This is a genomic window from Bacillus sp. GMa5/1 (assembly GCF_050172015.1).
Classification (GTDB): Bacteria; Bacillota; Bacilli; order Bacillales; family Bacillaceae_G; genus Bacillus_A; species Bacillus_A cereus.
The window spans coordinates 1-43,662 of record NZ_JBNLYC010000028.1 but is presented as its reverse complement, the minus strand read 5'-3'; the positions used below and the strand labels follow the sequence as shown (position 1 = coordinate 43,662).

Here is a 43,662-nt window from a genome sequence, read left to right as displayed (position 1 = left end):
AAAATCTAAATGGACTTTTTCACTCATATAATCCTATCTATAGTTAAACGAATAAGATTAAATAAATTTAATTTTTCTTATTTTATCTAATAAACTGTTTAGGCATTTCTTTAACGTGCTTATCGTCATCACGCCAATCATAGGTTTCTTTCTGTGAAACATCTAAAGTTTGATCTCCAATTCTAACAATATTCTTATTTACCCATTCAATATATGGATCTGTATCTGGATAGTTCCAATATATATTTTTCTCTGAATCTGTATCAAGGTTAACTAATTCACCCCTAACAGCATCCGCACTTAATGATCCTGCATTATGAAAATAAGTCTTGATGAGATATTTTCCATCTGGAGATTTCACTGTTCGAATGAATTCCCCTTTTGGAACACCTTGCAAACTAAAAAGTTTCCAATATCCAAATCCAATTATAATTACTAACATAGTAAGTATAGTTAGTAATACTTTTCTTTTTGTTTTTTTAATTTCACCTTTTGTATTTATAATACTCATTCAACTCCATTCCACAGAACGCATACCATATTATACCATTAAATAAATGGTATAATATATCAAAAATAAAAATCCTCCCGTAATAGCATTATAAAAAGGGCATGTGATGGTCTCCCTATTTATAAAGTGAAACTTTAATCACCCTCACCAATCTGGCTGCCCGTTAATGCGGGATAATCATGAAAATTCCCCTTTAAGAAAAAAATAAAAAATCAGACAGTATACTTGAATTGCTCTTCGCATGAGAATATACTAATAAAGCAGGCTATGACGTTCCTTCCTTCTAACTTCTTTGGCCAAATAGGGATGTTACTTTCCTGCTAAACACATAGGCTATGACAATTCTTCCTTCTTTGTAGAAATTTCAAATTGTTTTAGAGTTGTCAATTCCCTATGAAAAATAATTAGACTATAAAACCTCTTTCTTCTTTGGGATTGCATAAACTTTAGTTTATCAACCATTGATGTAGAGGTTTTCTTTTCTTAATTAACAAATTACCACTTAACAACTAAATGTTATATCCCTAATTTTCCACTAAAAAATAGCTATGTACCCTCTGTGCATTTTTCTACAATTAGTGTGTTTATACATATAAAAATAAAAATCTACCACTGAAAGGAGGACAGTCAGACTATTCCCCTCTTTTATAAGGCGTGAATAGCTGGCGTTCTCATGAAAAATTCTATTTACATAAGAAGAAGTTTGAAAGTAATTATAAAAAGAGAAGAAAATAAACTACCGAACATTTATTTAGCCACTGTTTTAAAAAACTTGGAAAATTTAGGATTTACTTTTTCCGAGCCTTTAATAGAAGAGTTGCAAACACTTTCGGTTGATGCATTCACATCGTTTTACAAAGAGTTGGTAAAACATTTAAAAGAAATGGTTGGAGCACATATTCAGTTTACTCCTATGTATCCAAACTTTCCGCAACAAATGATGGATTTAAGTGACGCTGATTTATACATTAATGCCATTATTCATTATGTGACGTTGCGCCTACCTGTATCAAAAGTAGAAGAACGACTCCCTCTTTTAGATAGAGTTGATTTGAAAGTTATTGACTTAGGAAGTGAAGAAGATTTCAATCAAATGATTTCTCAATTGATTAGTGCAAACAGCTCTATTTCCTCAACTGATAAGACGGATGTAGAATGGGCTATTACACACACTGAAGATGTTTCCTGTTTTCTACCTAATGTAATTCCTCATAAGGAAAATATGTCTTTTATAATTGGGGTTTTATTAATAAACAGAAAAATATCAGCCGATGCTGCTGCAAAGTATTTTAAAACAGCAACTGATGTTCTTCGCCTTGCAGTTGCTTTATCTGAAGGCGATGTGAGTTTAGCATCCTCCGTCCGATTCAAGAAGTTTAACCGAGCAGAAAGACGCTTCCTTTTAGGATTGTTAGAGCAATGCGGAAACATTACCGAAGATATGCTTCGATACAAAAAACGTTGGATTCGTTTAGGTGAAATTCTTCATCCAGCAGAATATCATACTCGTTTCCCAAAAACCCACCGAGCATTTGAGATTCTTCGCAACAACATTAAAGTTGAAACATTTAATGGAAAAATAGAAGCAGCTTTGTTGAATCGTGATATCATGACAGCAAAAAATCTTTTAAAAACTCGCCCGGGGGAATTTTCCAGACGCTTGGATCATTTAATCCGTTTATGTAGTGATAAGTCAACAGATGTTTTCAATATTCTCGAAGATTTTCTAAGTATAATAGGAAACGTTTCTACTCCTGTATTACTTCAACTCACAGCTCATTTTAAGCATCGAAATGATAAAAATGAATTTCGTACCTTTTTTCCAAAGGGAAATGTAGCAAAAGCTATAGGTATCGAAAATACACTTCCATTTATCTCAGAGGATATTTGTTTAATGATTGTAAAAATGTGTGAAGATACTTTAAAAAATCGCTTCGCAGAACTTCCAAGTCTCGGAAAAGTATTTTTGGATGAACAGTTAAAAAATCACTTAGTTCCCTTCTCTCAACGTTCAGCCAGCAAAGCGCTTCGCACATTATCTCGAGGAAGTAAAGTAGATTTGCCAGAAGGAGATACGATTCGTTTTTTCCTATGGTGGAAAGAAGGCTATGTGAATGGACAACATACAGGACGCGTTGACATTGATTTATCTGCTGCAATGTACGACGAAGATTGGCAATACAAAGAACATGTATCCTTCACGAACTTACGTTCAAAAAATTTCAAAGCCTACCATAGCGGAGATATTACTTCTGCACCAAAGGGGGCATCTGAATTCATTGATTTCGATATTCCGTCTGTGCTGAAATATGGTGCACGCTATGTAGTCATGACTTTGCTTTCTTACACAGACCAACCGTATAAAGATTTACCAGAATGCTTTACTGGTTGGATGGTTCGTCAATATCCTGGTTCAGGTGAAATATTTGAACCTTCTACTGTTCAAGATAAAGTGGATATTACTGCCGACACCCAAATCTCTATTCCAGTTATTTTAGACTTAAAGGAACGAAAATTGATTTGGACAGATTTGTCTCTTACGAGAGATCTAACTTATGATAATACCATCGAGGCTAATCAAAAAGGTATGATACTAGTTGGGAAGGCTTTAACTAATTTAGTTAAACCGAATTTATATGACTTGTTCCGATTACATATTGAAGCTAGAGGTGAACTCGTTCAAGACATCGAAGAAGCAGAAAGCATTTTTTCTTTGGATAAAGGGATTACTCCTTTCGATATTGAAAAAATAATATCTGATTTTATAGCTGACTCAAAAGGCTAACTACATTACAAACATTGATAATGCGTGGAAAATATCGATGTATAATGTCTATGTGAAACAGGACCTGATAGATGCATATCAGGTCCTGTTTTTTATTTAGTAGATACTAAATAGTCCGGTTAATCACTATTCATCTAAATACACTATACTAATAAAGTGAAATTTATTCGAAAGAAGTTCATTAGTTAATATGTATCTAATTAAGAAACAGTCATATACCAGCCCAAACATCTTTTCCATATCGCCCTTCATCTTGCACACGATCCAACCAATTTCTTGCTTCTTGTTCACTGACTTCATGAATTTCTTGATATGCTTGACAAAGGGTATCTTCTACATCCGGAGCCATTTTACTTCCATCACCACATATATAAAGATGAGCTCCATTATCTAATAACGAAATTAAATTGATTCTATCTTGTTTTATTAAATGCTGTACATATGTTTTTGGATGTCCCTCTAGACGAGAAAAAGCTGTGTGTAAAGAGATTAATCCTTCTCTTTCATCATTTTCTAGTTCTGTACGATAAAGATAATCTTTTTCAGGATGACGACAACCAAAATATAGATGTGCTTCTCCTAAGTTAATACCTTTTTGCTTTTGAACACGACGCGCTTGCAAGAATCCACGGAATGGTGCAATTCCAGTACCTGGCCCAACCATAATAATTGGTGTTTCTGGATCTTTAGGTAATTCAAAGTTTGATTGTGGCGTTCGAATGAAACAGATAATCTCATCTTTATTATGACGCTGAGCTAAGTAATTAGAAGCGACTCCTTCATATGTCCCTTTCCCACTCCATGCAGGCGCATTAACAACACCGACCGTAATGCTCAGACGATTCTGTGCAACGAGTGGAGAGCTTGAAATAGAATAGTAACGCGGTTTGAGCGCAGGAAGAAGTTCTAAAAAGCGTTCAAATCGGATTTCACAAGCCTCATACTTTTCAAGAAGGTCCAACATTGAAATCCGTTTCTTTAGTATTTGTTCATGGTAAACTCCTTCTTCTAATAATGCTTCCAATTCTTTTTTATGAGGAGGACATGCTGTGAATGTCACCATTTCTCGTATTTGTGCTCGAGTGGCTGCTTCTTGAACTTCAACACTATAACTAAGAAGGTCCAATAAACTAACAGGACTGTCTAAAGGTATGTGATTTATACTTCGTCCACTTGCACTCAGTATAACTTGATCCTTCCCATTTAATCCAAAACGTTTTAAAATTCGGTTGATATTTTTCTCGCTATTAACTGGCAACACTCCAAGGTGGTCTCCTTCTTTATATGTAGCGCCTTCTGGCAAGGATACCTCGATATGTCGTGTACTTCTATCACTGTTGGATGATTGGAGTTCACGATTTTCTAGTACAGACGCATAAACTGCTTCATATGTTCGTGCAAGAGGAGATCCTCCAAGACGACTGACAAATTGCAGACTCAAAGTACTGCGCTCTTTTTCCATATTTTTGTTGAGCTCCAATCCAAATGCCTTCATCGCATCAGACCACATGCTTTGTTTCCATTGCTCGAGCTGTTCCTCGAAATCACCACTTGCATCTGCTTCTCCGCGTTTAGAAAATCTTGTTGCTCCTTTTTGCGCCATCTGCTCATCAATGTATCTTGGAATCCGTTGATAGGTACTAGCCCAATTATGATCTCCACAACCAAAAACTGCGTATTGAACCCCTTTTAGCTCATCTGTTTTTAGTTCCTCCAACCATTGCACAAACTGCCCTGCATTACTTGGCGGTTTTCCATTATAAGAAGAAGTCACAATAAGTACCGCTCCTTCTTTTGGCAAACTTCCAATTCGATCGTTAAGAGCTACCACTTCCGTTCGAACTCCTTCTAAACTAGCTGTATCTGCTAATTCTCTTGCAATACCTTCTGCTACCCCTGTATCCGAGCCATACAGAACAAGAAGTGAAAGATTATCGGCCCCAATAATAGAAGGTGTCTTCTGAACGTGCTGCTTAATTTCATCGTTTTTCAGCTTGTCCTCTGTAGGTGCAAGAGCAGTAGGATGGCTAATAGTTTGTTTTCGGGGTAGAATCCTAATCTTAAAATCACCGGGCTTTAGCGTTAATGTTTGTTTTACATCCAGCTGATAGTTTTGATAATCGATTAATTCAAAATGTTGAAGAAGCATTCCCATTACAAGAGTGGCTTCATGAAGTGCAAATTGCATACCGATACATGCTCTCTGGCCATTTCCAAATGGCTTATAAGCATGATGAGGAACCTTATCCAGCTCTTCAAATCGTTCAGGTTGGAATTCTTCCACATTGTCTCCCCATGCATCTTTATCCCTATGTAGCTGTGGAATAAGAACAGAAATACGATCTTCTCCTTTCTTAATTGGGTATTTCCCGCCAATCACTGTATCTTCTTTTGCATAGAGACTGAATGCTGGAGCGGTAGGCCATAGACGCAGTGATTCATTTAAAATCATCCGTATATACTTCAGTTTCATAACTTGTTGGTATGTTGGAGTAGGATCTGTCAAAACACGGTCTACTTCTTCATAGGCTTTTTTCAATTTATCCGGATTCTTTAATAAAAAGTAAATTGCAAAAGATAACAATCCACTTGTTGTCTCATGCCCAGCTATTAAAAAAGTGATAATTTGGAAACGAATGTTTTCATCATCTAATTTTTCACCAGTTTCCGGATCTGACACATTTAACATACGGGAAAGTAAATCATTTTCTTCCTGATCTCCACTACTTTTACGTTCAGCAATAATATTATCTACTAAAGAAAACATAGATTGGATATCATGCTGAAATTGACGTTTCGTTCTCCACATAAGTTTGTCTTCTATATCCAACCGCTGCAATTGGTGCATCGCCTCATCTAGAGCACGGGTCATGCTAGTAATAAAAGGATGAGGTGTCTCACGATAAAAGCTATTGAATCGGTAATTAAAACCACATAGACCAATTGTATCTAACGTAAGACGAGTCATATCCTCCGGAACATCTACGTTTTCATTCGGATTAAGCCGTGCCCATTTTTGAACGAGTTGTACAGCAATATCGACCATCATGGCATGGTAATCTTTCATTGCCCGTTGGCTGAATGTAGGCATCAAAATATTATGAGCTTTTTTCCAGTTAGGCTCGTGAGTCTCGCTAGTAAATAATCCGTCCCCAGCAAAGGCGCGAACTTTTGCTAAAGCACCCTCTATACTTTTATCGAACCGTGTTTCGTCACAGACTTCTGCTACCAGTTCATGTCCGGAAACGACAATTATGGTATCACTTAAAGTTTGAATTTGAAAAATGGGACCATACTCTTCCGCTATCTTGATAAAGGATAGGGTCGGTTTATCTTTATCGATTAATGGGAGATTACCCAGCGGTCCATATGTTTTCGGCTGAGGAATGGCAGATACTTTTTTTTCCATTTAAAACACCCTTTCAAAAAAGCATGAAATAACATATCCCATTTAATAAAGAGGAAATAGCAACTAATCGCCTGGGATAAAGATATGTAATTGATTACCTTATTTTATCTTTTCCCTAACTATTCATGATTATGATATTACGTATAAGCTTGGCAATTAGATTTATAACTTGTAGAAAAATACTAAATTAAAATGAAGCGAATAAATATAGTTGGAGCCTTTTAATGTTGGTGTTAAAAGATAATCTAAACTTGTAATGTTTATGAGAAATTGCAAATGGATCTCATCTCTTGTATTTGTTTATAAAAATGATTATTTTGATTCATTTTCTTCTAAAACACCCCAAAACAAAGAAGTTGACGCTCTTAAGATTGTAGTATTCGAAAAATCAGTAGTTTAGTTAAAGCAATACGATAAGCAAATATACCGTGTTACTAATGAAAGAGGACCTGATATGAACATCAGGTCCTCTTTCACTACATAATTATGTCACTGCTTCTTTCAGTTCTTTTCCCATTTTAAATACTGGCGCCTTAGCAGTAAAAAACTTGTAGGAATCATTATCAAGCGTTTTATTTTTCTCTACCGATTTAGCTTCTCGACAGCTTCCGCACTTGTATCTACACGTTTAACGAAAAAAACTAATAGTAGTGCAACAACATTCATGCCAAGCGCTACATAAAATGAATATTGAATTCCAGATAATAAAGCCTTCTGAGTTACTATTGCCTTCGTAGTTTCTGTAAAGGTTGTTGGATCTATATGAGACATTAAACTTTCAGCTTTTGTTTTTGTTACAGAGTTCATAATCGTAACAAGAATAGCAGTACCAATCGAACCGGACACTTGTTGAGCTGTATTATTAACAGCTGTACCGTGCGGATTTAAGCGAGTTGGCAATTGATTAAGACCATTTGTCATAAGTGGCATCATAACCATCGCCATCCCAAACATCCGCAGTGTGTAGATAAGAATAATATGTGTGTGACTAGAGTCAATTTGCAGACTTGCCAACATATAAGTTGAAACAGCTGTAATGGAAAGCCCCACTATACCAAGAATCCGAGGACCATATTTATCAAATAGTTTACCTGTAATTGGTGACATAATCCCCATTATAACCGCACCTGGAAGCATCATCAGCCCAGAGCTCAGCGGCGAAATACCACGGACGTTTTGTACATAAGCTGGTGTTAAAATCATACCCGAAAACATGGCCACCGCGTTAACAATTGCAATTACAGACGCAAGTGCAAACATTGGGTACTTGTAAACACGTAAATCCAATAACGGCTCATCCATTTTTAATTGACGAATAATGAAAGCAATTAGGGCAATAGCGCCTATGATTAAGGTTGTTAAGACAACTTTATTTGTCCAACCATCGGAGCTTGCAGAACTGAATCCATATAACAAACCGCCAAAACCGACAGAAGATAATAGTAATGAGAGATAATCAAGTTTTGCATTTTTGTTTTGTTTCATGACATTCTCAGATTTCCAAATCCCTAACAGTAAGCTAATGATTGCTAACGGTAAAATCATTTCAAAAAGCAAACGCCAGTCATAATACTCTACAATATAACCTGATAGTGTCGGCCCAATTGCTGGAGCTGTAATCATAACTAGTCCAAAAATCCCCATTGCTGTTCCCCTTTTTTCTCTTGGAAAGCTTACTAGCATAATATTCATTAACAAAGGTCCCATAACTGAAGAGCCTGCCGCTTGAACCATCCGACCAGTAAGTAATAAACCAAAGTTAGGTGCTACAGCCGCTAAGGCAGTACCAAGAATAAAAATCACCATAGATGTAATAAATAGGCTCCTATTGGAGAAACGCGTTATTAAAAATGCTGAGGCCGGAATTAATATACCACTTACAAGCATATACCCTGTAGAAAGCCACTGGATCGTTGAATAATCTTGAATGTTTAAATCTTTCATTATTGATGGCAAGGCTACATTTAAAAGGGAGTTATTTAGAAATGAAACAAATGCCCCAATAAAAAGGATTACAAGCATTACATATGGTGGTTTTCTTTTATGTAATGTTTCACTCATATATTTAATTGCCCCTTCATTATAAATTTCATTGATTCGTTTAAATCGTTTACATATTTGCACAAGAAAATATTACCCTTGCAGTATTTTGCCAAACTCTTCGAATGGATATTCTCTTTTTAGCAATTCCACTTGCTCAACATACCATTTTAAAATCTTTTTGTTGATTAAACCTTTATAAAAATGTTTGTTAACGGAATTTAAATTAGGCTGAAATACAAAAAAGAAGCAACTGAAAATCCCCTTCTAAAATAAAGTGAAGCTTTAAATCAATGAGAATTTTACAGGCAGCGAGAAAAATCAAAAAGACTACGCACCCATTCCTTTAAATACAGGCTTGTAGATCTAGTTATGTAACCATCCATAAAAAGGAATATTACATAGGCTAAGTCTAACATTACATTTTTAAAGTGAGGAGAATAAGCGTATGGACCAATATTGGTATTTGAATTCAAAGGGAAATGGGCAACAATATACTAACCAAATTTCATTATATTCACAGCCCGAAATAACTACATCTGAGGTAATGAATGATTTGAAGCTTCCTGAGAATTGGAGTTACCGAGTCTATCCAGTTAGTTGGGATTCATCAGCCAATTATACGGGGTTCAATCCCCAACCTCCTCCCTTCTCTTGGGGGCAGCAGCCAATTAATTATGCAGAGATACTACCACAAGGTCACCCTGCTAATTGGACTCCATTACCAGGTCATGCAGGTTTTAATTTTCAAAAACCTCCCTTCCCCTGGGCGCAACCATTCAATCATACAGGGATGTTCGCACAAGGTCATCTCGCAGCTTTACTATCGCCGCCAGCTAAGGCTTTTAAATTCAATACCAATAACGGGGGTATTTTCGGAAACTCTCCAGGATGGGGTGGTCCGTGGGCCCCAATGGGATGGGGAAATAACGGAGGTAACAGTCAGCTAGGAATGCTTGGAAACTTACTTACAGCAGGAAAAGGCACCATGAGTGGAATAGGAATGATCAGTAGTCTAATCGGGATGGGGAAGTTCTTCTTTTAGTTAATTAGAACAGGAGAATGTGGCTGTAGCTTTAATCAGCCACATTTAAGGACAGTAATCTCCCACCTAACTTCCTAGCATAGCATTCGCGGAAATTTTAGGTGGATATGTATTGTTACAAGTTACTGTTTTACTTTGAGTGCTCCTTTACTTTCTTATCAAGTGCCTTACTATAAGCATCTTTGTTTTCCTGTGATAACTCATAAATTGCTTTTTTCCAATGCTCTCCGTCTACACCTGATAAAAATTCAGTACCTTTCATTGTAGCTTCTTGAATCTTCTGTTTATCTTCTTTACCAGCATCCTTAATTAACTTCGTTGCTTTTCTTGCCTCTGTTACCCCTTCTTGTATGGATTTGTGAATGTCTTTGTATGTATCAGGTACTTTTATGTGTTCCATATTGTCTAAAATTTTATCTATCTCGTTTGATGTTTTTAAAACAGCTTTTGCTTTTTCTTTGTCCTTTAAGGATTCTCCTAAGTTTAGTAACAGTTCATCCTTCTTAAATTGGAACTCTACCACTTGCTCACATATGTAGTACGGATACTGTTGTTCAGAAATTACTGTTTTCGTTATTGCTTTACTAGTTTGCTCAGTCTTATGAGTAGAATCTTTATCTCCTACCTCGCATCCGACTAACAGCATAAATGGAACTGCTAACGTTACTAGTTTCTTTGCTCTCATTATGTATTCTCCTTGTAGAAAGTATTGTAAGTAATTAACATATCAAACTATAACATACATTACATTATGGTTCACTTCCATTACATTATGGTTCACTTCCATTACATTATGGTTCACTTCCATTACATTATGGTTCACTTCCATTACGCTTTTAAAATATAAAATACGAATACACCCCATAAGCCACAAATAAGATTAATAGAATAGAAATGCCGAGTACCGTATATATAATCCATTTTAAATTTGAGTTCATATAATCCTCCCACCTCTCGACAATTCCAGTATATAACAAAAAAGCATTGGATACCCAATGCTTTTTACACTTACGCAAATAAAGAAGTATTCGCATATAAAGCTGGTGAACCACCTGAATGTACGAATAAAATATTGTCTTCCTTATTAAATTTATCTTTTCTAATTAAGTCGATTAATCCCGCTACTGCCTTACCTGTATACACTGGATCAAGTAAAATACCTTCTGTTTTCGCAAGTAACTGAACTGCCTCTACCATTTCCGGCGTTGGTAACGCATAGCCTGGTCCTACATATTCATCAAAGCACGTAACAGCGTCGCACGAGATAAAGTTTGGAATACCAACATGTGCTGAAGTTTCATCTACAAGTTTTGCTACTTTCTCTTCTTGCTCAGCTTTTCCTCTACTTACGTTAATCCCGATTACAGGAATATGGCTTTGTGTTCCAGAAAAACCAGTAACTAAACCAGCATGCATACCGCCGCTACCACTTACACAAACAACTGAACTGAAATCAATTCCTTGCTCAAATGATTGCGCCATAATTTCTTGCGCACAAGCAACGTATCCCATAGCACCCGTAGGGTTTGATCCACCAACTGGAATTACATATGGTGTATTACCTTTTTCACTTACTTCTTGTGCTACTTTATGCATTTCTTCCATAAGATCTGCTCCGTTCGGTACAACAATGACATTTTCAGCACCTAATAAGTGATATAAGAAATAGTTTCCGTTAAAGTCTCTCTTCTCTTCTGGCTCAAGCCCTTCCTCTAATACAAGGATACATTTCATTTTTTCTTTTACCGCAGCTGCCAGTGTCAGGCGGCAATGATTTGACTGAATACCACCAGCTGTAATTAACGTATCTGCACCATTTTCCTGTGCATCTGCAACTAAAAATTCTAATTTTCTCGTCTTATTGCCACCAGCTGTTAAACCAAGTAAATCATCTCGTTTAAAATAAATAGTCGGGCCACCAAGTGCTTCAGAAAAGTTGTTTAACTTTTCAATTGGTGTATATGATTCTGTATATTTTTTTCTCGGGAATTTAGCTAAATTCATTGTAACACTCCTTTTGTACTTCTTTCACAATATATGTAACGTTACTATTATTACACGTAAAAATGGTGAAGTCATCTTTCTCGGTTAAAAATGTATTAGAATTTCATTTTGATAAGTAAAACCGTATTAATGATTTTAACTTAATTACGGTACATGAAATTTATATCAACGATTTTTTAAATATATCGTTCATTCCTTTCAATATATCAACGATTTTTCAAATATATCTATCGTAACTTGCAATATATCAACGATTTTCTTAATATATCGATCTATCGACAAAAAACGACAGACAGGCAACCCCTTTCTCATCAACAAAAAAAGAGCCTACACATTCAAATGCAGACTCCCTCCAATCACTTATTTACCGAAAAACGAAGTAACTGTGTTAATCCCGGCTCTAAATTCATTTCACCTTTATGGCGTACGTATACGACTTTATCCCCATCAAATTTCGGAGGGTTTGCTTTACTATACGTATGCCACTCATTCGTTCCTTCTATAGAATACTCCATATATTCAGTTGCACCGACAATTATATTTTCACTATCATCTGCCGTTACATTTGGTGCCATCTGCGCAATTTTTGAATCACTAATTAATAACTTCTTTATATCCTTATCACGTTTGTAATCGTAAGCTGTCACAATTACATCGTTACCATATGCTTTCACTTGTAACCCTTGTTTAAATGAATAGCCATCTGGAGCAGTTTTCTCTCCTCCATTTGGTCCTGCTGACATCCAGCCCGTTTCAATCCCGCCCGTATTTACAACAGTAAATCCTTTTTTATCTCCGCCTGCAATTTTCTTTTTACCAGCCCAGTCCGGTAAGTTTAAATCCCAATGCGTATGACTCGTAAAGAAAACGACCTGCGGATAGTCTTTTAATATATCGTACAATTTATCCACGTTTAAATAATCTTGTAAATATGGTGATTGTCTTGATCCAGATACTGTATCAGGTAAAACGTGATGAGAGAAAATAAAGATTGGTTTATTTTTATCTTTTTGACTATACTCTTCTAAATTTTGTTTTAACCAACCTAATTGCTCATCACTCATATATACTTCATCCCACATTTTTGAATCGTGGTATTTCATATATTTTTCAGTTCCTAAAAATAAAAGTGGATAGCCATCTAATTCTTTTTTATGATATACCTTTTCTTGTCCACTAAATTTCAGATAGCGGTTAAATAAAGTTTCCTCAGTTACACCATTTGGCCATGTACTTTGAGAGAGTTTCCCATCTGCTGTCCATTTACCAGCATAAAACTCATGATTCCCAACAGTAGACCATACATTTTCTAGATGCTTATTTTTATTTAACACACGCTTTACATCATCATATTGTGACTGTTGTCCAGTCGGCGTTATATCCCCATTCATAATAAGCGCTCTAGAAAGTGGCGTTACTTTATTCATATCTTTTAATACGTGATCAAAATCTCCTAAATCACCTTGAATGTCACTAATAACATTAAAAGTTGTAGCTGATTTTCGAACTTGCTCTTTCCCTTCCGCATGTGCTGAAAATGTCGGTAATAATGCCGCCATAACTGCTAACGAAGCAACTGTCTTTTTCATACAAATTCTCCCCCTAATAATAGAATGTACAAACTGACATATTCTGCTTTCTCTTAGGTGCTTGTCCAATTCACATTATAAGGGGAGATTGTAAAGATTAATGGAATAAAAAATTAAGTGTTTTTTAAGAGATTTTGTCTTTTCTACACACTCCACAATTAGCAATTCGCGCCAATCTAGCTTTCTAGTCTTTAACATTACATAAATGTAAATGAATATGATGAATCTCTTAGTTTAATATGTTGTCTTTTTAATCTCTGTTATATAACCGCCACAAAATATGCTATCTTTTCAAGTTCTCTTTCTTTAATAAACGTTACTCCTCTTTTAATTAGCCTTAAAATTGTAAAGTGGCTTAATAATATGTTTAATATCAATTGTTTCTTTTGTATTCTCAATAATTTCATCCATTGGCTTATATACCATTGGTGCTTCATCTAAAGTACTTTCTGCAACAGATGTAGTCCAAACCTCTGTCATTGTATTTTGAAAATCCTCTAAGTTAAGTACTTCTTTCGCCTTCTTGCGACTCATAATACGCCCTGCTCCATGAGGGCCAGAAAAGTTCCAATCTGGATTTCCTTTACCAAATGCAATGATTGAACCATCTCTCATATTGATTGGAATGATTACTCGTTCATCTTTCTGAGCTGAAATAGCACCTTTTCTTAGAATCATATTGTCCATATCGATGTAGTTATGGATTGTAGTGAATTGATTTGTTACTTTCCAATCCATTGTAGTGACGATTTCATCAATCATTGCTTTACGATTTAACTCCGCATATTTTTGTGCAATTTTCATATCATTCATGTAATCTTTAAATCCTTGTCCTTCTAAATAAGCTAATTCTTTACAAATCACCGGTTTCTTAATTTCACGTAAAGCTTCATGTATTTCTTGTTGTCTGCCTTCTTTCGTTAAACGCTCAATAATTTCTTCTTTAATAGATTTAACGTTTATAAGTTGCTCGTAAGCAAAGTTTTGATAATACTCTGCTACTTGTTTCCCTAAATTACGCGAACCACTATGAATAACAATGTATACATTTCCTTCATCATCCTCATTCAGTTCGACAAAATGATTGCCCCCGCCAAGTGTACCAATACTTTTTTGAGCACGTTGCAATGTAAACGGGGCTCTTACACTATCAAAATCAATCATTTTTGAAAATCTATGTTCCTTATCTCGAATACGAAAACCACTTGGGACAAATTTACGTATCGTTTCGTCTAAGTAATCGAAGTTGATTTCCTCTTTTTTCTTATTAATTATAACAACCTCCATGCCACAACCAATATCGTACTTACCTCCCAGTTTCCTGAAAGTGTGGACTATACCTTCTCTACAGTCATCGAGATATGCAGTCTCTACTGTAGGCTCACCGTATTAATTATTCCTCTTCAACTCAAAATGGATGAGGAATAATTCTGTACCTTAGTCTGCTAACATGGTGCAAGTCTCTGAACCATTCGATTATGTCACCATAACCACTGGCTGCTGATTGCCCTCGTCTTTTATCGTTAGGGTTTCCAGTCAATTGAGTGAGTAGTTTAAAGTCTGAGCCGATTAGTTAACCCCGACTAAATTAGGAACAATCTTATCTTGAACTGTCATTGTTGTCCCAATCGTACAACCTGCGCCCGCATGTGTATCTGGCATAATACGGATCTTGCTATCCTTTACGAATTCTTGGTTACAAAGATCAATAATTTGACCTGCTGCCATTTTTTCTACATTCGTAGTATATACTTTCGCTTCATTGTATTTTCCTCGTAATTTCAACATCTTCTATTTCCCCTTTCCTTTAGTTTCTACAAAACATTAATTTATATATATTTATAATTATATTTTCCACCACTACAGCTCATTTCCTTTTTTATAAAAAAAGACACAGAGATTCCTCCCCATGCCTACTAATTTCCTACCTTTTCACCGCATGCACATAATGCACTGTCTCAAAAGCTTTCAAATAATCGTTTCGTCCTTCAAAATATAATTTATTTATGTCTTCTGGCGATAAATGTTCATAAATGAGTAAGCCCGCCTTCTCTAACAGTGCTTCCATTTCGGCATAAGAAAAACATGATTTCATCGGTTCTCCGCCTACCGCAGCCATTTTTACCATATTTTCAACTCGATTGGACAGTCCCTTTTCCGTAAACAAGTTTTCATCGGGATAATCGAAAACGATAGAACTTCCTGCCGGAACCACCTCAAATAAACATTCTATTAAACTAGAAAGTTCCTCTTTCGTTAAATAGTACGTTACACCTAATAGACTAAAGAACGTCTTTTTATTTTCAAATCCTTCATTGCGTAACTGTTCATAGGAAAATCCTTTCATAAAATCCATTGAAACAAAATGAAGGTTATTTGGAACTTCAATTTCTACTTCTTTTATTCTTTCCTTCTTAAACGCCTGCGTAGAAGGATGATCCACTTCAAATATTTCTATTTTATTCTCTAACTCTCGGTTTCTAAAACTGAACGTATCTAAGCCTGCACCGAGTATGACGTATTGTTTCGCTCCTAATGTAATTTCATGTAGTAATACTCTTTCACAATATGCGGCACGTGCTAAAGGTGTTGGTGATAACTGAACTTGTGTAATCCATTTTAATATTTCTTTTGGATTGTCTTGAAACTGCTCTGCAATGTCTGTATTGAAAAAGTGAATCCCTTGAACCATGTTCGTTTCAATATTGTTACGTTCTTTTTGTGAAATGAAATCTTTAGCTACATAATCATTAAAGATTTTAGGACTATCAAATTCACTATGATACGCCCTTCCGAATGCTGATACTAACGACGTTACACTTGCTTCACCTTGTTTCACGCACATACACTCTCCTTCATTTTCACAACAAAAATAGGGTTCCCCTGGCCAGGAGAACCCTATTATACACCTTATTTTCGTATTGGTAAATTATAGCATAAATAAGTTTTTTTGTCAAGTTTTCAGCCTACTAACGCTCCAATAATTTGTGTAATCTCTAGCAGGAAGATTTCGATCTACACCGAATATTCCAGTTCATAACAATACAAATGGAGGGCGTCATGAAAAGATTAGTCATCATTACAGTTGGAAAAACACACAGTGGAAAAACTACATTTGCAAGAGCATTAGAAAAAGAGTTACCCCACTCTTTCGTTATGGATCAAGATAATCAAGCTGAATTTATTAACACGCATTACGAAAAATTACAGCCGGCTAAAGGCCCTAATACATTTAAGCACGGTCTTTCAAAATTCATTGTTGATTATGCGAAAGAACATTCAAATTTACACCTTATTATTAGTAACTCCAATCGCAGTAAAAATGGAAGGTTATATTTACTAAACGAATTATTTCCACAGAATGAATATGTACGCATACTCGTTCATTTTGACATTCCAGATGATGTACTTTACGAAAGAGTGGCTCGAAGCACGCGAAGTACGAATATTTTTAGAGGTGGATATTCTAGTTTCAAAGAAGTATTTGATCGACAACAAACTGAATCACTTCACGATGATGTGGTAGATCCTATAGAAAATGAGGCTGATTATTTGTTTGTTATTCGCAATAATAAAGATGTAAGCTTTACTATAGAAGAAATTGTTCATCTAGCTAAAGATTTATCCCCTACTCCAAAATAAGAGATTATAAAAATTACATAATCATAGATTATTATGCAAATACTTCCTCTAGACGGCGCAGATGGTATATAATGATGGAAGAATCTACTTCTATATGCTCATTTTTACACAAAACAGTTCATGCATATGAAAGAAAAGAGGTACAAAAATATGAAAACAAAACAAACAATTGCTGCGTCTACACTAGCTTTAGCAATGATTGCTGGCGCGAACCCTGCTCATGCGGAAGTAAATGATGCTACTCCTCAGCAAAGTACGGGAGATCGATTAGCTGAAATTAAGCAACATAAACAAGAGTTAGATGCGAAATTACAGCAACACAAAGAAAACGTGGATCAAACATTGAATGAACTTAACAAGGTTAAGGAAAATGTTGATACGAAGGTGAATGAACTACATGAACGTAAACAAGTTGCTGATGAAAAAATTAACGAAGTTAAACAGCATAAACAAGAACTAGATGCAAAACTGCAGCAAGACAAACAAATCGCCGAAGATAAAATCGCTGAAATTAAAGAGCATAAAAAACAAGTAGAAGATAAAGTTGCTGAAGTAAAAGAACATAAGCAAAATATCGATAACAAAGTGAATGAGATTAAAGAACATAAACAAACTGTCGATGAAAAAGTGAATGAAATGAAGCAACATAAAGAGAACATTGATCAAAAGGTTAATGAACTTAAGGAAGTTAAAAAACAAGTAGATGAAAAATTAGCTGAGTTAAAGAAAGCGAAACAAACTGCTGAGGACAAACTCGCTGAACTAAAAGAAAACAAGCCGAATACCGGTAACACGTTAGAGGAACTTAAGAAAATTAAAGGCAATTTAGACAGTCTTTCCGCTAACTTAGAATTAGCTAAACAAGATGTAAAAAACAAACTAGCTGTTTTACAAGAAGCTAGACAAGATTTAATTAATAAAATTAACGAAATTAAACAATCGAAACAAACTGTTTCAGATGATTTATCAAAGAAAAAACAAGACTTAGATATTAAAATCAACGACTTTAAGCATACTGAGAAAAAAATTGACGACAAATTAGCTGAGTTACATACAACGAAGCAAAATGTTGATAACAAGATTAATGAAGTATCACAGTCTAAACAAATGCAAGCAGATAATGGTACTAAAAACAATAACGCTAAAGAACTTCCTAACGCTGGTAGCGAGCAATCAAACAATATGGCTCTAGGAATGCTATCTGTATTAGGCGGTGTTTTATTACTTACTCGTAATAAAATTAAAACGTTATTCTCTAAATAAGTCCATAAAAAAAGGAAAACCGCACATACATGTACGGTTTTCCTTTTTTTATATTAACTGTCCATCTCGAAGCGTCAATATACGATCACATACATCAAGCATTCTTTCATCATGTGTAATCATAATTGCTGCTTTTTGGCTCTCTTTCACTTCGCGTTTCATCATTTCAACAACTTCACGTGCGCGTTTTGAGTCTAAGCTTGCCGTTGGCTCATCCGCTAATATTAAATCTGGGTTGTTCATGAACGCACGAGCGATTGCTACCCTTTGTTTTTCCCCGCCAGATAGTTGATTTGGATAATGATTCTTTCTTTCTCCTAATCCAAATGCCGCTAATAAATGATCTGCACGCTTTTCGGATTCTTGTTTACTTTCTTTTTTTAGCTTTGCAATGTAAAGTAACTGTTCTTTCACATTTAAATATGGAACAAGGTTTGCAAACTGGAAAATGAAGCCGATTTTTTTCAAACGAATGTCTGTCATTTCCTTTTCTGATAACTGTGTAATATTTTGCTCACGAATGTAAATATCCCCTTTTGACGGTGATAATAATGCACCCGCGATTGATAATAACGTACTTTTCCCTGATCCAGAAGGACCGACGATTCCGATAAATTCTCCGGCTTTCACATCAAGCGATATCGGATGAAGGGCTGTTACTTCCGTATTCCCTTCTCCGTACACTTTACTTACTTTGTCTAATTTTAATAATGAAGTCATTACATCCCGCCTCCAATTGCTTCTAATGCATCAACTTTTAATACTTGGTATAACGAAATAAGTGTTCCTAAAATACTAATTACGATAAAGATTGCTGCATATTGCGCAATCATCGGTGTTGTTAATAAGAACGGCATACCTGCTGGTAAAATTTGTTCTAACCCTTGTACAAGAACGATACTGATTACCATCGCAACGACTGATAAGAATAACGCCTGCACGACTAAGCTATTTGCTAAATACGAGTTCTTTGTACCGATTGCTTTTAATACACCTAATTGCTGTGTTTTTTGCAGTGTAATAACGTAGAAGAATACACCGATTAGTAATGCAGCGATAACAAGTAAGAACGCAATGATCATCGTTAATGTTCCTTGTTCTTCTTTAAATCCTGGAATACTTTGTAGCACTTCTTTTTTGTCAATTACGTGTGCATTTTTAATCTCTTTATCTGTGTTAAGTGCAATTGCACTATAATCTTTTTGGTTTGGTTGTGAAATAGCACCCCATACGTCTTCATTTACATAAACGACTGGTGTATGGCTAAACATTTGATCTTTCGTAAATCCAACGATTGTAAATTCTTTCTTTGAAACAGGATCAATAATTGTATCTCCAATATCAATTCCTTTTTCTTTAATTGATTCGTCAGCAACCATCTCGTTGTTTGCTGTACCTAATTTCTCCCCTTTTACAATTTTCGGTTCTAAAAATGAATCCCGTTCACTTGAGAAAATAGCGATATCAACCTTTTTCGAACTATCTTTCTTTTCATATGTTGAAACTTTCACACGAAACGGAACGGCTTCTTTCTCGCCTACTTGATTTACTACGTTATCTACATCGTCTTTCTTAATTTGTGAACGAAGTAATTTATTTTCCGCATCATCTGCTAAAACGAACTTATTTGCCTCCATATTTTGAATCGATGAAGCATTATCATATGATAGTCCATTTGCTAATCCTGAAATAACAAGAACTAAAAATGATAATAACACCATAATCAGTCCGATTAATCCGTATCTTAATTTTGATTGTTTCAATTCACGCAGAGCTAAAAACATTTCGCTCGCTCCTTCCTCTTTCTTTCTATGCACTTATCATAAAAAAGAAATATGAACGGAATATGAACAGAAGATTACAGAGGGGAAGATTTAATTTTCAGAAAGTATTGAAAATAACTAAAATCCTTGATACAATTCAGTCAAATAATCTTGACCGAGTAATTCCATTTAAGGAGTTGATCATTTTGAAGCCCATGTTAACACTCACTACTTATAGCCAACTAAAAGCAATAAGCGATCCACTACGTGTCGAAATGATGATGCGTCTATGCGAACGTCCTTATACAGGACAATTACTATCTGAGAAATTCGGCATTCCAAGGGCGAAAATTCATTATCATTTAAAAGAATTAGAAAAGAATGGTTTTATAGAGATTGTTTATACAGAAGAAAAGAATGGCATCATTCAAAAGTTCTATCAATCTGTCGCTAGAGGCTTCACCCCTGCTGCAGACCTATTACCTCATTTAGAAATGTTAAGCGAATCAGGTCGCCAAATCTTTTTACAAATGGCAGAAACAACGAAAAACCATATTCTCGCTGCTCCTGAAGAAGCTTTTATATTACGAAAAGAAAGCGAAGACCCGGCTGAGTGGAATTACGTTTCATCTTGCTGGGAGTTTGATGCTACGCCGGAACAATTTCAAGTGTGGGTAAAAAAGTTTCATGAATTGATGGCTGAATTAAATGATATCGCAAAAGATGCGGATAAAGATCCAAATAGTAAATCTTATTACATTTCTACTACTGCACTACAAATCGACGAACGAGCAATGCAGCGATTTGTGAAAAAAGAAGAAAAATCGTAATACGATTTTTTTTACACTAACGGTCAAATTTATTTTACCGAATAAATTTATTATAAAGGAGTAGATTAAATGGACATATTGAAAAACCGGAATTTCCTCTTATTATTTTTAGGGAGAATTTTTACAAACATAGGAGATAGTTTGTATTATGTAGCCGCGATGTGGCTCGTATATAAGCTAAGTGGTAATCCTTTTTATTCTGGATTGGCTGGTTTTCTTACATTATTACCCTCTGCACTTCAATTTCTTACTGGTCCATTCGTTGATAGATGGTCCATTAAAAACACCCTCGTCATTACACAAGTTCTGCAATGCATTCTTATTTTAATCATTCCTATTACACACTACTTCGATCTATTAACAGTCCAACTACTACTCATCATTATGCCAATCGTAGCCTTTATCGAACAATTCGCCTATCCCGCACAATCGAAAGCTTTACCACTTCTACTGCATAAAACACAATTATTAAAAGGAAACTCACTCTTCTCATTTGCGTATCAAGGTATTGACTTAATTTGTACGACGATTTCTGGCATATTAGTAGCACTACTTGGCGCCATTACTTTATATGTGATCGACTCTTTCACATTCGCGATTACTGCCCTTTTGTTCTTTTCATTGAAAATGCCAAAGCAAACCGAAACGGGCACATCACTTTCAACAAAACAATATTTCTCAGATTTAAAAGAAGGTTTTTCAATTGTCTTCCGTTCCTTAATGGGCGCATTCTTAATCGGTTCAGTTGTTGCTAATTTCTCAATCGGTATGACGATGGCGATACTCCCTTCTTTCGCTGATTCTTTAGGAGGCGTGAAATCATATGGCTTCTTCTTAGCTGCTATATCAGCAGGTAGTCTCATCGGTGCATTATTCAGTTCATGGGTTGGCAAACGTAATGTTGGCCGCACTTCTATTATTAGCTTTGCGACTGGCGCTATCTTTTGGTTTCTCTCTACGATTGTACCGTTTCAATGGCTGTCTATTTTTTTATTCGGCCTAGCTTGGATCCCAATTGGTGCCACGAACATATTATTTGCGACAATTAGTCAAATTGTAATTCCAAATCAATATATCGGACGCATCAATTCAGTCATGCGAAGTATGGGCACAATTGCTATGCCATTCGGTTCTTTAATTGGCGGATACACCGCAAATGTATTTAGTAGCCAACTCATTTTTGCGCTCGCTAGCATCGGGATTTTCTTTATCTCTCTCGTATGGCTGCTTCATCCGAAATTACGGGCTTTGCCGAAAGCTGATGAGATTACAGCGGATACTTTTGGGGTTCGGTTTAAGGAAGAGCGTGGGAAAGGTGCGGCTTTATAGCAAACCAAACATAACCCCGTTCTAAATTGGGGACGGGGTTAAAAATATAGTTATTTCATTTTGGATGTAAAATAATTCACTAAAAATATAACAATAAAGTCGTTTGAATATCTAAATTTTATTCAACAATAGTACCAACTTATAACGGCAGTTAACGCTTTGATGGCCAAGCACCCTGCATTTTCCTTAATTGAATAATTTGTCCTGTATGATAAGCATCATGAAGCATGATATCCAGTAATTTCCCCTCTAGTGAATTTTGCTCAAGCTCTCTTTCGGAAATTGCACTTAATGCCTGTCTTAAATTACACTGAGCATTTTCAGAACGTTCAACGACTTTCTTCCATTCCATATCATCATTAGATTGCTTAGTAAGATAAAATGTGTCATTTCCGTCAAGATTATGTGTCCATTCACGGCCTTCCAAGTTTGCAGCAAGCCTCTCTTTGTAATAAATGAGATGATTAACGTTCTCCCAAATGGTATTCGTTTCCTCACCAGATGGTTTCCACATAGCCTGTTCGGCTGTAAGTCCTTCAATAGCATGTTTAAACGGTGCATACCAACTCTCTTTATCGAATGTTGAATCTAGTACGTTTAATAACACGTCAATTCGTTTCAAAGTAATTTCCTCCCTAAATAGTTACAGTTTCAATAAAATCCTTATAACTATGTAGAAATTCTACATTTCCAAACAAACTTCCTCCTGATTTCACTCCACAAACTCGTCCGAGTATGTAATGAAAATGACTCACATTTTTTCACTTTACACGTATACTAGAGACCAAAAAAAAAGAGGCCGTTCCGAAACAGCCTCTTTCTTTCCATCTATTTCGGAAGCTCCACCCGAACGGTCGTTCCTTCCCCCTTCGTACTATACACCGAAACGTTTCCATGATGCAGTTCAACAATCTTCTGCACAATCGACAATCCTAAACCGCTACCTTCTACGTTTCTCGTCCTTGCTGTATCTACTTTGTAAAAACGGTCAAAAATACGATCCATTTCTTCTTTTTCCATACCGATTCCGTTGTCTGATATAGAAATAATGACACTAGACTCTAACTCTTCGACGAAAAACTCAATCGTTCCACCATCGTTTGAAAACTTAATGCTATTCGTGAAAATGTTACTCCAAACTTGATGAAGTAAGTTTTCATCACCTTTTATAGTGATATCTGGCACATTAAATTCAACGGCGATATCTTTTTCCCGCCATTTCCACTCAAGCATAAAAATGACGTCTTTAATTTGCTTCTGCAGATTGAATTCTCTTATTTGTAGAACCTTTTCCTCTTTATCTAATGAAGCGAGCGTAAGTAACTGTTTACATAAACTAGACATTCGCTTACTTTCACCCTCAATAATTTGTAAGTAATGATTTCTTTCTTCCTCACTCATCTTTTCTGTTTGCAACGTCTTTGAAAAACCTTGTATGGAAGAAAGTGGCGACTGAAATTCATGTGAAACGTTCGAAACGAATTCTTGTCTCATTTCATCTAGTTCTTTAATACTCTTCGTCATCTTTTGGAAGCTTGTAGATAACGTTCCTATTTCATCTTTTCGTTTTACATCTAATTCAATTTCATATTCCCCACTCGCAATTTTTTGCGTAGCCTTCGTAAATTTACGGATTGGGCGAACGATGTAACCTGCTGCAATCGCTATAAAAATAATACTTAATAGTACGATAAACCCTAATAATACCGCTAGAAAAATTCTCATCTCGCCGAATTGTTGTTGAACGTCAGGGCGAATGAATAAAGCGTACTGTTTATCACCGTGTTGTACTGGGACACCGACGCTATTAATTAATTCATTATCGAAAAAACCTGTAATAAAGAGGCGCGTTGGATAAGTAGAAACACCATTAAATGTCTCCCCCTGCAATACTTTATGAACGGTATCATCACTTATTGTCGTCTTACGAAACGCATTACCGATACGCTTTCCATTCTTTTGATCATCAACAATGTAAATCTCATACCCTAATTTTGCAATAGAATGCAAATACGTCTCTTGATTTTCTTCACTTTGCTTTTCATATAACGATTTAACTTCTTCCGCATACTTTAAAATCTTTTCACTGTTATATGGTTTTAACTTCACTTGATAATATACGTTCGTTAATAAAAAGCCGATAATACTACTAAGTAGCATAATGCCGACCGTCATAAATACAAATCTAGAATATAGTGATTTCATCTTATTTCAACTCCAACTTATACCCGAGGCCGCGCACTGTTGTAATTTGAAAATCATCCGTTCGTTTTGAGAAACGATCTCGCAGCCTTTTCACATGAACATCAACTGTTCGTTCATCTCCTTCAAAATCCATTCCCCATACTAATTCAATTAGCTCTTCTCTTGAAAATGTTCTTCCAGGATAACTAGCAAGTTGTGATAATAACTCAAATTCCTTTAAAGGAAGCAAAATTGTTTGACCGTTACACTTTACTTCTACACCTTTTCGATCAATTGTCGTTCCGTGCAACGTAATAATATCTGCACTCAGCATTTGATAACGTCGTAATAAAGCTTTCATACGGAAAATCACTTCAGCTGGTTCAAATGGTTTTACGATATAATCGTCCGTACCAGAAATGAATCCTTTTTCTTTATCAACTAACTGATCTTTCGCCGTTAATAAAATAACTGGTATATCATGATACTTCCGGATTTCTTCACATAACGTATAGCCATCAACGAACGGCATCATAATGTCTACGATCGCAAGATGAATATTTTCCTTCTCTAAAACGTCTTGCGCTACCTTTCCATCTTCTGCTTCAAAAACTTTAAACCCCTCTTTTTGTAAATGGTAATGCAACAACTCTCTAATATGCTTATCATCATCAGCTAATAAAATATGTATCATCTTCATTAAACCCTCTCTCGTTCATCCTTCTACATCACTACATTAAGAAACAATTGGATTTTTTGCAAGAAAAAGAAAAAGAATCTATTTTGAAAAAAGATTATTCAAAATAGATTCTTACGTTTTAGTATTAAGATTATTTTAATCAAAAACAATTTCTAAGCCTTCGAAATATCAACAAATCCTTCTCCGAACACATCACGAACATCGTGTATAGCGATGAACGCCGCCGGATCCGTAGTTTGAACAATCCGCTTTAGCTTCACTACTTCTTGCTTATTAATAACAACATAAAGAATTTCCTTCGGCGTTTTCGTGTAATAGCCATGACCTGAATACACGGTAACCCCTCTCCCCATTAAGGTTGTCACCTTCCCGGCAATTTCATCTGGATTATCAGAAATAATCGTAATAGCCTTCTTCGGATTTAACCCTTCAATTACAAATTCCATCACTTTCGTTGCTACATATAGCATAATAATTGTTATCATCAGTTTTTCTGCACCAATGATGAAATAAGATGAAAATGCAACGATTAAATCGAAGAACAGTAGACCGTAGCTAATGCTCCAGCCTAAATATTTATGTGTCATCCTTGCTAAGATCGTAGTACCTGCAGTTGTTCCGCCAACGCGAATGATAAGACCAATACCACACCCGATAAATATTCCTCCGAAAATGGCATTTACAAGCATTTCATCCGAAGCAATCGTCCAGCCTTCTGTTAAATGAAGAAATAGCGAGTTAGTCACTACAGCGATAATCGTATAAATTGTTGTGATTTTATTTAAAAATTTATAACCGACTATTAACAAAATCGCATTTAAAATTAAGTTAACTAAACCTGGTGACCATTCAAATAAATAGTACGTAATAATCGTGATACCTGTTACCCCACCCTCACCAAACTCGTTCGGGATAACAAATAAATTGACACCTAAAGCAAAAAGAAATGCACCAATAATAATAAAAATAATGTCTGTCGTTCTTTTTTTCATACAGTACCTCACTTCTTATGTAAATATTTATTCTGTCATAAACTCTCACCATTATATCGTGGAATATTCAAATCGAACAGTGGTTTGTTTTTTATTTTAATATAGGATGATAAATCAACTTTATCCTATATCCACTTGTAATTAAGAAAGTAAAATAACTGTATTTATTATGTACTACAACTAAAGTTTTGATTTCACATGCAATTCATGCTAAAAATGAATAGGAACACGTACTCGCATTAACTTCGAGTACAAAACAAATAGGCGAAGCTATAGAATAGGCTTCGCATCAAACGTGTGCTCACAGAGATTTATATTCATAAATCTCTGATTTTTTCACTTATCTTTCTCCATATACTCTTTAATTTTTCGTTCTTCCCATTCTTTTCCGAATATCCCAAATGGAAAAGTTGTTAAACCGTGTATAACGATACCAATCCCCCAACCTCCAAGTGGATATAAAAACCATAATTTACTTGAATCAGAGCTTATATTTATGAAAAAAAGCATTAAGTTAACTAATATATAGACCGTTAAATGAATGTAAAACGCTTTTAAATTCTCCACTCTTTTTTTAGCTCGTAAATAATTCTCATCTCGCTCCATATATAAACACCTCTTTCATTATTGTATTTTTTAACTCGCTCCGATTTAAACATCATATTCTAGTCGGATATCCCTTATTCTCAAAAAATACAAAGCAAAAAAGTATCCAGCAAATGGTCATACACATCACCATTTGCTGGATACTACATGATACATTTGTTATTTACAGGATTTTAATTAAGACCAAATCCATACACCATCATTATTTTCAGCGTTCGTCTTTGCTTCATGAACTTTTTCAATATGGTCAACTGTGTTCCAGTTAATAGAACTTCCGCCCCACCCTACATACTTCATATCAATTTTCACTTTCTCACCCGCATTAAATACTTGTCCCTTTGTTAAGAAAACATCAATAATAGCTTTCTTCCCATTTAGCGATGGATACTCAACTACAACATATTTAGTAGCACCGTCTCCCTCATCTTCCATCGTTCCTACTTTTGATACTTCTCCAATTACATAATTAGGTGAGCCATCTTCTTTCATGTGCATACCTAACTTGTTTGTTGTATTTTCAACTGCAGTTGCAACCATATATTCTGTAAAATTACGCATCATAGATCCAGTAGCTTTTACTTCATCTCCTACTTTCACATTTGAAAGTGAATCAATATACACACTAACCGGTTCCTCATATTGCTTAGATTTTACAACAATTACACCGTTATCTACTTCTACTACTCGTCCTTCTAACGTCGAGAAATTCGATTCAATAGAAGCTGCACTCGCTTTTGTTACTTCTAGTCCTGGTAAATTTGTTCCTGATAATGCTGCGATCCCTAAAGCACCTGCTAAAATTAATTTTTTCATACCCATTATGAAACATCTCCATTCATGATGATTTTATTTTTTTGATTGGTATCGACCAACCTGTAACCATTACAGTTACAGGTTGTAGAAAATAGCAACCCTCTTTCTTATGCAATTTTGCATACTGTAACTTTTAAATATATAGCAAGAGGACTAAATTCTCGAATTATAATAGTTAATTTAATTCAAAGCTAAAATAACCTTATGACCACGGTATAAAGAAATTAAGAACTATTTTCGGTCCTAAGGTTAACGAATAGCTTTATAAAAACTCAATCAAAATCTATTCAACTAGTTGAAAAATGAACTATGTCGAAATTTATTTTTATAAAATTCAAATTTTAAGGAGGTTTTACAAAATATTACACAGAATCATTCGTATATCGTAATATTTTTGGGATTTTTTACAATTCGTTTCATTTTATCTACCACGTTTAGACAAAATGAAATAAAACAATAAAAAGGAGAGAGATAGATTGAAAAGAAAAATTAGTACAGCTGTTGTAGGGTTATCGGTATTTAGCTTCGGTCTTTTTGGTGTAAATATTGGAGAAGGTGGAGGCGTTGTAAAAGCTGAGCATGGTGAAACTTTTGCTCCAAAATTAGAAAGCCATGGGGACCACGGTGGCGCTTCTGCTTTCAATGTTGGTGATACTCCTGCTCCGAAATCAGTAAGCATTGGGGATGGCGGTGGCGCTCCTGCTTATGATCATGGTAGACCTCCTATTTCATCATACAATATAGGGGATACTTGGGCACCTTCTTATACAAATACTCATGGAGAAGGAATGGCTCCTAAAAAAGAGAGTCACGCTGACTTCTTTGCTCCTACGTTAGAAACGCATGGTCATACTGGCGGCCCTGCTTTAAATGTTGGCGATACTGGCGGGGCTCCTGCATTAAACATCGGCGACACTGGTGGAGCTCCTAAACAGGAAGGGCATACACATTTCCCTGCTCCGAAAGTTGAATCTCATGGCAATACTGGCGGCGCCCCTGCTAATTCTGAACATGGTACAGGTTGGTAAGTTAACAAAATTAAAATCTATTTAGATTACCATTTTCATATACTTACAAGGAAACCATCCGATGTAACAAATATTATGTATATACATGATTTCTATTGTGATACACTCTAACCGAGAGAAATCTCCAATACATATGTGGTTTTCAAGTCTAAAAAATACACCTAGTAATGAGGTGTATTTTTATTTTACCTCTCTATCTACTAATCAAAGAATAATCCCCTAAAAATCAAAAAAAACGAAGAAACTGCCTATACTTCGGACACTTAAAGTACCACGAACGTTGCGATTTTTAGTGACAATCCGTATCAAACCTCACTTTCATCCCATGCCTAAAGGCGATAGCTTTCTTGTTCAGGAAAAGCTGTAACCTCTCCATTCATGATGATTTTATTTTTCGGATTGAATACGATCAACTTGTAATCATTACAGTTACAAATCGCAGAAAATATCAGCCATCTTTCTCATACAATGTTGCATACTGTAATTTTCAAATATAAATCGGTTATTCCTATATTCAACACTAAGACTGAATTCTTGAATCCCAGCAGGTAAACGGATTGATGATGAAGAAACTAATGTCATACATCATGTATTTCAATGATACAGTTTGTATAATCGTAGTCCATTACATTCTGTAGCAGCGGAGTTAACATGTTAATAAAACCAAAGAGGTTACAAGCAGGAGACACCGTGACAACAGTAAGTCCTTCATGGGGAGGCGCAGGTGATTCTGAGATAAGATAACGATATGACAGGGCTCAAATAAATAAAAACACTCCTATAAGATATGACTGTGAATTAGTACTTTTTAAATGATATGGAGATTACTTATCTAATGATAAAGGGGGATTTACGTGTATGGAAGTAACATTTACAGTAAGTAAATGGGATGAAAAACTAATTGATGATACTAGAAAAGATTTCCCTATTAATATTGCCCATGTTGAATATGATATTGATGGAGAATTAAAAGGAAAAGCTTTTGTTGAATACTTATTATATTATCTAGACTCAAATATAAATGATGGTCACTTGGCTACGGCTAAAATTTCTGGATTTTTACACTTTGAAGGAATTTATAAGGGGCAACAAGGGACATTCACAGCTATAGAGCAAGGAATATTTGATAAAGGAAATTTAGATTCCCCAGGAACAATTATTAAAGCTACCGGTAACTTAAAAAATCTGAGAGGGTCCTATAATTATCAGTTTACAGGTCAAACCAGTAAACTGATTTTAGAATTTGAACTTTAGCAAAATATCCTATAATTTAGTGGAAAGGACATTTCTTGTAATACTAGGAATGTCCTTTTTGTTGACGAGCTAGTACGTTATAATCTCCGCCAATTTTTGTAGGTAGTGTTGATGTTAATAGGCCTTGTACAACAAATCTCCCCTGCTCATCTTTAGATACTTCTGTAAATAAAACAACATCCTCTCTCGTAAAAGTTCTTTCAAAGGTGATTTTTTCGCCTACTTGTAATTTCATCCCATGCCCCTCCTCAAAAACTCTTTTAAAATAAGAAAAACCGAAACTCAAATCATTTCGGTTTTTCAAAACTATAGAAGTCAATATTTACTTTAAAGAATGAACAAACAACCCACTACGCAGTTTCGGTTCAAACCACGTTGATTTCGGCGGCATGACTTCTCCGGCATCTGCGATTGCTAATAAATCTTCCATAGATGTCGGATATAATGCGAATGCTGCTTTGTATTCGCCGCTGTTCACAAGGCGTTCTAGTTCTTCTAACCCCCGTATTCCGCCAACAAAATCAATGCGTGAATCAGAACGCGGATCATGTATTTCAAGTACTTGGCTTAATAAATGATCTTGCAGGATAGATACATCTAAACCTCTAACAAGATCATTCGCATCAAATGTTTCTTCTTTCACAGTAAGCTTATACCACTTCTCATTTACATACATTCCAAATGTTTTTGGTTCATTTGGTTTATACGGAGAAACAGGTGCTTCTTCTACATAGAAGTATTGCTTGATTTGTTTTAAAAACTGTTCTTCTGATAAACCGTTTAAATCTTTCACAACTCGGTTATAGTCCCAAATCGATAATTCATCATGAGGGAATAGAACCGATAAGAAGAAATTAAATTCCTCTTCTCCTGTGTAATTTGGATATTGTTCTCTTCTCATAAGTCCTACTTTTGCAGCTGATGCAGAACGGTGATGCCCATCTGCAATATAAAGATTAGGAATATCTTCAAATGCGTTTACTAAAGTCGTAATTACATCTTCATCTGCAATCTTCCACGCAACATGCTTAACACCGTCTTCTGCTGTAAATGTATAAATTGGCGCATGCTCTTCTTTCCAGCTTCTAATTAAATGCTTTACTTCATCTTTTGTACGGTAAGTTAAAAATATCGGACCTGTATTTGCGTCACACACATCTACGTGGCGAATACGATCTAGTTCTTTTTCATGACGTGTTCTTTCATGTTTTTTAATTGTATCATCTTCATACTCATCAATAGATGTACAAACGACAAGGCCTGACTGCGTTCTTCCTTGCATCGTCAGTTCATAAATATATAGCGCTGGCTCTTCATCTTGTATGAACACTTCTTCTCGTATAAATTGCTTTAAATTGTCGCCCGCTTTTTCATACACGCGATCATCATACGGTGACAATTCAGGATCTAAATCAATTTCTGCTTTATCAACATGCAAGAAAGAATATGGATTCCCTTTTACAACTTCCCTTGCCTCTTCACTATTTAATACGTCATACGGTAAAGCTGCCACTTGTGCCGCTTTTTCCTCTACTGGACGAATGGCCCGAAACGGTCGTATTTTTGCCACATTCCTCTCTCCTTTACACAATCATTCGAACGGCTACAACACCTGTAATTTTGCTTATATTTTCTACAATATTCTCTTTTATTATATCATCAATTCCGTTATCGATATCAATCATTGTGTATGCCCAAGAATGTTTACTACGATTAATCATATCGGCAATATTAATATGATGTTCCGCTAAGCATCCTGTAATTTGCCCTACCATATTCGGGACATTTTGATGCATAATTGTAATTCGTTTCTTTCCGATATACGGCAATTCTACGTTTGGATAATTTACTGAGTTACGAATATTTCCTGTCTCTAAATATTCACGTAATTGACGTGCTGCCATTACTGCACAATTTTCTTCTGATTCAGACGTAGATGCACCAAGGTGAGGCGTCGCTGTTACATTTTTCATCTTTATTACATTTTCATTCGGGAAGTCCGTTACGTAATGTGTAATAATATCTTCTCCTAATGCTTTTTGAAGAACCTTTTCATCTACAAGTTCTCCTCTAGAGAAATTAAATAGACGCATCCCTCTTTTCATCTTCTCTACAGCGTGTTCCCCAATGATCCCCTTCGTTTGATTCGTAAGAGGAATATGCAGTGTAATATAATCACACGTTGCAAAAATTTCATCAAGGCTAAATGCTCTTTGCACATGTGTAGAAAGACGCCAAGCTGTTTCAACTGAAATATAAGGATCATATCCGATAACATCCATGCCTAACGCTAACGCATCGTTCGCAACTAAAGCACCGATTGCGCCAAGTCCGATAACACCTAGACGTTTCCCTGCAATTTCTGATCCAACAAATTGTTTTTTTCCTGATTCAACAAGCTGTGGTACTTCTTCACCCTCTAAGTTTTTCGTCCAACTTACACCATTAATAATGTTGCGTGAAGACATAATAAGACTGGCAATAATGAGTTCCTTTACTGCATTAGCATTTGCCCCCGGCGTGTTAAATACTACAATTCCTTTTTCTGTACATCGCTCGACAGGAATATTATTTACACCAGCGCCAGCTCTTGCAATCGCCTTTAAGTCTTTTGAAAACTCTTCTTGATGTAAAGAGTAGCTACGAAGCAAAATTCCATCTGGATGATTGATTCTATCTCCTACTTCATAACGTTCTTCAGTAAAAACTTGCAAACCTTTTTCTGCAATTTGATTTAACGTTTGAACACGAAACATATCCCCATCTCCCTATCTATTCTCAAGCTCAAATTCCTTCATATAATCTACTAATCGTTTTACGCCGTGTGCTGGCATCGCATTGTAAATACTGGCACGCATACCGCCAACTGAGCGATGTCCTTTTAACGTAACAAGGCCGCGTTCCTTCGCTTTTTGTAAAAACTCATTGTTAAGTTCTTCTGACGGTGTTGTAAATGGAATGTTCATAAGTGATCGATACGCAGGATCAACTGGTGAAGTAAACAATTTAGATTCATCTAAAAAATGATAAATAAGTGAAGATTTCATTCTATTTTGTTCTTCAATCGCAGATACTCCGCCTTGCTCTTTCAACCACTCTAGTACAAGTTTTGTTACGTAAATACTAAAGGATGGCGGTGTATTATATAAGGAATTATTTTTACTGTAAGTTTCATAATTTAACATTGTCGGACAAGAGCGATCTGCTCCCCCAATTAAATCTCTTTTTATAATAGCAATCGTTAAGCCCGCTGGTCCTAAATTTTTTTGTGCTCCCGCGTATATAAGACCAAACTTCGAAACATCATATTGTTCTGACAAAATATTTGAAGACATATCCGCAACGAGCGGCACTCTTTCTATATGTGGAATATCCACATATTTTGTCCCCTCAATTGTATTATTCGTTGTAATATGTACATAATCTAGTTTTTCATCGCTTAGTAAACCGTCCAGTTTAGGAATCGTAGTAAACTTCTCTTGCTCGGAAGAAGCAATTACTTGTACTTCCCCAACTTTTTCGGCTTCTTGCAGTGCCTTTTTAGACCATGAGCCAGTTAGTACGTATCCAGCTTTTTTATACGTATTCATTAAGTTCAGTGGTATCATAGAAAATTGTAATGACGCACCGCCTTGTAAAAATAAAACTTCATACTCATCAGGGATGCTCATTAATTCACGAAGTAAGTTACTCGCTTCCTCTATAATACTTTGAAAATAAGAAGATCGATGACTCATTTCCATAATAGACATGCCTGTCCCGTTATAATTTACAAGCTCCTTTTGCACTTTCTCTAAAACTGGCAAAGGGAGTATTGATGGTCCTGCTGAAAAATTATAGACTCTCTCCATTACCCTCATAACCTCCCTATTTCTCATTTTTATTAATTTTTAAACTTTCTGAATTATAACCCAAAATATAATACGTGGTCAATTTGTTTTCTATTATTACGGCGCAAGACGCAATGGAATCGCTTGCATGTGCAAACTATTTTTATAAACATACAAAAAAGTGTTAAGTACATAATCGTACTTAACACTCTAGTAATAAAGTATAATTGCTAATTATCCGTGAAGAACCGATCAAAAATTTGATAAATAGCAGAAAGACCAATGAGCCAATAAATAGTGTCCACAAGCGCCGGCATAGAACCAAACCATTTCTCAACTACATTGTAATCTAACGCTACAAACAACCAATTCAAACCGCCGAGAATCACCAAAATTACTGTAAGGTAAGACAAAAATTTCATTATGATTGCCCCCTAGGTGATAAGATGGTGAAAGGCCTTTCACTAAAAATATATGTAGTAAACTTTAAAACTTACCTATTTTATAAAAATTATTTTCGGTACCACCCGTTAATAACTGTCTCTGCTTCTTTACTATGTATTTGATACGCATGTGTACTATCATTAGAGCCAATAAACCAAATTGAAAAACCTTTAAAATATGGTTTCGGTTCTAATACATCTCGGTAAGCACGCCATCCATTTAATTGTACATCTTTCGAAAACACATTTGAAACATCTGGATTCCATGGATTTTGTAATCCAAGTTCACGTGCTGGAACGTTAAATCCACCGAAGTAAACTGGCTTTCCTGTTGCATTATGTAATTGTTCCAATTGCTGAACAACATTTTGCCCACGATTATATACTGTTGTCGCAAATAAACTTTGCTTCACTTCTTCATATGTTGGATTTCTTTTTCCTGAAACTTCAAACCAACTGTCTATGCTAACAATATCCACCTTTTTTAAATACGGGCGATTGATTTTCTCTTTAAACTTCGCTTCATAAGAAGGGTCCCAGCTTGCTGTTAACCACCAGTTCATTTGATACAAAATATTTCCTTTATACTGATTACGAACAAAATCAATTGTATCGCTCCAGTATCCTTCTGCATACTCCATATTCACGAAATTAGAAGCAATCTTTAGTCCATACACATTGTATTTACTTGTAATGGAATTAAAAATATCTTGCAGAATAACCTTCTTCCAATTCCAGAAGAAATCATTAATGTTACTTGGGTTCCATTCTGTCTCTCCAACATTCCCCTGCTGAATATATGGGAACGGTTCCACTATAACTTGAATATTACGCTTTAATAATTCTTGAATTAAAATAATAGCTTGTTGCTTTTGCGCTTGATTAATTACCATGTTAGTAGAAGTCACATTTGGGATATCTACTTGAATCGGTACATTTACTGTATTTAAATTTAAGCGCTCCACATCCGCTAATACTTTCGCTACATTTCCAACTTCCCATACTGTTACGTTTCCTGATTTGATTTTTCCAGATTGAACAGTATTTACATCTGCCTGTACATTTCCTTGAAAACAAAAAGAAAACAACATAATAAACACTCCTAAAAAACTTATTAAACTCTTATTTTTCTTCACAACTTTCCCCCTATAATTTTTGCCTTTCTTGATTATTTTATACAACGTTTCACATTTATTCCAGAAAAAAATGAAGTGCCATTCAACTATATTCATATAAATCTTCTAAAAATAGTAGGAAAAATAAAAAAGGAGCAGATTTCCGCTCCTTTTTATCCTTTTACGATTGAAATTATTGAATCCCTTCTGGTAACTTAATTGAATCAAACTTTTCATATGAATCAATCTTTATACTCACAACTGCATCCAATTTTTCCTTATCTGTACTAGCTTTTTTATCTGAGTTACTTTCACTCACTTTTATAGTTGTTCGCATCTCTTCAAATTTATAATCTTTTGTTATTATATATTCAATGTTAAACGCATCCATATTAAATCCTTCCGTTAATTTTTTCATATCTCCATTAATTTTTTGTAACGTATCTACCGCTTCTTTTCCCTTTAATTCAAGTGTAAGTTTATATGTGTCTCCATCTTTCTTTGCTTTCATTTTCTTAGCCAAAGCTTCCGGTAAATCTAACTCATTAAGTAAATTTTTACTGACCATTACATCATTTACATTAAATTGATTATTAGGTATCGTAACTAACTCTCCTGTATCAGGGTTTTTCACTTGAGCAGCGACCTTTCCATCTACTTCATACGTTACAATATCTGTACCACTTATTTTCATTTCAGCTCTAGAATTCTTCAGTTTCGGCTCCATTTGTATTTTCATTTTAATTTCTTCTGATTGGCCGCTCCCCTTCATTGACATAAGAGATGTCAATGTAAGATATTCCTCTTGTTTTAATCCGTCAGCTGCTTTTTTAAAAATATCTTTCGCTACTAACTCTTTTTCTTTTTTTACAGATACTGTTTTAGGTCCACTTGTTTTTTCACTGCTACAACCAGTTGTTAAACCTACTATTAACGCCAAACTAGATATTACAACCATTTTCTTCATACTGATTCTCCCCATTTCCCACTTAAAAATATTTTCATCCCATGTATAGTAAATCAACTGAAATAAATATATATACAATAATTATTTAACCTCTAAACGAAACCAGTTATTCAATCCGTATACTAATGTAACTAAAGCTCCTATCATACCAAAAACAACAATATTTATACCAATTGACGAACCAAATAAAACAGCCATCATTGACACCATCAGTAATAGCATAGCAATACTATTTATCTTAATTTCTACTACATCGCCATCCTTTACTTTCTTTTCTTTACTTCCAAAAAAGAATTGTTTTACTTTAATATTCGCTTCATCTAATTCAAAAGGAAGCGTATATTCTTCGTTATTCTCAAGTTTCATTACTACTTCGTTATCTACCTTTACAGCAACTCTTGCTGCTCCTCCCATTACCCCTGTTGCTCTTATTACTTTAACGCTCATGTTAAATCTCCTCTCCCCCTATGACTTCTCCATGTCATTCATTTTTGTAATTCTTCTCTTATGAAATCCTTGAATGTAAAACAAAAAATGTATTTGTATGACACCGAAATCTTTTACGCTATACACCCATTTCTCGTTAAACAAAATATTCCAACAGAAATTATAACAAGTTCCTGCAAATTTTTTTGTCAAATTTTGTCGCGTTTACAAAAAAAGAGACTCTTACATATAGTAAAAGTCTTTTCTATCATTACCGTGGCTGTAACGTTAACATTTCCCCTTCTATTCCCGCTGTATTCAGTGTAGTCGTATGATAAATCATCTATTTGATCATGATACCAATCCCTTCTAAAAGGATAAAAATCCTCTTCCCCCTAATTCGCTTTTATTATGAAAGAACCTTTTGAAACATTGAAAAACCCCCTTCATTTTCCTACCAATGAAGGGGGTTTTCTTATCGTTCCCTACGCCAACTTTCATTATGCCCAAGATTTGAATCTGTCGCTACTTGCACATCATATAACATTTCACTAAAGAAGCGTTTATCTACTTCTTTTGGTACAATGCGTCTTTCATCATCAATCTCATCGTATTCATATGAACCACGATTCACTGTACCTGCTTTATAAAATTGAATGTCAAATACACATACATCTTCTTCATCTTCATAACCAATCGGTGCTCCGCTAAATGACAATTGCACTCCTAATCCGGTACGAGTATCTTCTTTGTAAAATGTATAATATACACCGCCATCTTGAACAGACCCACGGATCCATCCTAGCTTCGTCATCTTACCGAATAACGAACGACCATTTAGTAAAATACCGCCAAATCTCTCAATAGCACTCTCATCATTCTCTTCTACTACAAACACTGGACGCTCAATTTGTAGGAACGGCTGAACAATTCCCGCACTTTCTAATTGCTCTTTCCATAATTCCTTCTCCGCCTCAGGCAATTCTAACGGATGAACGAAACCAATAACAGTGCCAGATGAAAGTTCATAACTCTTCCCGTCAATTGTACAGAACACGCCACCTTCTGCATAACGGAATGCCTTTAGCAACTTCCCTTTCTTATACTCACCCCAAATGAGTGAAATAGAAAATTGCTTCATAATTGGATTATCCATAAATACAGACTTCCATGCATTATGTGACCAATAACGCTTTAATGAAAGTGCCGTTTCCAATCGTTGTTTTTGCATGGAAAGAGTATTTCGGAGTTCCTTCTTTAAAGAGGCTAATTCTTTTTTAGCCTCTTCAGCCTTTTCTACATCATCTTTTGCATTCGGCTTTGGAAGTGACTTCATACGTTTTCCTTCTTCTGTCTCTAATTCAATTTTTGACTCTGTAGTTAAGATGGCAGTAAAACTTCGATTCCCGAAATCAATTATTTTTTCACCATGTATAGTAAAGCCAAGGTCCGGCACCAATTGATCTTCCAGCTCTTCCTCTGTTATACCACGTGTTTTCGCAGCAAGACTTAGCGCTTCTTTTGCTGCATTACGTACTTGCTTATGTTTATATTTAAATGCTATTGCATGAATAGACATAAGTGCAAGCTTAGATGAAGACAAACCTAAAGCACGAACGGCATCCGCTGCTATCTTTCCTCTCATTTGAAGCACCCATTCATCAATTTGCTTTATAAGTATGTCGACCATTTTGTCGTCACTATACATTCCGTATAACGAAAGAATTCCACGTTTCTTCACATCTGCGTCTTGAGAAATCCATATTTGATATATTGTTTGCACATATTCTTTTAAGTCCTCTTCATTTAAAGCTCTACCAATTACTTCTGCTGTTTCTTTCTTCTCAATAACAGCATCTGAAATATACTGTTGTAAATAGGCTAACGGAATTGCAGCATCAGCAATTTCATCAGAGTCACGTAAACGGATTTGTGGCTCATCCCCAATCAATTGCAGAAGTGAATTTCTTGTTTGTTCAGTTAAAATACGTGCACATAGTTCTTCTATCTTTTTTTCCTCCGTTTGAAATAAAAACGAGAATTTTCCTGCGAAAGATTCATTTTTACTTTCTTGCAAAGCTTCCTGTACAAGTTTCGTATATTTTTCAAGCTTATACTCTATAAGTATTTTCATCACATTTTCACAAACAATTTTCTTTTTATTATGAAGTTCAACTGCTACATCTGCTGCAGCTTCTACATCTTTTGAAAGCAGTTTAACTACAGACTCACGCATTTTTTTAGATGAATCTCCTAAGCTTTTAATTAAAATTGGACGCATTTTAATCATGTTATCCTTTGCTAACTCTTCTAAAATATATGCTTTGGCCACAGCAGAATACTCATCAAATCGTTCAATGATGTACGCTTGTTCTTTTACAATTACACAAACAAGCGCTTCCTTCGCCTTATTTCGCTCTTCACTGTAGCATGCAGCTTCTTCAACTGCATAAGCGATAAGCTTTTCCTTACTTAATCCATACGAAAGCAGATCTTCTAATACTTGTTTCGGTTCTACTCCCCTGACAGAACATTCGTAAAGAAGTTCGTATAAATTAACACTATCTTCATCTCCAAACTGTAGTGTAAGTACAGCTTCCCTCTTCGCTACATCATCTATATCCCAAAGAAGCGCAACCTCTAACACCGGCATACCCCAATACATACTTCTATATTTCGGATTTTTAAGTATTTGCTCCATATCCTCAAGTGACAATTTCCCTAGTAAATAATCACGATATGTATCCCGCACTGTAGACAATTTTATTTGCAAAGCAGCAACAAAAAATTCTTCTCGCATTTTCCCTATATTTAGCTCATATCCTTTTTCAGCTAACGTTCGTGCGATGATGAGATAATTCATTTTACTTACATATTGCAAAGTACGTTGAATAAATTCAGGATCTTCCTCCAACATAAAGCATAGCAATTCATATTCATACGTCTTACAAAAATCCTCACTATTCAAATCATGTTGCCTTAGACGATGCGCAAAAAATCGTTCCTTAGAAATCCAAAACTGTGTACAAAAACTTTGAATTTCTTCATATGTTTCTCTATTTACACTACCAGTTTTTTTGTAGTTTTGAGACTGACCGAGAGTGTGACACATATAACGTGTTGCATAGTTTATAAAACCCCAAACATTTTTCTTCGCCAATATTTCAATATATCGCCTCGCAACATTCGAATATTTATGAACACAAAATAATAGCCGCCAAATATGTTCCGGTAAATTCCCACCTATAAATACTTCACTATCATCTTTACCTTTTAAATACCGTTTAACTGCTTCAACCTTTTCCTTTTCCCCTAGCAGTTTCAATATAAATTCTGTATGTTCTTCTAACCTCTCATTCAATAAAGAACTATATGTACGAAACTTTTCATAATCTACATCAAACATTACAAGAAGTAATGTTACTTGCTGGTTAGTTGGTAAAGTATGTAATTGTCCCTCTATATAGTTCGGATTCTCTCTTGTTAACTCTCTAAGAAAAACATCTGCTTCATTCACATAACTTGAAATACTGGATAAATATTTACATGCGATTGCTACAAGTTTGTCCAAAGGAAGTGCACTTTTTTCTAAATAAATCTTCATTTTAGAAAAACTGACATGCGCAAAACGGACTACAAGAACATTTAATAATTGCTCCTCGAGTATATGGTAAAATAATCGAAAAAAATCCGGATCTTGTTTATGCACTTTCCTAAAATCGTTTATAAATCGCTCCGCAAAATCGCTTCTTTTTTGATCACGAATTGTCGTTAGTTGAATATCTTTTAAAATCTCTTCTTCTTTTGTCTGTAAATATCGTTGTGATAATTGTTTCTGTTCTTCTGTCATATTAATATATTGAAACAACTCAGATGTACTAGTAGTCAAACTTTGTACCCCCCGCATCTTTTTATCTATTATAAAATACCCTTATTTAATGGTAGTATAGCATAAATCCCACAAAAACGAACATACATTCTATGTTAAGTTAATGTAAATTAAAATACACTACTCAAAATACATTTCCTTCTCTCTAAACTTCCCATTACGCACTTCTCCCCACTAAAATCCTTTAATTTTTCACTACACCAATTCCTCAAAATCCCCTTCACATAAGCTAACGTTTTCTTATTATTTTCAAACGCAATTTTAAGTGCCTCTAACACTTTCTCTCCAGAAAGTCTTTGTATCCAATTCTTCAATTCCTTCACAACATATGGGGATAAACTACTAATATTTTGTTCATAAAACTTATAAACTTCACTATTTGGAACGTCCTCTTCTATGGTTTCCACCTCTATCTCTTCCGCTTCTTCTTTCTCTTCAATAACTACTTGTGAACTACTATTATCCTCTTCTTTTGGCATACCAAAATGCTGCAATAATAATGGAATCTTGTATTCTTCTTCAAGGCATTTACGTAAAAATATATGTATGAACTCATTACTTTTTATAGTCTTTAACTCACGTAATACGCACTTCTCCACATTCGTATTTGAAATAGGGTTATAGTGTAACCAATTTATTATGAATACCTCTTTCGTTTCCGTATCATATAAAATCTTTCCATACTCAACAAACCTGTTTAGCAACTTCTCAACAGTCTCCATACTATAACCTGTTTCAAGCTCTGCCACACGCTTCGGTAATATGTAAATACCACATTGCTTCGTTTTCGTACCAGTTAACAAATATATGTAAAAATAACGCTCCTCTGGCGTTAAATCTAATATGAATTCATCTTGCCAAAAGTTCACCTGCACATTACGGTATACCGCCATATGTTTCCCTCCACTCTTTGCTAGTAAATAGGAAAATTTTAATCCTTCATTATAAAGATAGGCATACGGGAATGGTTTTGGCATTCGAATTACAATTTTTTTACTACTACAACGCCGGTTTCATTTTTTCGCGCTTGTTTTGTTCTTGTTTTTGTTTTTGTTTTTTCTTAGTGATTTATTACTTGGTAGGGGCTTATAAGGGGCTTGGAAGGGCATTCTACATTACAATCTATGAAATACAATTTGTTCTTCCTACTAAATAGGAGCTATTCCAAATTATTATTTTGGATAGCTCCTTTCAAATTCTTCTTATTTTTTACTTCTACCAATGTCAGCTTCTACATACCATTTATTCTGCTATTTGCGGACAGTACAACTCTCATTTCAAAATTCGGTGAATAAACTGCTCGATTGCAATGCGAGTGGCCCTCACTGATTAAAGTTTCCTTTTATTTTTGCATTGAATCTAACATCTTCACAATAAAGGCAGCTGCCTGACCACGAGTTGCTGTACCTCGGGGATTAAACTCATTATTTCCAATACCATTAACTACCTTTAGACTGTATAATCGTTGAACCGATTCTTTGTATGTTATTAAATGCTTATCTGTAAATGGTAATGCTACTAACTCACCTGTAATTCCTTTATATCGTAATGCTTTATCAATCATAATAGATACTTCTTCACGAGTAATTGGTGAGTTAGGATCAAAAATCCCTTCACCACGACCATTAATAATTCCTGCACTTGCACAACGTTTAATACCATCATGAAGTGATGGATGTGCCTCATTAATATCTACAAATGACTTATTTCCCTCTGGTAGTTTAAGAGCATTCGAGATTAATTTCGCAAACTCCGCTCTCGTTACATTTCGATATGGCGCAAATACACCATTACCTTCGCCTTGCATAATACCTAGACTGTTTAATTTACGAATATGCCTTTCAAACCAGCCACCTGTAATATCATCTTTTGGTTTTTGTACTTCTTCCTTTGGTACATTGTAGTTAATTTTAATCCAACTTGGGTCATAGAAAATCCATTCTCCATTACCTACTTTATACCAACCATTTTTAACCGCTAATACTTTGTAACGATCTCCGTTTGAAGCTTTACGTACAACACGATGTTCAATACCCGCATCACTACGTACATTGATGCCACTACCATTTACCACTAGTTCCATGCTAGGTTCAGCTGGATTATTTTCATTTGGATTAAATGAGTCATTTTTATCTTGTAAAGGTGTATCAATCTGCGCATTTATATTTGCATACCACTGAATTCCTTGTACGAAACCAGCCCAATTACCACGTGAAATTAAAATGTCAGGACATTTTTTCCCGCTCCATTGTTGATGCTTGTAAATATGATCTGCACCAATTCCTTCTTTGTTCATTAAATAACCTGCAAGTCGTTTTGCATTTTCTAAAGCTTTATTGTAATCACCATCTTGGTTAACCGCGATCTCAATACCGATAGACTCCCTGTTTCCTGATCCATCTCCATCTCCTGCATGCCAACCATTTTCGTTTGTTGGTAAGTGTTGATAAATTTGTTTATCGTCTACAGTAAAATGCCATGAAGCTGTTCGGAAAGTGCCTTCAGTTGCTTGCTTGTATAAATATTTCGCATGATTTTCAGCATTAGCACCAGCAGCTGTATTTGCGGTCTCATGGATTGTAATGTAACGTGCTTTCATCGGATTTGCAGGACGAATATCAGGATTTCCTGCTGGAACAATCCACTCCACAAATGGAACTCCTGCAAGTGTTCCATATTTCTTCGTACTCTGTGCGCTATATTGAATACCTCTTGGCTTTGCAACAGGTTTCATTTGACGATCAGACCCATCATTTCGACCATCTACAGATTCAAATGCCTTTTCAATGTTTGAAATAGCTTCCTTTTCTGCTACTTGTCCCTTCTTAGCATCTTGCATTTTGTTTAATTCTTCTGTTTCATCATGTTTATGCTTATATTCTTCTAAAAGCATTTTTTCATTTTCAGATACTTCTGCTTCGTTAATTTGTACATGATCAGGAACTTCCAACTTGAAATTAGAATAATTTAATCCGCTCGTTCCATGTTCTCCCTGGGCAATATTAAGTTGATCAGTTTGAGATTTGTTTATCTCTTCTGCTGATGCTGATAAAGGTACGCTCCCTAAAATCACTAGACTTGTTGATAGTGCGATTACTTGTTGTTTGATTGTCTTATTCATTATTATAATAAATACATACACACTCCCACCGTGTATGTATCTCAACCTCCCTTTATTGTCACATTAATTTTTAAAAATATGAAC

35 protein-coding genes and 1 pseudogene are annotated in these 43,662 nt (G+C 35.3%); 8 read left to right on the top strand and 28 right to left on the bottom strand.

The window, feature by feature from the left end; all coding sequences use genetic code 11:
• Positions 1-82: 82 nt before the first annotated feature.
• Complete coding sequence (locus ACQGSG_RS09800; protein ID WP_000022538.1) at positions 83-511, bottom strand: DUF5412 domain-containing protein; 429 nt, start codon at positions 509-511, stop codon at positions 83-85.
• A gap of 673 nt (positions 512-1,184) precedes the next feature.
• Between ACQGSG_RS09800 and ACQGSG_RS09795 the strand changes: the two genes are divergently transcribed.
• Positions 1,185-3,296, top strand: coding sequence for a TerD family protein (locus ACQGSG_RS09795; RefSeq protein ID WP_325842281.1), 2,112 nt, complete (start codon positions 1,185-1,187; stop codon positions 3,294-3,296).
• 211 nt (positions 3,297-3,507) lie between these two features.
• On the opposite strand, the gene cypD is transcribed toward ACQGSG_RS09795, so the two are convergent.
• Together cypD and ACQGSG_RS09785 are read right to left on the bottom strand one after the other, a co-directional pair.
• The gene (cypD, locus tag ACQGSG_RS09790) at positions 3,508-6,705 is read right to left on the bottom strand and encodes a bifunctional P-450/NADPH--P450 reductase (protein WP_325842282.1); all 3,198 of its coding nucleotides are present in this window, start codon (positions 6,703-6,705) and stop codon (positions 3,508-3,510) included.
• A gap of 582 nt (positions 6,706-7,287) precedes the next feature.
• Positions 7,288-8,766: a DHA2 family efflux MFS transporter permease subunit gene (locus tag ACQGSG_RS09785; protein WP_000005138.1), complete on the bottom strand. Its 1,479-nt coding sequence runs from the start codon at positions 8,764-8,766 to the stop codon at positions 7,288-7,290.
• A 427-nt stretch (positions 8,767-9,193) separates the two neighbouring features.
• Here ACQGSG_RS09785 and ACQGSG_RS09780 point away from each other — a divergent pair, with 427 nt between their 5' ends.
• Positions 9,194-9,790: a hypothetical protein gene (locus tag ACQGSG_RS09780; RefSeq protein ID WP_044795138.1), complete on the top strand. Its 597-nt coding sequence runs from the start codon at positions 9,194-9,196 to the stop codon at positions 9,788-9,790.
• A gap of 130 nt (positions 9,791-9,920) precedes the next feature.
• Here ACQGSG_RS09780 and ACQGSG_RS09775 read toward each other — a convergent pair whose 3' ends face one another.
• From ACQGSG_RS09775 to ACQGSG_RS09750, 6 genes are all read right to left on the bottom strand, one after another.
• Entirely contained in the window at positions 9,921-10,475 is a 555-nt protein-coding gene (locus tag ACQGSG_RS09775; RefSeq protein ID WP_001201801.1) for a hypothetical protein, read from the bottom strand.
• A gap of 323 nt (positions 10,476-10,798) precedes the next feature.
• Positions 10,799-11,794: a D-cysteine desulfhydrase gene (locus ACQGSG_RS09770; RefSeq protein ID WP_325842283.1), complete on the bottom strand. Its 996-nt coding sequence runs from the start codon at positions 11,792-11,794 to the stop codon at positions 10,799-10,801.
• A 356-nt stretch (positions 11,795-12,150) separates the two neighbouring features.
• Entirely contained in the window at positions 12,151-13,383 is a 1,233-nt protein-coding gene (locus tag ACQGSG_RS09765; protein ID WP_426947274.1) for a DUF4073 domain-containing protein, read from the bottom strand.
• Positions 13,384-13,710: 327 nt separating this feature from the next.
• Positions 13,711-14,670, bottom strand: a complete 960-nt coding sequence (locus ACQGSG_RS09760; protein WP_426947272.1) for an RtcB family protein — start codon at positions 14,668-14,670, stop codon at positions 13,711-13,713.
• Positions 14,671-14,952: 282 nt separating this feature from the next.
• Complete coding sequence (locus tag ACQGSG_RS09755; RefSeq protein ID WP_061654911.1) at positions 14,953-15,171, bottom strand: RtcB family protein; 219 nt, start codon at positions 15,169-15,171, stop codon at positions 14,953-14,955.
• Between the two features lie 136 nt (positions 15,172-15,307).
• On the bottom strand, positions 15,308-16,228 hold the full coding sequence (locus ACQGSG_RS09750) for a class I SAM-dependent methyltransferase (protein WP_325842284.1): 921 nt from the start codon (positions 16,226-16,228) through the stop codon (positions 15,308-15,310).
• Positions 16,229-16,443: 215 nt separating this feature from the next.
• Between ACQGSG_RS09750 and ACQGSG_RS09745 the strand changes: the two genes are divergently transcribed.
• Both ACQGSG_RS09745 and ACQGSG_RS09740 read left to right on the top strand, forming a co-directional pair.
• Positions 16,444-17,025 (top strand): ATP-binding protein, encoded by a 582-nt coding sequence (locus ACQGSG_RS09745; protein WP_000826987.1) that lies wholly within the window; start codon positions 16,444-16,446, stop codon positions 17,023-17,025.
• Positions 17,026-17,175: 150 nt separating this feature from the next.
• The gene (locus ACQGSG_RS09740) at positions 17,176-18,288 is read left to right on the top strand and encodes an LPXTG cell wall anchor domain-containing protein (RefSeq protein ID WP_134995550.1); all 1,113 of its coding nucleotides are present in this window, start codon (positions 17,176-17,178) and stop codon (positions 18,286-18,288) included.
• A gap of 48 nt (positions 18,289-18,336) precedes the next feature.
• Here the strand turns inward: ACQGSG_RS09740 and ACQGSG_RS09735 are convergent, their stop codons facing one another.
• Both ACQGSG_RS09735 and ACQGSG_RS09730 read right to left on the bottom strand, forming a co-directional pair.
• A complete protein-coding gene (locus ACQGSG_RS09735) occupies positions 18,337-19,008 on the bottom strand; it encodes an ABC transporter ATP-binding protein (protein WP_000202597.1) in 672 nt (223 codons plus the stop codon).
• Complete coding sequence (locus ACQGSG_RS09730) at positions 19,008-20,072, bottom strand: ABC transporter permease (RefSeq protein WP_000477749.1); 1,065 nt, start codon at positions 20,070-20,072, stop codon at positions 19,008-19,010. The genes ACQGSG_RS09735 and ACQGSG_RS09730 overlap by 1 nt, the downstream gene beginning before the upstream one ends.
• A gap of 185 nt (positions 20,073-20,257) precedes the next feature.
• Between ACQGSG_RS09730 and ACQGSG_RS09725 the strand changes: the two genes are divergently transcribed.
• Both ACQGSG_RS09725 and ACQGSG_RS09720 read left to right on the top strand, forming a co-directional pair.
• Positions 20,258-20,881, top strand: a complete 624-nt coding sequence (locus tag ACQGSG_RS09725; protein ID WP_000803871.1) for an ArsR/SmtB family transcription factor — start codon at positions 20,258-20,260, stop codon at positions 20,879-20,881.
• Between the two features lie 69 nt (positions 20,882-20,950).
• Entirely contained in the window at positions 20,951-22,210 is a 1,260-nt protein-coding gene (locus ACQGSG_RS09720) for an MFS transporter (RefSeq protein ID WP_087948644.1), read from the top strand.
• A 151-nt stretch (positions 22,211-22,361) separates the two neighbouring features.
• Here ACQGSG_RS09720 and ACQGSG_RS09715 read toward each other — a convergent pair whose 3' ends face one another.
• From ACQGSG_RS09715 to ACQGSG_RS09690, 6 genes are all read right to left on the bottom strand, one after another.
• Complete coding sequence (locus ACQGSG_RS09715; protein WP_000821015.1) at positions 22,362-22,832, bottom strand: DinB family protein; 471 nt, start codon at positions 22,830-22,832, stop codon at positions 22,362-22,364.
• A 206-nt stretch (positions 22,833-23,038) separates the two neighbouring features.
• Entirely contained in the window at positions 23,039-24,415 is a 1,377-nt protein-coding gene (locus tag ACQGSG_RS09710; protein ID WP_000839528.1) for a sensor histidine kinase, read from the bottom strand.
• A 1-nt stretch (position 24,416) separates the two neighbouring features.
• Positions 24,417-25,094 (bottom strand): response regulator transcription factor, encoded by a 678-nt coding sequence (locus ACQGSG_RS09705; protein ID WP_000781961.1) that lies wholly within the window; start codon positions 25,092-25,094, stop codon positions 24,417-24,419.
• Positions 25,095-25,246: 152 nt separating this feature from the next.
• The gene (locus ACQGSG_RS09700; RefSeq protein ID WP_000747492.1) at positions 25,247-26,086 is read right to left on the bottom strand and encodes a YitT family protein; all 840 of its coding nucleotides are present in this window, start codon (positions 26,084-26,086) and stop codon (positions 25,247-25,249) included.
• 336 nt (positions 26,087-26,422) lie between these two features.
• The gene (locus ACQGSG_RS09695; RefSeq protein ID WP_000438994.1) at positions 26,423-26,692 is read right to left on the bottom strand and encodes a 2TM domain-containing protein; all 270 of its coding nucleotides are present in this window, start codon (positions 26,690-26,692) and stop codon (positions 26,423-26,425) included.
• Between the two features lie 177 nt (positions 26,693-26,869).
• Positions 26,870-27,511, bottom strand: coding sequence for a F0F1 ATP synthase subunit alpha (locus ACQGSG_RS09690; protein WP_000525525.1), 642 nt, complete (start codon positions 27,509-27,511; stop codon positions 26,870-26,872).
• A 470-nt stretch (positions 27,512-27,981) separates the two neighbouring features.
• Here ACQGSG_RS09690 and ACQGSG_RS09685 point away from each other — a divergent pair, with 470 nt between their 5' ends.
• Both ACQGSG_RS09685 and ACQGSG_RS09680 read left to right on the top strand, forming a co-directional pair.
• On the top strand, positions 27,982-28,533 hold the full coding sequence (locus ACQGSG_RS09685; protein WP_088067452.1) for a hypothetical protein: 552 nt from the start codon (positions 27,982-27,984) through the stop codon (positions 28,531-28,533).
• Between the two features lie 858 nt (positions 28,534-29,391).
• On the top strand, positions 29,392-29,787 hold the full coding sequence (locus ACQGSG_RS09680; RefSeq protein WP_325842285.1) for a DUF3224 domain-containing protein: 396 nt from the start codon (positions 29,392-29,394) through the stop codon (positions 29,785-29,787).
• A gap of 61 nt (positions 29,788-29,848) precedes the next feature.
• On the opposite strand, the pseudogene ACQGSG_RS09675 reads toward ACQGSG_RS09680, so the two are convergent.
• The 11 genes and pseudogenes from ACQGSG_RS09675 to ACQGSG_RS09625 all read right to left on the bottom strand — a co-directional run.
• Positions 29,849-30,022, bottom strand: a pseudogene (locus ACQGSG_RS09675) (dehydratase); the annotation flags it as partial.
• An 87-nt stretch (positions 30,023-30,109) separates the two neighbouring features.
• Positions 30,110-31,357: a DUF1015 domain-containing protein gene (locus ACQGSG_RS09670; RefSeq protein ID WP_016111584.1), complete on the bottom strand. Its 1,248-nt coding sequence runs from the start codon at positions 31,355-31,357 to the stop codon at positions 30,110-30,112.
• 13 nt (positions 31,358-31,370) lie between these two features.
• Positions 31,371-32,543, bottom strand: coding sequence for a 3-phosphoglycerate dehydrogenase family protein (locus tag ACQGSG_RS09665; RefSeq protein WP_053512594.1), 1,173 nt, complete (start codon positions 32,541-32,543; stop codon positions 31,371-31,373).
• Between the two features lie 12 nt (positions 32,544-32,555).
• The gene (gene serC / locus ACQGSG_RS09660) at positions 32,556-33,638 is read right to left on the bottom strand and encodes a 3-phosphoserine/phosphohydroxythreonine transaminase (protein ID WP_000442941.1); all 1,083 of its coding nucleotides are present in this window, start codon (positions 33,636-33,638) and stop codon (positions 32,556-32,558) included.
• A 209-nt stretch (positions 33,639-33,847) separates the two neighbouring features.
• A complete protein-coding gene (locus ACQGSG_RS09655) occupies positions 33,848-34,039 on the bottom strand; it encodes a DUF378 domain-containing protein (RefSeq protein ID WP_000670803.1) in 192 nt (63 codons plus the stop codon).
• An 89-nt stretch (positions 34,040-34,128) separates the two neighbouring features.
• Complete coding sequence (locus ACQGSG_RS09650) at positions 34,129-35,196, bottom strand: glycoside hydrolase family 113 (RefSeq protein ID WP_141521725.1); 1,068 nt, start codon at positions 35,194-35,196, stop codon at positions 34,129-34,131.
• Between the two features lie 172 nt (positions 35,197-35,368).
• On the bottom strand, positions 35,369-36,142 hold the full coding sequence (locus ACQGSG_RS09645) for a DUF6612 family protein (RefSeq protein ID WP_000738993.1): 774 nt from the start codon (positions 36,140-36,142) through the stop codon (positions 35,369-35,371).
• An 81-nt stretch (positions 36,143-36,223) separates the two neighbouring features.
• A complete protein-coding gene (locus ACQGSG_RS09640; protein WP_065703669.1) occupies positions 36,224-36,589 on the bottom strand; it encodes a hypothetical protein in 366 nt (121 codons plus the stop codon).
• 454 nt (positions 36,590-37,043) lie between these two features.
• Positions 37,044-40,457, bottom strand: a complete 3,414-nt coding sequence (locus ACQGSG_RS09635) for a DUF4132 domain-containing protein (RefSeq protein ID WP_214631760.1) — start codon at positions 40,455-40,457, stop codon at positions 37,044-37,046.
• A gap of 110 nt (positions 40,458-40,567) precedes the next feature.
• Positions 40,568-41,350, bottom strand: coding sequence for a DnaD domain-containing protein (locus tag ACQGSG_RS09630; RefSeq protein WP_098926297.1), 783 nt, complete (start codon positions 41,348-41,350; stop codon positions 40,568-40,570).
• A 449-nt stretch (positions 41,351-41,799) separates the two neighbouring features.
• A complete protein-coding gene (locus ACQGSG_RS09625) occupies positions 41,800-43,578 on the bottom strand; it encodes an S-layer homology domain-containing protein (protein ID WP_426947277.1) in 1,779 nt (592 codons plus the stop codon).
• Positions 43,579-43,662: the final 84 nt, after the last annotated feature.

What these genes read in the sequence shown, in the direction of transcription:
- ACQGSG_RS09800 (WP_000022538.1), bottom strand. Translation starts at nt 511, where the DNA reads ATGAGTATTATAAATACAAAAGGTGAAATTAAAAAAACAAAAAGAAAA.
- ACQGSG_RS09795 (WP_325842281.1), top strand. Translation starts at nt 1,185, where the DNA reads ATGAAAAATTCTATTTACATAAGAAGAAGTTTGAAAGTAATTATAAAA.
- cypD (WP_325842282.1), bottom strand. Translation starts at nt 6,705, where the DNA reads ATGGAAAAAAAAGTATCTGCCATTCCTCAGCCGAAAACATATGGACCG.
- ACQGSG_RS09785 (WP_000005138.1), bottom strand. Translation starts at nt 8,766, where the DNA reads ATGAGTGAAACATTACATAAAAGAAAACCACCATATGTAATGCTTGTA.
- ACQGSG_RS09780 (WP_044795138.1), top strand. Translation starts at nt 9,194, where the DNA reads ATGGACCAATATTGGTATTTGAATTCAAAGGGAAATGGGCAACAATAT.
- ACQGSG_RS09775 (WP_001201801.1), bottom strand. Translation starts at nt 10,475, where the DNA reads ATGAGAGCAAAGAAACTAGTAACGTTAGCAGTTCCATTTATGCTGTTA.
- ACQGSG_RS09770 (WP_325842283.1), bottom strand. Translation starts at nt 11,794, where the DNA reads ATGAATTTAGCTAAATTCCCGAGAAAAAAATATACAGAATCATATACA.
- ACQGSG_RS09765 (WP_426947274.1), bottom strand. Translation starts at nt 13,383, where the DNA reads ATGAAAAAGACAGTTGCTTCGTTAGCAGTTATGGCGGCATTATTACCG.
- ACQGSG_RS09760 (WP_426947272.1), bottom strand. Translation starts at nt 14,670, where the DNA reads ATGGAGGTTGTTATAATTAATAAGAAAAAAGAGGAAATCAACTTCGAT.
- ACQGSG_RS09755 (WP_061654911.1), bottom strand. Translation starts at nt 15,171, where the DNA reads ATGTTGAAATTACGAGGAAAATACAATGAAGCGAAAGTATATACTACG.
- ACQGSG_RS09750 (WP_325842284.1), bottom strand. Translation starts at nt 16,228, where the DNA reads ATGTGCGTGAAACAAGGTGAAGCAAGTGTAACGTCGTTAGTATCAGCA.
- ACQGSG_RS09745 (WP_000826987.1), top strand. Translation starts at nt 16,444, where the DNA reads ATGAAAAGATTAGTCATCATTACAGTTGGAAAAACACACAGTGGAAAA.
- ACQGSG_RS09740 (WP_134995550.1), top strand. Translation starts at nt 17,176, where the DNA reads ATGAAAACAAAACAAACAATTGCTGCGTCTACACTAGCTTTAGCAATG.
- ACQGSG_RS09735 (WP_000202597.1), bottom strand. Translation starts at nt 19,008, where the DNA reads ATGACTTCATTATTAAAATTAGACAAAGTAAGTAAAGTGTACGGAGAA.
- ACQGSG_RS09730 (WP_000477749.1), bottom strand. Translation starts at nt 20,072, where the DNA reads ATGTTTTTAGCTCTGCGTGAATTGAAACAATCAAAATTAAGATACGGA.
- ACQGSG_RS09720 (WP_087948644.1), top strand. Translation starts at nt 20,951, where the DNA reads ATGGACATATTGAAAAACCGGAATTTCCTCTTATTATTTTTAGGGAGA.
- ACQGSG_RS09710 (WP_000839528.1), bottom strand. Translation starts at nt 24,415, where the DNA reads ATGAAATCACTATATTCTAGATTTGTATTTATGACGGTCGGCATTATG.
- ACQGSG_RS09705 (WP_000781961.1), bottom strand. Translation starts at nt 25,094, where the DNA reads ATGAAGATGATACATATTTTATTAGCTGATGATGATAAGCATATTAGA.
- ACQGSG_RS09700 (WP_000747492.1), bottom strand. Translation starts at nt 26,086, where the DNA reads ATGAAAAAAAGAACGACAGACATTATTTTTATTATTATTGGTGCATTT.
- ACQGSG_RS09695 (WP_000438994.1), bottom strand. Translation starts at nt 26,692, where the DNA reads ATGGAGCGAGATGAGAATTATTTACGAGCTAAAAAAAGAGTGGAGAAT.
- ACQGSG_RS09690 (WP_000525525.1), bottom strand. Translation starts at nt 27,511, where the DNA reads ATGGGTATGAAAAAATTAATTTTAGCAGGTGCTTTAGGGATCGCAGCA.
- ACQGSG_RS09680 (WP_325842285.1), top strand. Translation starts at nt 29,392, where the DNA reads ATGGAAGTAACATTTACAGTAAGTAAATGGGATGAAAAACTAATTGAT.
- ACQGSG_RS09665 (WP_053512594.1), bottom strand. Translation starts at nt 32,543, where the DNA reads ATGTTTCGTGTTCAAACGTTAAATCAAATTGCAGAAAAAGGTTTGCAA.
- serC (WP_000442941.1), bottom strand. Translation starts at nt 33,638, where the DNA reads ATGGAGAGAGTCTATAATTTTTCAGCAGGACCATCAATACTCCCTTTG.
- ACQGSG_RS09655 (WP_000670803.1), bottom strand. Translation starts at nt 34,039, where the DNA reads ATGAAATTTTTGTCTTACCTTACAGTAATTTTGGTGATTCTCGGCGGT.
- ACQGSG_RS09645 (WP_000738993.1), bottom strand. Translation starts at nt 36,142, where the DNA reads ATGAAGAAAATGGTTGTAATATCTAGTTTGGCGTTAATAGTAGGTTTA.
- ACQGSG_RS09640 (WP_065703669.1), bottom strand. Translation starts at nt 36,589, where the DNA reads ATGAGCGTTAAAGTAATAAGAGCAACAGGGGTAATGGGAGGAGCAGCA.
- ACQGSG_RS09630 (WP_098926297.1), bottom strand. Translation starts at nt 41,350, where the DNA reads ATGGCGGTATACCGTAATGTGCAGGTGAACTTTTGGCAAGATGAATTC.
- ACQGSG_RS09625 (WP_426947277.1), bottom strand. Translation starts at nt 43,578, where the DNA reads ATGAATAAGACAATCAAACAACAAGTAATCGCACTATCAACAAGTCTA.